The organism is Kitasatospora sp. NPDC034023 (assembly GCF_055575795.1).
Genome location: NZ_JBVIRY010000026.1, coordinates 1 through 57,671, shown reverse-complemented (window position 1 = coordinate 57,671; position 57,671 = coordinate 1). Strand labels below are relative to the sequence as shown.

The window sequence follows — 57,671 nt, the reverse complement described above, 5'->3', positions numbered from 1 at the left end:
TGGTGCCCGGCTCGATGACCGGCCACCTCACCGAGGACGTGGCCACCGTACGGCTGGAGGGGCGGGCCACCCTGCCGCTGGAGATGCAGTGGCGGCTGGACGACCGGCGACCCCGGCTGGCCACCCTGCGGGACCTCATCCGGCAGGAGGCGGCGGCGCTCGAGGAGCAGTAGCCGCGCCCCGACCCGGCACCGCCGACCACGGCCCCCACCACGTACCCCTGACCACCACCCCCGACCACCACCCTTGACGCTGGCATGCCACCGCCGGAAGGATGCCGGATCATCCCTCCGGCCCGCGGCAGCGCCACGGGCCGCCCGACCCCGGGGATCCGCCTTGACCCTGCGCCCACTGCTCCGCCGCGCCGCCGGTTTACTCGGTGCCGCCGCGCTCACCCTCGCCGGCACCCTCACCGCCGCCGGCCCCGCCCACGCCGACTTCGGCACCGACTACCACGACCCGGTCACCGCCACCAAGCCCCTCACCCGTCCCGACACCCGCTCCTGCACCGTCGAGGCGATGCACCAGCGCGAGTTCCGCAACGGGTACGGCAACCCGCCCGACACCCCGTACACCGCCACCCTCACCCCGCCCGCCGACTGCGCGGGCCCGTGGTCGGCGGTGGTGCTGGACCTCCACGGGCAGGTCGCCGGGCGGCAGTTCGACCGGATGTTCAGCGTCCGGGTCGGCGGCGTCCAGGTGCTGCTCTCCTCCACCCCGGAGCCGTCCAAGGACGGCATCGAGTGGAACGTCGAGCACGACGTCACCCGCTACGCCCCGCTGTTCGCGTCCGGTCCGCAGGACTTCTCCTTCGACCTCGCCAACGTCACCGACGCCACCTACACCGGCGTCTTCACGATCAGCGCGACCCTGACCTTCTACACCGCGAACGATCGCTGGCCGGCCGCCCGCGGCGCCGACCGGCTGCTCACCACCGGACCGTTCGCGCTCACCCAGGCCGCCCCCGCCGCCGGGCGCGAACTCACCTTCCCGCAGAACCTCGAACGCCTCACCGCCGAGGTCTACACCCGGGGCGGCGGCGCCTGCGAGGAGTTCGCGTACGCCTCCGCGCCGGACGCCTTCGTCGCCGCCAACCCGGGCCTCGGCCTCTGCGGCAAGGGCCCGTTCCGCGAGCTGCGCCTCGCTGTGGACGGCCGGGTGGCCGGCGCGGTCTGGCCGTACCCGGTGATCTACACCGGCGGCTGGGACCCGCTGCTCTGGCGGCCCGTCCCCGGTATCTTCGCCTTCGACCTGCCCGCCTACCGGCTCGACCTCACCCCGTACGTCGGCCTGCTGCTCGACGGCCGCCCGCACACCGTCGGCGTCACGGTCAACGCGTCCGAGGCGCAGAGCAACGACACCTGGACCGGCCAGGTCAACCTGTTCGCCGAGGTCGACCACGGCGCCGCCCGCACCACCGGGCAGCTCACCGACCACCGGGTCGCCCCCGAGGCCGCCGTGAGCACCGCGCTCGCCGACCACGGCGGCGGCAGCGGCGACTGGACCGTCACCGCCGCCCGGCACGACCTCGCCCGGGGCTGGGTGCAGACCTCGCACGGCCGGATCACCACCGAGGTCCGCGACGACCTCTCCTTCTGCTCCGGCCAGCAACTGCGCGACAGCGGCAACGACGTGACGCTGCACAACGGCACCGACCTCACCCGCACCACCTCGACCTGGGGCGGCGGACCGCACCGCACCACCACCGTCCACGAGGGCGAACCGCTGGACGTCACCTACAAGGTGAGCCACGACGCGGCCGGCAACACCGACCAGACCACCGCCATGGACCTCGGCTACCACCGCGAGGCCGGCACGGCGACCGGCGGCCACGTCACCGAGCGCTCCACCGTCGACCACACCCTGCGCCCGACCGCCCAACGCCACGACGGCGACCGCACCGTCCGCACCGGCAGCAGCACGGAGGACTACCGCAGTACCGGGCCCGAGGGGCCGTACCACCGGACGCTGAGCTTCGTGGACGGGTGGCCGCGGTCCTGAACCGCCCCCCGGTGATCGATTCTCCGCATTGATCGATTTGCGAAAATTGCCCGAATTCATGCTGTTCACCCCTGGTGCACACGGCGTACGAGGCGCATGATGGGAAATGGACCTGCGAGGTAGCTGAAGGAAGTTCGACCGCAGGAGGCAGTGGCGACAGATCGAGACGGATCAGGGTCTGCCGCTGGTTTTCTACCTCGGTCGACGATCGAACTACTGGCCGGAGGACGTCAAGTCCGGAGGCCGCCCCCACCTCGTAGGTTCCCCGCGTCCACGGAGCATCCCCTCGGCTCCGTGGACGCGCCGTCCATGTGCACAGCCGAGCATGTCCATCCGGGCCACTGGTTCGTACCGCCCGTACGGCACGGCCCGTTCGGCGCGGCCCGTTCGGCACCGCTGAATCAGTACCGCTGGATCAGTACCGCCGGTTCGGTATGCCTAGTTCGGTACGGCGTAGCCCATTTCCCAGGCGTGCACGGCGATCCCGACCCGGTTCGCCACCCCGAGCTTGCGCTGGATGCTGGCGACGTGGGTCTTCACCGTGCCCGGCGAGATGAACAGCTCCGCGGCGATGTCCGCGTTCGTGCGGCCCGCCGCGACCTGCCCGGCGATCTCCACCTCCCGCTCGGTCAACGGCGCCGCGGCCGCGGGCCCCCGGCGCTCCGGCCGGCGCGGCGCCGTCACGTGCCGCAGCAGCCGGACCGTGACCGACGGGCTGATCAGACTCTCCCCGTCCGCCGCCGCCCGCACCGCCTCGGCCAACAGCGCCGGGCCGGAACGCTTCAGCAGGAACCCCGAAGCCCCGTACTGCAGCGCCGGGTACACGTACTCGTCCAAGTCGAAGGTGGTCAGCACCACCACCCGCACCGGCTCGGCCACCCCCGGCCCGGCCAGCCGCCGGGTCAGCTCCAGCCCGTCCATCCGCGGCATCCGGATGTCCACCAGTGCGACGTCCGGCCGCAGTTCGGCCGCCAGCCGCAGCGCGGCCAGCCCGTCCGCGGCCTCCCCCACCACCTCGATGTCCGGCTGGGCCTCCAGGATCCGCCGCACGCCGCGCCGCACGGCCTCCTGGTCGTCCGCGATCAGGGTGCGGATCACCCGCGGGCACTCGCCGTTCGCGCTCGTCACGCCCAGCAGTCTGCCACGCGATCCGTCACACGCAGGCCGCCGGGAAGCTCCCCCGGCAACCCCTGTACAGCCCGCCGGAAAATTCACGCGGCGACCCCGGCGCGGTTCACCTCCGTACGGTGAGCTGACCGCCATGAACGCTTCCAGTGGACGTCTCCCCGTCAGCCGGCGCGGCCTCCTGGCCGGCGCCTCCGGCCTCGGCCTCGGCGGCGCCGTGTCCCTCTCCGGCCTCGCGGCCACTCCCGCCGCCGCTGCCCCCGCCGCCCCCGCGGCCTCGCCGCTGCTGTGGCAGCGGCCCGGGCGCTCCGGTGCCCCGCGGGTGGCCGGTCTGCACCTCCAGTTCGGCTCGGACGCCTCGCGCGAGGTGGTGGTGTCGTGGCACACCACCAGGTCCGTCGCCAACCCGCGGGTGATGTACGGGACTTCGAACGGCGGCTTCGGCCGGACCACGCAGGCCGCGACCCGCACCTACCGGGACGCCGCCTCCGGCACCGAGGTCCAGGTGCACCACGCCCGGCTGACCGGCCTGCACCCCGACACGGACTACGTCTACGCGGCCGTCCACGACGGCACCACCCCCGAGCTCGGCACCGTCCGCACCGCCCCGCGCGGCCGGTCCGCCTTCACCTTCACCAGCTTCGGCGACCAGGGCACCCCCACCCTCGGAAAGAAGACCGCCAACGGCTACGTCAACGACAACCTCGGCAGCCCCGCCGCCGGCGACACCACCGCCGGGGTCGAGCGGATCGCCCCACTGTTCCACCTGCTCAACGGCGACCTCTGCTACGCGAACATCTCCACCGACCGGGTCCGCACCTGGTCCGACTGGTTCGAGAACAACACCCGCTCCGCCCGCCACCGCCCCTGGATGCCCGCGGCCGGCAACCACGAGAACGAGAAGGGCAACGGCCCGATCGGCTACGGCGCCTACCAGGCCTACTTCGACCTGCCGGACTCCGGCTCGGACGACGAACTGCACGGCCTCTGGTACTCGTTCACCGCCGGCTCGGTACGCGTCATCAGCCTCAACAACGACGACGTGGCCCTGCAGGACGGCGGCAACTCCTACGTCCACGGCTACTCCGGCGGCGCCCAGCAGCGCTGGCTGGAGCGGGAGTTGGCCGCGGCGAACGCGGACCCGGAGATCGACTGGATCGTGGTCTGCATGCACCAGGTGGTGATCTCCACCGCCGACAAGTTCAACGGTGCCGACCTCGGCGTACGCGAGGCCTGGGTGCCGCTGTTCGACAAGTACGGCGTGGACCTGGTGGTCTGCGGCCACGAGCACCACTACGAGCGCTCCCACCCGATCCGCGGCCAGCAGCCGACCGACACCCGCACCCCGATCCCGGTCGCCACCGGCACCCAGACCATCGACACCACCAAGGGCACCGTCCACATGGTGATCGGCGGAGGCGGCACCTCGGCCCCGTCCAACCAGCTGTTCTTCAACCCCCCGAAGGCCCGCGTCATCACCGGCGTCGGCGCCGCCGACCCGGCCACCGGCAAGCGCCCGCCGGTGTACGTGATCGAGGACGCCCCCTGGTCGGCCTTCCGCGACGCCGACAACCCGTACGGCTTCGCGTCCTTCGACGTCAACCCGGGTGAGCGCGGTGGGCGGACCACCATCGACGTCACCTACTACTCCGTCAGCGGCCCGTACGGCGACCTGGTCCCCGTCGACCGCTTCACCCTGACCCGCCCGCGCGGCGCCCGCGGCGGCGGCCGGGGCCGCTGACCGCCCGGAATGCCCGACCCGCTCCGCACGCGTGGCACGCGCCACACTCGCCACACGCACGGCACGCGCCACACGCACGGCACGCACGGAAGCGGCGAACGCCGGCCGAGCCCCCTCGGCCGGTGCCGTGCCTCGCGCGCTACCGCCCCGGCAGCGTGCAGCTGACCCGCCAACCCGCGGGCTCGACCGGGCCCGCGGTCAACGCGCCACCATGGGCGGTGGTGCGGGCGGTGAGGCCGGCCAGTCCGGTGCCGCCGGAGCCCGGGCGGCGGCGCAGCAGCGGCTTGCGGGCGGGGCCCGCGTTGTCGGTGACCGTCACCTCGACGGCGCCGTCCCGACCGGGGGCCACCCGTACGGCGACCTCGGTGGCCTGCGGGGCGTGGCGGCGGATGTTGGTGAGGGCCTCCAGCACGACGGCGTAGGCGGTCGCCTGGGTCTCGGCGGGGAGCACGTCGACGGCGTCGGGGGCCACGTCGACGGTGGCCCCCGGCCCGCCCGTCGTACCGAAGCGGGCGACCAGCTCGGGGAGATCGGCCAGGCCCAGGCGGCGCGTCGTCGCGGCCGCCCCGGCGGACCGCTCGCCCTGCCCGTCCGGGCCATCGCGCAGGGCCCCGACCATCTCGTCCATCGAATCCAGCGCCCGCAGCCCGGCCTCCTCCAGGCGGCGCAGCAGCACGGCGGTCTCCTCCGCGTCCTGGCCCGGGAGTTGACCGGCCTGGGCTTCCAGCACAATGCCGGTGATCTCGTGGGCGACGAAGTCGTGCAGCCCCCGGGCCACTTCGAGCCGCTGCTCGCGCCGGGCCCACACGACGGCCCGCTCCCGGCGGGCGTCCAGGACACGCAGGTAGAGGGCCACCCCCGCGACGCCGAGCACCGGCAGCAGGGAGAGCAGCACGCTGATCACCGGGCCGGCCGCGCCGCCCTGGGGCGTGCGGAGGGCGAACCGCAACGGCAGCAGGACGGCCGCCGACCCGACCAGCCCGCCGACCGGCCCGGCCCACCGGTCGGGCAGCCGACGCACGGTCCGGAACAGCACCCCGAGCAGGGCGAGCCACTCGAAGGGCAGCCAGAACGCGGGCAGCCGGTACGGCCCCGGGTAGAGCACGTCGAGCAGCAGCGAGGCGCCGGCCACCGCCCCGGCGGCCGCGCCGAGCGTGATCCGTCCGGCAGGCCACGGCAGGAGCGCCACCACCGCCGCGAGCGCGGCCGTCAGGGCGAGCAGCAGGGCCGCGCCGTGGTCGCCCGGGTGGGCGAGCGCGACGGGCGCCGACAGGACCAGCGCGGCGAGGACGGCGAGCGGCCGCCGGACCCGGACGGAACGCGGCCGGGCGGGGCGGGTCGGGGATTCGGTGCGCACCCGGCCGAGCCTACGGGCAGCTCTCCCGGGGGAGGCGGGGCTCCTCCCCGGGAGGGAGCCGGTGGCCGCCGACTCCCCTCCGCAGCGGGAGGTTTGCCCGACCCGGCGGCGGCAGACTCGTTGTCGTCGAAGCAACCACCCCGAAGAAGGACGAACCGTCATGAACCGTCGTCTCGCCACCGCCGCAGCCTCGCTCCTCCTGCTGGCCGCGACGGTCGTCGCCGCCGTACCGGCCTCCGCGGTGCCGATCTCCGCAGTACCGGGCTCCGAAGCATCGGTCTCCGAAGCATCGGTCTCCGCAGTGTCGACCGCCGACGCGCATCCGGCCGCAGCCGCGGGCGGCCCCGGGGCGGTGAGCGTGCGCGGGACCGGTGACACCGTCCTCACCTCCGCGTTCGGTGGCTTCGCCGGCGACCCGGTCCGGATCTCGGTCGACGCCCGCGCCGCCACCAGCACCGACCCGGGCGGCACCAGCGGCCACTTCCACGTCCGCCACGTGCACAACGACGGCCGGCTGGTCGCCGACTTCGAGGGCGACATCACCTGCCTGGGCGTCGGTGGCCGGGAGGCGATCGCCACCGGTGTGATCACCAAGGGCGAGGCACCGTGGTTCCCGGGCCTGGAGGTGGTCGGCCAGAAGGTCTCGCTGTCGGTGGAGGACAACGGCCGGCACGGTGACCGGCTCGGCTGGGTCTGGGGCGCGCTGGGCCTGCCGGTGGCGGACTGCCAGGGCACGGTACCGTTCATCCGCACGACCGGTGGCGACTTCACCGTGCGCGGCTGACACCCGCCCGACCAGGGCGTTCCCGGTCCTCCGGGGTCCGCACGGGGCGGTGCGCCGCCGCCCGGCCGCTGCCGCTCGGCTGCTGCGCCCCGAGCACCCGGACCCCTGGAGGCCACCGATGCCACCGCTTTCGCCCGACCGCCCGACCGCACCCGGGCCATCCGAAGCCGGCGCGGGGTCCAACGACCGCACAGGGGACGGCCGTTGAACCCCGCGCCCGACCCGTCAAACCCCGCACCCGAGGACCCCACGCCCGAGAACCCCGCGCCCGAGTCGCCGTTGCCCGAGTACCACCGACTCGCCGCCGTCGGGCCGTACTTCGCGCTGGACACCTCCCCCGCCGGCGCTCCGCCCGAGGGCTTCCGCCCGCTGCCCGAGCTCTACGGCACCGGGCCGGACGCGCCGCTGGCCGCGCGCCTCCGGGTGGTGGCGCAGCGGCTCGGCACGGCTGAACCCCGGGTCGCCGCCTCGATCCTGCACCTGGGACTGGCCGCCCGCTTCTGGTCGGTGGGCCTCGGCTCGGCCGTCCTGCTGGGGACGGTCCCGACGCTGGAGCGCGCCTGGGTACGGATCCCGGACCAGGGCCCGCTCGATCTCTGGACGCCGCCGGAGCCCGTCCGGCCGGACGCGGGACCGCTCACCGACCAGCTCCACTCCGCCGTCCTGGTAGGCCAGTTGGCGCCCCTGGCGACAGCCGTCCGGGCCGCCGCCCCGCTCTCGGCGCGCCTGCTGCTCGGCAACGTCGCCTCCGCACTGGCCGGCACGCTGCGGGTCCTGGACGCCCACGCGCCGGGCGTGGCACGGGCGTTGGTCGCGGAGCTGCTGGACCGCCCGCCGCTGGCCGGGTCCGGCACACTGGTCACCAGCCCGCTACTCGCCGGGCCGCGTGGCACCGCGTTCCGGCGGAACAGCTGCTGCCTCTACTACCGGGTCGGGCCGAACGCCGGACTCTGCGGGGACTGTTGCTTCACCGAGCCGCCCACGCGGAGGGAGCGGAGCGACCGAGACCTGCACCAGTGAAGGTCATCGTCACCGCCGCATCGCTACCGCCCCACGGGAGCCGTCACACCCGCACCACCACCCGGTCCGCCACGCCCGACGGCACGCGCGGCGCGCACGGCACGGACAACGCGCACGGCGCAGATGACCCGCACGGCACGGACCACGCATGAGCCACGACCAGGCCGCATCGTGAAGCGGCCCGCGTCCGGCTTGTCCAGGGCCGGGCGCGGGCCGCGAATCCTCACCCGGTGCCGATGCCCTGGCGCCGGGTGAAGTCTTTCCGAGGGGTGCGGTCAGACCGCGACCGCTTCCTCCATCTCCTCCTCGGCCTCCGCCGGCGTCTCCACCGGACGGCGCCCACGGCTCTCGTACAGCGCCGCGGCCACCAGGGCCGCCCCGCCCAGCAGCAGCCAGACCAGCAGGGTCACGACGTGCCCGCCGAGGCCCGCGCCGCCGTCGAAGTACATGATGCTGCGCGCGCCCTCGAGGAAGCCGGCGCCGGTCCAGAAGCCGTGCAGGGCGCCGAAGAAGCCGTTCTGCAGCTCGGGCCGGTAGATACCGCCCGAGGAGGTGAAGTTGAGCATCACGAACAGGACCATCATCGTCAGCGTGGTCCACTTCTTCAGGAAGCTGTGCAGGCCGATGCCGATCAGCACGATGCCCGCCGAGTAGAGCCAGCCCAGCGCCCAGATCGCGGCGTGGTCGTGGTCGACGACGTGGAACAGCGGCCCGGCGGTGACGATCCCGATCACGCTGACCACCAGCGAGACCGCCACGCCGACCAGCGCCCGGACCTTCACGCTCAGCGCGGCGCCGGCGGCGCCGATCGCCGCCACGCTCGCGTACGAGCCGATGCTCAGGGCGACCAGCAGGAAGAACAGGCCCTGGCCGGTCGGGTCGCCCTTGGCGGGGGTGGTCAGGTCGGTGACGTGCAGGGGGACGCCCTGCTGGTCGGTGACGTTGGTGAAGACCGCCGTGGCGGCCACCACCGAGGTGTCCGAGTTGCCCTTGGCCACGATCAGCTCGGGGCTCCTGGCGTCCGGGACGAAGGCGCCGACCAGGTCGCGGTCGCGCAGTTGCCGCTCGGCGGCGGACCGGTCGCCGACGGTACGGACGTCGAGCGCGTCACCGGCCTTCTCGCGGATCGTCTGTGCCAGGCCGTGCGCCTGCGGTGTGGTGCCGACGACGGCGACCTTGAGGTGGTGCGGCTCGGGCTGGTGGAAGGCGCCCTGGTAGGCGAGCGCCATGCCGAGGCACATCAGCAGCGGGGTGATCAGGTGGACGGCGAGGTGCTTGAGCGAGTGCCCCAGGGTGGGCGCCGCGGCGGGGTTCTGGGGTGTGCTCATGGTGTTCGTACCGTCCTCCGGTGGCGTCTCGTACAGTCGAGAGGGTGGCAAATACAACCAATGCAGGTGGTAAATGCAACCATCTATTGATGTAGCTTACAACCATCCGACATCGAGCGGAAGCCGGCCCCGACAACCGGCCCCCTTCGCCCGCGATCAGCCCAGCTCGAAAACCCCGTACGAGAACCCGTCCGCCCGCAGCTCCCCGTCCGCCACCCGCACGCCCTGCGCCTCCAACGACCGGACACCCTCAGCCGGCCCCGACAACAGGTGCGACAGCGGCACCACCCCCGGCTCCCGCCGCGGATTGACCACCACCAGGTACCGCCCGCCCCTGGTGTACACCAGCGGGTACCCGGCCTGCCGGACCTCCACCACGCCGGCGGAACCCAGCCCCGGGTGCGCCCGACGCAGGGCGATCAGCCGCCGGACGGTGTGCAGCAGCGACGTCGGATCGGCGCGCTGGGAGAGCACGTCAGGGCGGTGCGGGTCCGGGTCCACCGGCAGGTACAGCCGCTCGGGCGGAGCGCTGGAGAACCCGGCCGTCGGGCCGGGCGTCCACTGCATCGGGGTGCGCGAGCCGGCCCGGTTGAAGCGCGGCCCCAGCACGCTGCCCTCGGTGTCGGGCAGGCCGGGGAGGTAGCGCATGCCGATCTCGTCGCCGTAGTAGACGGCCGGGAGGGTGGGCCAGGTGAGCAGGAAGGCGAAGGCGGGCGCGAGCTGCTCGGCGGTGCGCGGACCGGCGGCCAACCGGGAGAAGTCGTGGTTGGCGGTCGGCAGCACGATGTGCCCGCTGCCCTCGGTGAGTTCGGCGGCGGAGCGCCAGGCGTCCAGGAAGGGCTGCGGGGTGCCGCGGCCCTCGGCCTCGAAGTAGCAGGCCTCCTGTTGCCAGAACTCCTCGACCGTCCCGCCGTTGTTGTTCCACAGGGAGCGCAGCGGGAGGCCGTGGTCCTCCCCGCCGAAGTGCAGGAAGAAGTCCGCGTGGAAGCCGGCCGCGACGGCGGCGGAGGGGTCACCCCACTCGGCGAGCAGCGCGGCCTGGGGGTGGGCGCGGTCCAGCCAGTCGCGCAGCTCGGTCCAGAGCTTGGCGGTCTCGGCCTTGCCCGGGTCGTCCTTGACCAGCGAGTACGCCATGTCGACCCGGAAGCCGGCCACGCCGAGGCCGAGCCAGTGCGCCATGATGTCGCGCAGCGCCGCCCGGTTGGCGCGCGGGCCCTCGGCGTCCACCGGCTGGCGCCAGGGCTCGTCCGAACTGCTGCGCGCGTAGCCGAAGTTGAGGGCGGGCTGACAGTCGAAGAAGTTCGGCCGGTACCAGCCCGGGCGGCTGCCGGGTGAGGGGACGAAGCCGTCCACCTGGCGGTCGGACCAGATGTACCGCTGGTCGGACGGGTCCTCGGCGGCGGCCAGGAACCAGGGGTGGCGGTCGGAGGTGTGCCCGGCGACCAGGTCCAGCAGGACCCGGATGCCCCGGCCGCGGGCGGCCTCGACCAGCGCGACCAGGTCCTCGGTGCTGCCGTAGCGCGGGGCGGGGGCGAGGTAGTCGGTGATGTCGTACCCGGCGTCGCGGAACGGCGAGGCGAAGCAGGGGTTGAGCCAGACGGTGTCGACGCCGAGCCAGGCGAGGTGGTCGAGGTGCGCCGCAATGCCGGCGAAGTCGCCGATGCCGTCGCCGTCGGAGTCGGCGAAGGTCTGCGGGTAGATCTGGTAGAGGACGGCGTCGGCGAGCCAGTCGGGGCCGGGGCGGGTCGAGGTCATGGGCGGAGGTCCTCCTACCGGGTCCGGGGCCCGGGGTGCACCGGGCGGGGCTGAGCCGGGCCGGACTCGGCCGGGGCCGAACCGGGTGCCCCCGATTCTCGTCCAATTGCGGCCGTCCCGACAGCCCGCCTCACCCCGCCGCCTCCCCCGCTCCTACGGCGCCCCGCACGCCTGCGTGAACGCCCGGGCCCGCCGGGTGATCTCCGCCCAGTCCCCCGCCACGACCGCCTCCGGCGGCACCACGTCCGTCCCCGCGCAGACCGCGAGCGCGCCCTGCCCCAGGAACTCGGCGGCGTTGCCCGCGTTCACCCCGCCGGAGGCCACCAGCGGGACGTCCGGGTACGGGCCGCGCAGGTCCTTGAAGTAGCCGGGACCGAACGCCCTGGCCGGGAAGATCTTGACGGCGGCCGCCCCCAGGTCCACCGCCCGGGCCACCTCGGTCGGAGTGAGCGCCCCGAGCACCACCGGCACCCCGGCGGCCTTCGCCGCCTCCGCGACCTCGGGCCGGCAGCCGGGCGTGACCAGGAAGGACGCCCCGACCGCGACCCCGCGCTCGGCCTGCTCCGCGGTCAGCACGGTGCCGACACCGACCCGGTGGCCGGCCTGTGCGGCGCGACGCAGATGCTTCGTCACATCCGGTGTGGTGTACGTGAATTCGGTCCACTCGATGCCGCCGGCGGCGAGCGCTTCGCACAGCGCGGAGGCGTCCGGGATGCGCGGAGCGCGGACCACCGCGATCACCCGGTCGTCCCGCAGGGCTGAGAGAGAGTTCATGCGGCTCGGGTTCCTCGGTCGGTGCGGCGCAGGGCGCGCCCGGGCCGGGCGCCGGTGGTGCGACCCTGCCGGACGACGGCGGTGCCGTTGACGTACACGCACTCGATGCCCTCGGCGGGCCGCCGGGGGTGCTCGAAGGTGGCGGCGTCCCGGACCCGTTCGGGGTCGAGGAGTACCAGGTCGGCGTGGTGGCCGGGGGCGATCCGGCCGCGCCGGTGCAGGCCCAGCCGGGCAGCGGGCCGGCCGGTCATCCGGGCGACCGTCTCCTCCAGTGTCAGCAGGCCCAACTCCCGGCTGTAGTGGCCGAGATAACGCGGGAAGGTGCCCCAGGCCCGCGGGTGCGGCCGGGCGCCGACCAGCAGTCCGTCGCTGCCGGCGGTGTGCGCGCGGTGGCGCATGATCGCCCGGACGTTCTCCTCGTGCCCGACGTGCTGGAGGATCGTGGTGGCCAGTTCGTCCCGGCGCAGCAGGTCGAGGAAGACCTCCGTGCCGGTCCGCCGCTCCCCGTCGGCGAGTTCGGCGACGGTCCTGCCGACGGCCGGTGCCAGCTCCGCCGACCGAACGCCGGAGATCTGGACCGTCGCCCAGTCGGCGACCACGCCGTGGCAGCCGTCGCTGCCCTTCTCCTCCATCTCGTACCGGATCCGGGCGCACTGCGCCGGGTCGGTGAGCCTGGCCAGCGTCGGCGCCGGTCCGCCCTCGGTGGCCCAACTCGGCAGCAGGGCGGCCAGGGTGGTGGAGCCCGGCAGGTAGGGGTAGCTGTCCAGGGTGAGGTCGACGCCGTCGGCGAGCGCCTCGTCGACCAGCTCCAGCAGCTCGCCGGCCCGGCCCCGGTTGACGCCGAAGTTCATCGTGGCGTGGGTCAGGTGCAGCCCGCAGCCGCTCCGCCGGGAGATCTCCACCATCTCCGCGTAGCCCTCCAATGCCCCCTCACCGTACGAGCGTTGGTGCGGTGCGTGGAATCCGCCGTAGGCCGCGACGATGGTGCACAGCTCGACCAGTTCGGCGGTGTCCGCGTACATCCCGGGGGTGTAGCTGAGGCCGCTGGACATGCCGACCGCGCCGTCCAGCAGGCTCCTCGCCAACACCTGCCGCATCCGGTCGAGTTCGGCCGGGGTGGGCGGGCGGTCGGCCCAGCCCATGACGAGGGTGCGCAGCGTGCCGTGCGGGACGAGGTAGCAGGCGTTGACGGCGACGCCGGTGCGGTCGATCCGGTCCAGGTAGCCGGCGACGTCGCGCCAGTCCCAGTCGAGCTCGGCCGGATCGCCGTTCCAGCCCGCGAGTTGGCGGCGCAGCGCGGGCAACGTGGTGTCGTCCACCGGGGCGTAGGACAGGCCGTCCTGGCCGAGGACCTCGCAGGTGACGCCCTGGGTGACCTTGGCCGGGTGCTCGGGTTCGAGCAGCAGGGCGAGGTCGGAGTGGGCGTGCATGTCGATGAAGCCGGGGGCCAGGACCAGGCCGTCGGCGTCCACTACCTCGGGCGCGTCGAGGCGGTCGCCGATCTCGGTGATCAGGCCGTCGGCGATCCGTACGTCCGCCCGGTAGCGGTCCGCGCCGGTGCCGTCCACGATGGTGGCGCCCCGGAAGACCGTCGCACCCGGCCCGGATCGGCCTGCCCGTGCCCCGGATCGGCCTGCTCCCGTCCCGCCCGCCCTCGCCTCGGCCGCACTCGACCCAACCTCCGGCACCCCGTCCGATTTCGCCCTGCCCGCCGGCACCCCGTCCGGTTTCGCCCCGGCCATCAGAAGAAGGTCCTGACCAATCCGGTGACCTTCGGCTCGGCCGCGTCCGCGGAGTCCAGCACCGGGATCGCCGTCCACTTGTCGAAGGCGGTGCACGGGTGCGACACGCCCAGGCGCAGCACCGCGCCGATCGGCGCGAGGTCGCCCGCGTCACGCAGGAAGGCGTGCTGGTCGTTGAGCGCGGTGATCCGGGCCGCCGTCCCGGTCAACTCGGCTCCGCCGCGGACCCGTTGCGGCTCGGGCAGGCCGTCGTCGAAGGGCAGGTCGCGCTTTCCCGCGTCCAGCAGGGCGAGTTGCGGCTCGGGGCGGGAGATCACCCGGGCCCAGCCGTGCAGCGCACCGCGGAAGGGTGCCTCACCGCCGTGCCGGGCGAGCGGCGAGATGCCCCGGTAGAAGCCGTCGTCGTGGGCGATGTACGCACCAGAGCGCAGCACCACCAGGGCGTCCGGCAGGTCGGCCAACTCCTCGACCACCAGGTCGAAGTAGGCGCTGCCCCCGGCCGTGACCACCGGCGGCGCGTCGTCGGGGTAGGCGCCGGCGAGCCGGCCGTGGAGCTGGGCCAGTGCCCGGAGGTAGCCGCGGACGGTGGCCAGCCCGTCGGTCGTGGCGTCGTGCGCGAGCGCGCCCTCGTACCCGCCGACGCCCGCGAGGCGCAGGGTGGGGGCGCGCAGCACGGCGGCGGCGACCTCGACGGCGGCGTCCACGCCGCGGGCGCCGGTCCGCCCGTGGGGGCCGCCGAGTTCGATCAGTACCTCGACCGGCCGTTCGGCCCCGGCGGCGCGCAGTGCCTCGTCCATCAGCCGCACGCTCTCGGTGGAGTCGACCCAGGAGAGGAAGGCGAAGCCCGGGTCGGAGGCCAGTTCGTCGGCGAGCCAGGCCAGTCCGGCCGGGTCGAGCAGGGTGTTGGCGAGCAGGATCCGCTGCACCCCGAAGGCCCTGGCGACTCGCACCTGGGGCAGGTTGGCGAGGGTGATGCCGTGGGCTCCGGCGGCGAGCTGCGCCTCCCAGAGGGCGGGTGCCATGGTGGTCTTGCCGTGCGGGGCGAGCGCGACGCCCGCCTTGGCGCACCAGTCGGCCATGGTGCGGACGTTGTGCTCGAGCGCGGCAGCGTCGAGGGTGAGCAGCGGGGTGCCGAGCGAGGAGAGGGTCGGGCCGGTGGCCAGCCACTCCCGCACGGTGTGGCCCCACGACTCCGGCGGGGCGGCCTTGAACCGCCAGTCCAGCTGCTCGTCGGCCAGGGCCGCCACCGCGCCGCCGGCGATGCCCGGCCCGGTGCCGCTGCTTGCGAAGGTCTGCTCCACGGTCTTCCTCCATTTGCCATGTTGCAACATGCGCAACGAGGGTTGCACATGCTGGCAGCACGGTTCTAGCATCGGCGCCGGATCACGGTCAACGGAACCGTCCCAGGCCGACCGGGACCGACCCACACAGACCCACGCCGAACGGAACTGACCCACGCTCAACGAACCCGACCCACGTTCAGGAGTCCCGGCCCGCACCCGACGGAACGGCCGCAGACGAGGAGCCCAGCACATGCCGCGACAGGACACCCCGGGCCCGACCCGCCCGGGTCCTCCCCCGACGGCCGTGTGCGTGGGCGAGTCGATGGCGGTCCTGCTCCCGGACCGCCCGGGCCCACTGGAGTCGGTGGAGAACTTCCGGCTCGCCGTCGGCGGCGCCGAGTCCAACGTGGCCGGCGCACTGGCCGCGCTCGGCGTGCCGACCGCCTGGGTCAGCCGGGTCGGCGACGACGGCTTCGGTCGGCGGCTCGTCGCCGAGGTCGCCGCCCGCGGCGTGGACGTCTCGGCGGTCGCGGTCGACCCACACCGCCCGACCGGCGTCTACCTCAAGGAGGTCGGCGGCACCACCGGCCACGATCACGACCTCGGCCCCGGCCGCAGCCGACTGCACTACCACCGGCGCGGTTCCGCGGCCGCCGCGCTCTCCCCCGCGCTGCTCGCCGACCCGGCCGCCGCCGCACTGCTGGCCGGCGCCCGTCTGCTGCACCTGTCCGGCATCACCGCCGCGCTCTCCGACGACTGCCTCGCCCTGCTGCGCGCCCTGTTCGCCGACCGCCGCCCGGACCGGCTGGTCAGCTTCGACCTCAACTGGCGCCCCTCGCTCTGGCACGACCGGGACCCGGCCGTACTGCCGCCGCTGCTGGACGCCGCCGACCTGCTGCTGCTCGGCGCCGACGAGGCGCAGGCCGCCTTCGGCACCGGCGACCCCACCGCCCTGCGCCGCCGCTTCCCCTCCCCCGCCACCCTCGTGGTCAAGGACGCCGACCGGCACGTCACCGCCCTGGAGCGGGACGGCACGGCGGTCACCGAGCCGGCCCTCGCCGTCGAGGTGGTCGAGGCCACCGGCGCGGGCGACGCCTTCGCGGCCGGTTACCTGGCCGGCACCGTCCGGGGCCTGGACCAGCGCCGCCGGCTGCGGCTCGGCCACCTGAGCGCCGCCTGCGCGCTGACCGCCCACGGCGACCAGGCCGAGCTGCCGCCCGCCGCCGTCGTGACGGCACTGCTCGACGCCTCCGCCGCCGACTGGGCCGCCACCCGGGTCACCGCGGCCGGCATCACCGGCCCGACCCTGCCCACCGACGGCGCCCACAAGGCCGACCGCCCGCACCCCTCCGACCGCCCGCACCCAACAAACGGAGCACCGCCCACCGACGGAGCACCGCCGACCGACCGAACGCCGCCCGCCGGCCGGGCCCGGGCCCGATGAGCAGCCACCCCAGCCCTCGAAGCGGAGCACGATGAGCCAGACCGTCACCCGCGCCCTGCGCATCCTCGCCCAGCTCGGCGAGGGCGAACGCTCCCTCGACCAGCTCGCCGAGGTGCTCGGCGTCCACAAGACGACCGTGCTCCGGCTGCTCCAGAGCCTCGAAGAGGAACGATTCGTCTACCGCGACGCGGCCTACCGCTACCACCTGGGCGCCGGCCTCTTCGCCCTGTCCGGCCTGGCTCTTGAGCAGCGCGGCATTCGCCGGATCGCCGCCCCGCACCTGGCCGAGCTGAACGCCGCCACCGGCCAGACCGTGCACCTGGCCGCGTACGAGGGCGGCGAGGTGGTCTACATCGACAAGTTCGACTCCCGCCATCCGGTGCGGATGTACTCCCGGATCGGTCTGCGCGCCGCCCTGCACAGCGCCGCCGTCTCCAAGGTGCTGCTGGCCGACCTGCCGCTGCCCGAGCGGCGCCGGGTGGTGGCCGGGATCGACTTCGCCCCGCACACCGAACGCACCCTCACCACGCCCGGGGCGCTGCTCGCCGAGCTGGAGAAGGTCGCCGTCCAGGGCTGGGCGCAGGACCACGCCGAGCACGAAGCCTTCATCAACTGCGTGGCCGCACCCGTCCGGGACGCCAGCGGGCGGGTCGTCGCCGCCGCCTCCATCTCCGTCCCGGACGTCGTCCTCCCGTACGAGCAGGTCCTGGACCTCCTCCCGCAGCTGCTCGCCGCCGCCCGCGCGGTGTCGGCCGACTGCGGCCTCCCCGACCACAGTTGACTGATCATCAAGACAGTCCGAAGCAGCCGCCGAGAACTCCAAGGAGCAAGGAACCCCCATGTCCTCCGACAAGATCGAGATCCGCACCGACGGGGCCCCCGCCCCCGCCTGGATGTTCTCCCAGGGCGTCCGCAAGGGCCCGATCCTGCAGGTCTCCGGCCAGGGCCCGCAGGATCCGGCGACCGGCGAGTACCTCCACCACGGCGACGTGAAGGCGCAGACGCGGCGCACCCTGGAGAACGTCAAGGCCATCGTCGAGGCCGGTGGCGCCACCATCGAGGACGTGGTGATGTTCCGCGTCTACCTCACCAAGCGCGCGGACTTCCCGTTGATGAACGAGGTCTACGCCGAGTTCATCGAGGAGAACGTCAAGCCCGGCGGCGTGAAGCCCTGCCGCACCACCGTCTTCGTCGAGCTGCCGCAGGAGCCGATGCTGGTCGAGATCGACGCCCAGGCCGTCGTCGCCTGACGATCCAGCCGACCCGAGGGCCCGGACGGCACGTCCGGGCCCTCGGCGTTCCCCGAGGCCTGCTTGCCACGCTTCGCCAGCAAAGTTAGGTTAGGCTCACCTAACTATCTGGAGGTCCGTCCATGAGCCTGCCAACCGGCGACACCGAGGTGCCCGAGCCCACCACCGCCGAACGGATCCACAGCCTGCTCAGCACGACCTCCTCGCTCGCCGTCCGCGCCCTGGGCGAGCAGCACGACCTGGACGGCCCGGTCTCCGCCCACGGCTCCCGCCTGCGGCTGCGCGCCCCGCTGGACACCCCGCTCACCGTGGCCGCGGCCCACGCCGCCGAGGGCCTCGCCGTCATCCTCGATGTCACCGACGTCGCCCCCGTCGCCGTCCGCGACCGCGTCCGCGCCCGCCTCACCCTGGCCGGCCGGCTGCACCTGGCCCACCTCGCCGACGACGGCCTCAGCGTCCACCTGCGGGTGGACGTCGCCCACGCCGTCCTCGCCACCCCGTACGGCACCGGCGCGGTCACCGCCGCCGTCCTCGCCCTCGCCGCCCCCGACCCGATGGCCCGCCACGAGGCCGCGATGCTCACCCACTTCGCCGACGACCACGCCGACGCACTCGAGGTCCTCACCCGCCTGCTCGACCCGGTGCTGCTCGCCCGGAACCCGGACATCCGCCCGCTCGCCCTGGACCGCCACGGCCTGGTGCTGCGCCTGGACCACCCCGACGGCCACCGCGACGTCCGCCTGGTCTTCCCCGAACCGGCCCGCGACACCGAGGACTTGGGCCACCGGATGCACGACCTGCTGGCCGCCGCCCGGTACGGTCAGCCGGCCCACCGCAGCTGAGTCACCGGCTCACCGCCCGGCCGCATCCTCCTCACGTACCGCCCGGGCCACCACCGGCGCACCGCGAACGCCACCCCGACCCCGCCCCGACCCCGCCCCGACCCCGCCCCGAAAACGAACCGCCGACCCCGAAAACGGCAGCGGCCGGCCCGGCTCGCGAGGAAGTGAATCCCGCGAGCCGGGCCGGCCTGGGCGTGTCCCGCGCCCATGTCCACTGCACGGCGATCACCCGGTCGAGCGGTCACCCGACATGACCATCCCGGAGGATCGATTCGCTCCGCAGCAGCGGTGGTTCCTGAAACCCCGACAGGGTCAGAGCGCGACGCCGTGCGCGCGCAGGTAGGCGACCGGGTCGATGTCCGAGCCGTACTCCGGGCCGGTGCGGATCTCGAAGTGCAGGTGCGGGCCGGTCACGTTGCCGGTGGCGCCGGAGAGGCCGAGCTGCTGGCCGACGGTGACGGTCTGACCGATCTTCACACCGATCACGGAGAGGTGCGCGTACTCGGCGTAGTGGCCGTCGGCGAGCTTGATCTCGACCTCGTTGCCGTAGGCGCCGCCGTTGCCGGCCTTGACCACGACACCGTTGGCGACGGCGCGCAGCGGGGTGCCGGTGGAGGCCACGAAGTCCTGGCCGGTGTGGTGGCCGGAGGCCCACATCGAGCCGGCCACGCCGTAGGCCTCGCCGAGCACCGGGTGGGCCAGCGGCGCGACGAAGCCGGAGGCGGCGGCGACCGGAGCGGCGGTCACGGCCTGGGCCGGAGCGGCGGTCTGAACCTGGGTCTGCACCTGGGCGGCCGGCTTGGCGGCCTCGGTCTTGACCTGGACCTGGGCCTGCGGCTTGGCGGCCGAAGCGGCCTGGGTGACCGGAGCGGCCGGCTTGGCGGGCTTGGCCGGGGCGACGTCCGCGGACGGCGCGGCAGCGTGGCCGGCGATCGCGAACTGCTGGCCCGGGAAGATCAGGTTCGGGTTGGCGCCGACGACCGAGCGGTTCTGCTCGTACAGCGCGTGCCAGCCGCCCTCGACGTGCTTGGCGTCGGCGATCTTGGACAGGGTGTCGCCGCTGACGACGCGGTAGCTCTCGTGCGCGGCGGCCGGAGCGGCCTGGGCCGGCGCGGCCTGAGCCGGCGCGGCGTCGACGGCGGTGGTGGAGGCGGCGGCCTGCGGGGCCGGGGCGACCGGGGCGGTGTGGGCCTGGGCGCTCATCGCGGTGACGAGCGGGAGGGCGAAGGAGACACCGGTGACGGCGGTGGCGATGCCGATGCGGGCGGCGCGGGGCAGGGCGATACGACGAGCCTGAGCAGGCATGGAAGTTTCCTCTCCGACGCCTGCGAGGTGAGCTGTCGGGTTCGGGCTGGAGTTGCCCGGCCGCATGCGCGGCTTCACCCCAAGCCGGCCCTGGACGCCGCGCCCTGAGGCGCGAACTTCCGGTCCGGCGACTTACCTGTGGGTCCCCCGCTCCTGCCGTACAGAGTTCAGTTCGAACCACCGGGAAGCGGCAGGACTCGGCGTTCCACCCGGTGGATCCGTCCGGACTGGCCGGGCGGTCGCTGAACTAAAACCCATCCGTTCGGGTGAAGCAATGTCGATCTCTTGAATCGGCAACCATCCCCCGGGGTGCGGTGACTCTCCGGATGATCCGCTGCACGGTGCGTACGCGATCCATTCACCCCGCGCCACTGATCCACGACCCTGCGCCGACATCGACGGCACTGCGCGGTCGTCCGCTCACGCACCGCACACCACCGACACACCCGCCGGTGACCCTTGTCACGCGGGCCTCACGGGGAGCAGGATCGGGCCGTGGCCACTTCCGAGGCCGGCACCCTGCGCCTGGGCACCGCGCAGGGTCGCTGGGTACTACTGGCGACGGTGCTCGGCTCCAGCATGGCGATGCTGGACGGCACCGTGGTGAACGTCGCCCTGCCCCGCATCGGCGCCGACCTCGGCGCCTCCCTGGCGTCCCTTCAGTGGACACTGAACGGCTATCTGCTCACCCTGGCGGGCCTGATCCTGCTCGGCGGCGCGCTCGGCGACCGGTACGGAAGGCGCCGGGTCTTCCTCATCGGCGTGGTCTGGTTCGCCGCCGCCTCCGCGGCCTGCGCCGCCGCGCCGAACATCCAGGTGCTGATCGCCGCCCGCGCCGTCCAGGGCATCGGCGGGGCGCTGCTCACCCCCGGCTCGCTCGCCATGCTCCAAGCCGTCTTCGACCCTGACGACCGCTCGGCCGCGGTCGGGCTGTGGTCGGGCCTCGGCGGCGTGTCGGCCGCGGTCGGCCCCTTCCTCGGCGGCTGGCTGGTGGACGGCCCGGGCTGGCGCTGGATCTTCCTGCTGAACCTGCCGCTCGCGGCCGCCGTGATCACGGTCACCACGCGGTACGTGCCGGAGAGCCGGGACGAGAGCGCCACCGGCCGCTTCGACGTGCTCGGCGCGGTGCTCGCCGCGTTCGCCCTCGGCGCGATCACCTACGCGCTGACCGCCGCCGGGGAGGGCGTGTCCGCCGTGGTCTGGGTCAGCGGGTTGATCGGTGTGGTGCTCGGCGTCGCCTTCGTGGCCGTCGAGCGCCGCGCGCCCGATCCGATGCTGCCGCTCGGCCTGTTCTCCTCCCGGCTGTTCACCGCCGTGAACCTGGTCACCCTCTGCGTGTACGCGGCGTTCAGCGGCGTCTTCTTCCTGCTGGTGGTGCAGCTGCAGATCGTCGCCGGGTTCTCGCCGCTGGTCTCGGGCTTCGCGCTGGTGCCGATCACGGTGCTGATGCTGGGGCTGTCGGCGCGCGCCGGGCGCCTCGGCAAGCGGATCGGCCCGCGGATCCCGCTCACCGTCGGCCCGCTGCTGTGCGCCGCCGGGGTGCTGCTGATGCTGCGCATCGGCCCGGGCTCCTCCTACTGGGCGGACGTGCTGCCCGCCGTCACGGTGATGGGCTGCGGCATGACGCTGCTGGTCGCGCCGCTGACGGCCACCGTGCTGGCGGCCGTCGAGGTCCGGCACGCGGGCATCGCGAGCGGGGTGAACAACGCCGCCGCCCGCGCGGCCGGCCTGCTCGCGGTGGCCGCCCTCCCGGCCCTGGCCGGACTGAGCGGCGACGCCTACCGGGTGCCGTCCGCGGTCGACTCCGCCTTCCACACCGCGATGCTGATCTGCGCGGGTCTGCTGGCCGGCGGCGGGCTGATCGCCTTCGCCACCGTCCGGGGCAACGTCCTCGCCCCCGAGGACCACCTGGTGGCCGAGCCGGACTGCGCGTGGACCTGCGGCACCACCCCGCCGCTCGACCCGGGCCACGTCCACACGCACGAGGGCCCCGTCACCGGTCCGGTGGCGGGGCCCTCGCCCGACAGCTGACGAGTGGTCAGAGGATGTCGGCGGGGACGTACTTGGCGGCCTCCGGGTAGGCGGCCGCGACGGCCTCCACCTGACGGACCACCTCGGCGACCTGGGCACCGGCCGCACCGGTGAAGGAGAGCTTGTCGGCCAGCAGCGCGTCCAGCGCGGCCCGGTCCAGCGGGATCCGCTCGTCGGCGGCCAGGCGGTCGAGCAGCTCGTTCTCCCGGGCGCCCGCGCGCATCGCCAGCGCGGAGGCGACGGCGTGCTCCTTGATGACCTCGTGCCCGGTCTCCCGGCCGACGCCCGCGCGCACCGCGCCCATCAGCACCTTGGTGGTGGCGAGGAACGGCAGGTAGCGGTCCAGCTCGGCCTCGACCACGGCGGGGAAGGCGCCGAACTCGTCGAGGACGGTCAGGAAGGTCTCCAGCAGGCCGTCGAAGGCGAAGAAGGCGTCCGGCAGCGCGACCCGGCGCACCACCGAGCAGGAGACGTCGCCCTCGTTCCACTGGTCGCCAGCCAGCTCGCCGGTCATCGAGGCGTAGCCGCGCAGGATGACGGCCAGGCCGTTGACGCGCTCGCAGGAGCGGGTGTTCATCTTGTGCGGCATCGCGGAGGAGCCGACCTGGCCCTCCTTGAAGCCCTCGGTGACGAGCTCGTGGCCGGCCATCAGGCGGATGGTCTTGGCCAGGCTGGACGGCGCGGCGGCCAGCTGGACGAGCGCGGTGAGCACCTCGAAGTCCAGCGAGCGCGGGTAGACCTGGCCGACGCTGGTCAGCACGTTGTCGAAGCCGAGGTGCGCGGCGACCCGGCGCTCCAGCTCGGCCAGCTTCTCGGTGTCCCCGCCCATCAGGTCCAGCATGTCCTGGGAGGTGCCGACCGGGCCCTTGATCCCGCGCAGCGGGTAGCGGGCGATCAGCTCCTCCAGCCGGCGGAAGGCGACCAGCAGCTCGTCGGTGATCGACGCGAAGCGCTTGCCCAGGGTGGTGGCCTGCGCGGCCACGTTGTGCGAGCGGCCGGCCATGACCAGCTCGGAGTGCTGGGCGGACAGCGTGGCCAGGCGGACCAGCACGGCGACCGCGCGGTCGCGCACGTGCTCCAGCGACCGGCGGATCTGCAGCTGCTCGACGTTCTCGGTCAGGTCCCGGGACGTCATGCCCTTGTGGATCTGCTCGTGGCCGGCGAGTTCGCTGAACTCCTCGATCCGGGCCTTCACGTCGTGGCGGGTGACCCGCTCACGGGCGGCGATCGAGCCGAGGTCGACCTGGTCGATCACCCGCTCGTAGTCGGCGACGGCGTTCGCCGGCACCTCGACGCCGAGGTCCTGCTGGGCCTTCAGGACGGCGAGCCACAGGTGGCGCTCGAGGACCACCTTGTGCTCGGGGGACCACAGCTGGGCCAGGGTCGCCGAGGCGTACCGGGAGGCCAGGACATTGGGGATCTGGGGCTTCGCGCTCACGCTTCGCAAGGGTAACAGCCGAGGTCACGCCGGACGTCGGCACCCTGCTCCACCGGCGGCCGCGGCCGCCGGAACCCGCCGGACCGCTCGGCCCGACGCGGGTCCGCGGGTACGGGCGGCGCAGGGCCTACTGCGCGCCGCCCGTCCGGCCGGCCAGCACCGGCAGGACCTGCGTGCAGATCGAGTGCAGGGCGATCCGCTGCTCGTCGTTCATCGCCTCGAACGCCTGGTGGGTACGGCCCATCTCGCTGCGGATGAGGCCCAGGATCTCCCGGCCCTCGGCCGTGATCACCACGATCTTCACCCGGCGGTCACCGGCCGCCGCCGCCCGGTTGGCCAGGCCCAGCGACTCCAGCCGGTCCACGATCCCGGTGACGTTCGACGCGTCGCAGCCCAGCCGTCCGGCCAGCGCGCGCATCGGCACCGGCTCCTGGACCGCGCCCAGCGCCTTGGCCTGCGAGGAGGAGAGCCCGTGCCGGGCCGCGGCCGCCGCGAAGTCCTGGAAATACGCGGCGCCGACGGCGGCCAACGCCTCCATCAGCTCGGCGTTGGTCGGTACGGTCGTCGTCGGTGTCGAACCCATGGGGTCAGGGTACGACCAGGTGCTTCAGCAACTCAAGCTTTGACCGGAGCAACCGTCGCGAGCCGCCTCACACCTTCACAGACATGCACCCGGCGGTCACAGCACCAACTGGTCGAACAGCCGCCGCAACTCGGCGTCCGGGTCGGCGGTCAGCCCGGTGTGCACCGGCCCCGGCTGGACGATCGCGCTGCGCGGCGCGGTCAGCCAGCGGAACCGCTGCCCGGGGCTGTCCCCCGCCGCCGGCCCGGCCTGCGGCCCGCCCAGGCAGACCGCCTCGATCCCGTGCAGCGCCCGCCGCACCCCCTGCACGTCCGTCACCGGGTCCAGCGCCAGCAGCCGCGCCTGGTCCAGGTGGGTCCGCGCCGCCAGGTGCGAACTCTGCCGGCAGTACAGCAGCACCCCGACGTTGACGCACTCACCGCGCTCGACCCTCGGCACCGCGCGGATCACGGCGTACTCGTAGTCGTGCAGCTCGACGATGGCCGGCAGCGCGGGCGTCGACGACTCGCTCATGCGGGCACCTCCGGCAGCCAGTCACGCGGACCGGCCAGTCGCCCGGTCAGCTGGGAACGGTACGCGGCGCGCACCTCGTCGGGCGAGTCGAAGCCGAACTCGTCCATCAGCCAGACCTCGGGGATCTGCGCCACGGCCGCCTCGATCGCCGTCTCCGCGAGCGGGGCGAGCGCCTTGTCCGCCGACTCCAGGTCGGGCCTGGCGCGCAGCAGCGCATGGTCGGAGGCGTCGTACGGGCGGCGCACCCAGGCGGCGGCACCGGGCCAGTTGTGGTGGAAGATCAGGCTCGCGCCGTGGTCGATCAGCCGCAGCCCGCCGGTCGCCACCAGCAGGTTCGGGTTGCGCCAGGACCGGTCGACATTGCCGATCAGCGCGTCGAACCAGAGCACCCGGCCCGCGAGTTCGGGATCCACCTCGAAGCAGAGCGGGTCGAAGTTGAGCGCGCCGCTGACGAACGCCATCCCGAGGTTGGTCCCGCCACTGGCCCGCATCTGGTCCTGGATCTGGTGGTCCGGCTCACTGCGCGCGAGGACCGGGTCCAGGTCGACGGTCACCAGCTCCGGCACCGGCAGCCCGAGCCGCCGCCCCAGCTCCCCGGCCAGCACCTCCGCGACCAGGGCCTTGCGCCCCTGCGCCGCACCGACCCATTTCAGCGCGTACAGCCGCCGATCATCGGCCTCGACCAGGCCCGGCATCGAGCCGCCTTCTCTCAGTGGCGTCACGTACCGGATCGCCGTCACCTCGGGTAGCACGCCCACAGCCTATCGGTGCATCCGTCCCCGCCGTACGCCCACAACCCCTCCCCTCCCTCATCCGCCCCACCCCGCGCACCAACCACCGTCCCAAGCCCCCACCACGGCCCACCCTTCACCCCTCCCTCATCCGCCCCACCCCGGTGGCAGCCCCCGCTGCTCCGTGCGAGTGTGGCGGACAGTAATGGGGACCTTCACGGCAAAGGGATGAGCGATGGAACGACCTCGGATCCTGATCGTGGGCGGTGGCTTCGCCGGCCTGGAGTGCGCCCGCCGCCTCGAACGCAAGCTGTCACCCTCGGAGGCCGAGATCTCGCTGGTCACGCCGTTCAGCTACCAGCTCTACCTCCCCCTCCTCCCCCACGTCGCCGCGGGCGTCCTCACCCCGCAGTCCGTGGCCGTCTCCCTGCGCCGCTCGCTGCGCCGCACCCACATCGTTCCGGGCGGCGCCATCGGCGTGGACCCGGCTTCCAAGGTGTGCGTCGTCCGCAAGATCACCGACGAGGTGGTCGCGCAGAAGTACGACTTCCTGGTGCTCGCCCCCGGCAGCGTCACCCGCACCTTCGACATCCCGGGCCTCACCGACTACGCCCGCGGCATGAAGACGCTGGCCGAGGCGGCCTACGTCCGTGACCACGTGATCGCCCAACTCGACCTCGCCTCGGCCACCCTGGACCAGCGGGAGCGGGAGTCCCGGCTCCAGTTCGTGGTGGTCGGCGGCGGCTACGCGGGCACCGAGACGGCCGCCTGTCTGCAGCGTCTGACCACCGCCGCGTCCCACCGCTACCCGCGGCTGGACGCCCGGCAGATCAAGTGGCACCTGATCGACATCGCCCCGAAGCTGATGCCGGAGCTCGGTGACCCGCTCGGCGAGGCGGCCCTGGAAATCCTGCGGGAGCGCGGCATCGAGGTGTCGCTGGGCGTGTCGGTGGCCGAGGTCGGCGCCGAGTCGGTCAAGTTCACCGACGGCCGGGTGCTCCCCTGCCGGACGCTGATCTGGACCGCCGGGGTGGCGGCGAGCCCGCTGATCGGCACCCTGGACGCCGAGACGGTCCGCGGCCGGCTCGCCGTGACGGCGGAGATGCGGGTGCCGCAGTTCGAGGGCGTGTTCGCGCTCGGGGATGCCGCCGCCGTGCCCGACCTGGCGAAGGGCGACGGCGCGGTGTGCCCGCCGACCGCCCAGCACTCCGCCAGGCAGGGCCGCGCGGTGGCGAACAACGTGATCGCCTCGCTCCGCAACCAGCCCCTGGAGCCTTACTACCACAAGGACTTGGGCCTGGTGGTCGACCTCGGCGGCAAGGACGCGGTCTCCAAGCCGGTCGGTGTGGAGCTGCGCGGGGTGCCCGCCCAGCTGGTCGCGCGTGGCTACCACCTGATGGCGATGCGCACCAATGTGGCCAAGTTCCGAGTGGGCGCCAACTGGCTGCTCAACGCGACCGCCGGGGACGACTTCGTCCGTACCGGCTTCCTCGCCCGCCAGCCCGCCCGGCTTCAGGATTTCGAGTACACCGACGCCTATCTGACGAAGGATCAGGTGCGGGCGCACGCCCAGTCCCTGCTTGCCAAGGGCTGACCGCGCTCACCAAGTCCTGCTCGCAGCACATCACTTCGGCGCCCCCGCAGCCAAGGCCGCGGGGGCGCCGAAGCATGTGGTCAGCACTCGGTCACAGCGCGCTCAGCGCGCGGTCACCGCATGCCCAGCGCACGGTCACCGCGCGGCGAGGTACATCCCGCTCGCGTCCTGCCCGGCCGTGTTGCGGCACGCGTAGTCACCGCTCGGGCGGCCCCACAGCAGCGTCAGGCAGCGCCCGACCGCCTGCTGCCCGTAGTAGTTGGGGTGCATCGACTCCTGCAGTGCGCCCTGCGTGGAGTTGAGCCCGCCGTCCAGGAAGCGCGCCCACTCGCCGGTGGTCGCGGACGGGCCGGAGCTCGCGGTCGGCTGCTTGGTGGCCGTCGAGCAGACCTCGCGGCCCTGCAGCATGTCCGACAGGTCGAGGAACTGCGCGCCCTTGGACGCGGCGACGCCCGCCAGCGCCTGGGAGATCTGCGGCACCATCGTGTCGCGGGCCCAGTCGGCGTCTCCGTCCCAGAACGGGCAGCCGCCGGTGTCGGACCGGGTCCAACCGCTTTCCGGGTACCGCATCTCGGCGCTGCGCGGGATCGGCGACGGGTAGGACTGCAGCACCAGGCGGTAGTCCGACTGCGCGTAGCCCGCGCCGGCCATCACGGCGCGGATCTCGTCGATCGCCTTGCCGACCCCGGCCATCGCCGTGGGCATCTTGTCGTCGATCTGGGACTGCGCGGAGTCGTGGCAGTACGAGTACCAGATCAGGTAGTCCTGCACGCAGTTGGAGATGATGTCCGCGAAGCCCAGGTCGTTGCCGCCGATCGACAGGGTGATCAGCTTGACGTTGTTCTGCCGCGCCACGCCGGCGAGTTGGTCGGCCTGCGGGGCCTCGCCCTTGTACGACTGGCCGCCGTTGGAGGCGCGGAAGATGTTCGCGGTGACGGCGCCGGAGCAGGCCAGGTTGATCTCGTTCTGGGCGCCGGTGGAGGCGCTGATCACCTCGGAGACGTCGGAGCGGTCGCAGCCGCTCGCCGCCGTGGCGCCGTAGACCCGCGAGGGGTCGTACGAACTGCCGGTCCAGGCGCGGTCGGTGCCGTTGCGGCTGCCGCTGGTGCCGGCGGAGTTGCCCTTCCAGCGGCCGGCCTCGCCGGAGATGTAGCTGTCGCCGAGCGTGACGCTGGCGGTGGGCCCGGAGGGCACGGCGGCCGGTGCGGCGGAGGCCGGTGTGGCGACGGCCAGGCCCGCGAGGGCGAGCGGGAGGGCGAAGGCTGCGGTGAGCAGCCGTCGGCCGAGTCGAGGTGCGCTGCGGTTGATGCTCGAACAGTTTTCGGGCACTGCGGAACTCCTGCGGCTCGGTCTTCCCGTGGATGGGGAACGGGAAGACGCGTAGGTGAGGGTGGGCCGCCGGCCGGTGGCGCGATGAAGATGACATGCCCTCGCCTGTTACCGCTAGGTATCTGCAGCAGGTTTCGCTTTTGTTACCGCCGGGTTCAGACCAGACCGGCAACCGCGGACCGGCTGCCGCCCGCCGCGCACACCCGTCACACCAGCCCCGCCCACCCCACCGGCAGCCCGCCGTTCACCACCGCCCACCTCGCCGTTCACACGAGCCGGGAGCCGTCCCCGCTCGCTCCCAGCACCGCTGCCAGGTCCTCCGCCAGTTCCCTGGCCTGCGCCGACTCCAGCCGGGCCGTGGTGAACCGCAGCCCCGGCGGCGACTGGATCCGGTACCGCGCGCCGGGCGCCGCGACCCAGCCGCGCTGCACCAGCGCCGCCAGCGCCGAGGTCTCGTCCGGTACCGGCACCCAGACGTTCAGCCCGCTCTGCCCGTGCGCCTCGATCCCGCGTGCCGCCAGCTCGCCCAGCAGGGCGTCCCGCCGGGCCCGGTAGGTCGCGGCCACCCGCGCGACCGGCGCGGCGTCGCTGCGCCACAGCTCGGCGACGGTGCGCTGCAGCAGGTGGCTGACCCAGCCGGCCCCCAGCCGCAGCCGTCCGGACACCCGGCCGATCGTCTCCGGGTCGCCGACCGCCACCGAGACCCGCAGGTCCGGCCCGTACGCCTTGGCCGCCGAGCGCACCACCGCCCAGTGCCGCGACCCGGCCACGGCCAGCGGATGGAACGGCTGGTCGACCATGCCGTGCCCGTGGTCGTCCTCGATCAGCAGCACCCCGGGGTGCTCGGCCAGGACGGCCTTCAGCGCCTCGGCCCGGCGCGCGGTGAGCGCCGCGCCGGTCGGGTTCTGCGCCCGGCTGGTGACCACCACCGCCCGGGCGCCCTCGGCCAGCGCCGCCGCGAGCGCGTCCGGCAGCGGGCCCTCGTCGTCCAGCCGGACGGGCAGGTGCTTGAGGCCCATCGCGGGCAGCAGGTCGAACAGGCTGCCCCAGCCCGGGTCCTCGACGGCGACCGCGTCGCCGGGGCGCAGCCGGGCGTCGAGGATGCGTTCGATGGTGTCGAGCGAGCCGGAGGCGACGACGATCGGGCCGCCGGGCAGGCCGTCGGCCTCGAATGAGGCGCGGGCGAGCGCGAGCAGTTCCGGGTCTACGGCCGGGTGTCCGTACAGCACCGGTTCGGCGCGCGCGGCCTCGGCGGCGGCCGCGAGGGCGGGGCCGAGGTCGGGCAGCAGCGCCGGGTCGGGGTTGCCGGCGGACAGGTCCCGGGCGTGCGGGGGGACGGGGATGCGGATCTGGTCGCGCGGGGTGAGCGCGGGTCTGGGGAGGATCCGGCTGCCCTTGCGACCGGCCGTCTCGATCACGCCTCGGTCGCGCAGCAGCCGGTAGGCGGCGGCGACGGTATTGGGGTTGACGCCCAGTTCGGCGGCGAGGTCGCGCAGCGGGGGCAGCGCGGTTCCGGGGGCGAGCAGTCCGCTGCTCACGCCCTGTTCGATGTGCGCCGCGATTTCGCTGGCGCGTCGCCCTTTCAGCGGATAGTCTCCTAGCACAAAGTAAATTATGCACTAGTACATAGAGGATGTCATGTCAGACACCACGGAAGGCTCGCCGACCTACTCCCGTACCCCCAGGACCACCCCCACCCGGTACAAGGACCGGGCCACCTGGGAGCAGGAGGCGATCCACGCCATCCTCGACAGCGCCTACATCTGCCACCTCGGCTTCGTCGCCGACGGCGCCCCCGTGGTGCTGCCGACGATCTACGCCCGGGTCGGCAGCCGGCTCTACGTCCACGGCTCCACCGGCAGCCGTCCGATGCGCGGCGCCTCCGGCGAGCAGGGCATGCCGGTCTGCGTCACCGTCACCCAGGTCGACGCGCTGGTGCTGACCAAGTCCGCGTTCAACCACTCGGTGAACTTCCGCTCGGTCGTCGCCCACGGCACCGCCCACCAGGTCACCGACCCCGAGGAGCTGGACGTCGCGCTGGCCGCCCTGGTCGACCACGCGATACCCGGCCGCTCCGCCGAGGTCCGCCCGGCCAACGCCAAGGAGCTCGCCGCCACCGCCGTCCTGCGGCTGGAGCTGGACGAGGTCTCGGCCAAGACCCGCGAGGACGACGCCGCCGACGACCCCGAGGACGCCGACCTGCCGCACTGGTCCGGCCTGATCCCGGTCACCACCGTGCACGGCACCCCCGTTCCGCACGACGACGGCACCATCCCGCTCCCCGCCCACCTGCGCACCTACCCCCGCTGACGAGGAGCGCTCCGATGCTGATCAGGTCCTGGGACCGCGGCGACGAGAACGAGTGGCGCGCCTGGCTGGCCGAGGGCCGCGACTTCGGCCTGCTCGCCGCCAACGGCGGCCCGGGCGAGGGCCCGGTCCTCGTCCCGACGCACTTCCTGCTGTACGCCGAGCACGGCGAGATCCTGCTCCACCTCGCCGCGCCCAACCCGCTGCTGGCCGCCGTCCGGGCCGACCCGCAGGTCACCCTCGCGGTCACCGACGGCTACGCCTTCGCCCCGGGCCACTGGCGCGGCGCCCCCGGCACACCGACCAGCTACTACGCCTCGGTCCACTTCCACTGCACCGCCGAGGTCGTGGAGTCCGCCGCCGGCAAGGCGGAGATCCTCAACCGCCAACTGGCGCACTTCCAGCCCGAGACGCCGGAGGTCCGAGTGGTGCCCGGCGGCGGCGAGTTGGCCCGGCAGCTGCCCGGCCTGCGCGGGCTCCGGCTGACCGTGAAGGAGGTGCGGGCCAAGTTCAAGTACGACGACAAGAAGCCCGCCGAGACGCAGTACGCGATGGCCGACCGCCTCGCCGAGCGCGCGGACGGCGGCGGGCGCGGCCGCGACCAGTACGCCGCCGCCCGTACCCAGCTGCTCCGCCGCCACGAGCGGCGCGCCGCCCAACCGGCCACCTCCCGGGGGCGCACCACCACACCGCGCGCCGCCGACTGACCCCGCGTCACCCGATCGGCCCTGAACGCGGGCAGGTCGGCCCCGCCGCTGCTCGAATGTGAGACGAGCCCTGCCCACTCCGCGTCAGAGCGGGCCCGTCCACCCCGGGGAGCGCGCGTGTCCACAGTCAACGGCCAACGGGCGGCCGGCGAGGCCCATCTCGGCCACGTGGTGTTCATCTCTGCGGCGGCGGCCATGGGCGGCTTCCTGTTCGGCTACGACAGCGCGGTGATCAACGGTGCGGTGACGGGCATCCAGAAACACTTCGCGGTGGGCCACGGCACCACCGCCTTCGTGGTCGCCATCGCGCTGCTGGGCTCGGCGGCCGGCGCGGTGATCGCCGGCCGGCTCGCCGACAACTTCGGCCGGGTGCGCACGATGCTGCTGGCCGCCGCGCTGTTCGCGGCCAGCGGCATCGGCTCGATGTTCCCGCCGAACATCGAGACCCTCGCCACCTGGCGCGTGATCGGCGGCATCGCGATCGGCATCGCCTCGGTGATCGCGCCCACCTACATCGCCGAGGTCGCGCCGACCGCCTACCGCGGTCGGCTCGCCTCCTTCCAGCAGATGGCGATCGTGCTCGGCATCACCGTCTCCCAGCTGGCCAACTGGGCGCTCAACCAGGCCGCCGGCGGCGAGTCCACCAACCACCTCGGCGGCATCGAGGCCTGGCAGTGGATGCTCGGCGTCGAGGCGATCCCGGCCCTGGTGTACGGGCTGATGGCGCTCGCCATCCCGGAGTCGCCGCGCTTCCTGATCGCCGACCACCGCGAGGCGCAGGCCCGCAAGGTGCTGGTCGAGGTCGAGGGCGAGGGCGTGGACCTGGACGCCCGGGTGGCGGAGATCCGCGCGGTGCTGGAGTCCGCCCACAAGCCCCGGATGAAGGACCTGCTCGGCGGCCGCTTCGGCCTGCTGCCGATCGTCTGGGTCGGCATCGGCGCCTCGGCGTTCCAGCAGTTCGTCGGCATCAACGTGATCTTCTACTACTCGTCCCTGCTCTGGCAGTCGGTCGGCATCAACGAGTCCAACTCGCTTCTGATCAGCCTCTCCACCTCGATCATCAACGTGATCGGCACGGTGATCGCGATGGCCCTGGTGGACCGGATCGGCCGCAAACCGCTCGCCCTGGCCGGCTCGATCGGCATGGCGGCCGCGCTCTCCACCGCCGCCTGGGCGTTCTCCTTCCGGTACGGCACCGGCGACACCGCCACCCTGGACAACACCCACGCCACCGTCGCCCTGGTCGCCGCGCACGTCTTCGTGCTGTGCTTCGCCTTCTCCTGGGGCGTCGTGGTCTGGGTCCTGCTCGGGGAGATGTTCCCCAACCGGATCCGCGCGCTCGCCCTCTCCGTCGCGGCGTCGGCCCAGTGGATCGCCAACTGGGCGATCACCGTCAGCTTCCCCGACCTCGCCGACTGGAACCTCTCGGCGACGTACGCCATCTACGCGGCCTTCGCGCTGCTGTCCATCCCGTTCGTGGCCTTCTGCATCAAGGAGACCAAGGGCCGCCCCCTGGAGGAGATGGGCTGACCCCGCCCCCCGCCCCCCGCACCCCGCCGCACGCGGCCCGACCCACCGAGAGGAAGCCATGCCCGACCAGCGCGGCTCCCGGCAGAACGTCACCTTCCCGAGCAACGGCCGTACCGCGCACGGGTACCTGGCCCGGCCGCCGCAGGGCGCCGGGCCCGGCCTGGTGGTGGTGCAGGAGTGGTGGGGGCTCACCACGCACGTCGCCACCATGGCCGACCGCTTCGCCGCCGAGGGTTTCACCGTCCTCGCCCCCGACCTGTTCGGCGGTGCGACCACCCACGACCGCACCGAGGCGGCCCGGTTCAAACGCGAACTCCCGGTCGAGCGGGCCGTCGAGGACCTCTCCGGGGCCGTCGACCATCTGCTCTCGCTGGACGGGGTGGTCGGCGACGCCGTCGGCGTGGTCGGCTTCTGCATGGGCGGCGGCTTCGCCCTGCTGCTGGCCGCCCGGGCCGGCGACAAGGTGGCCGCCGTGGCGCCCTTCTACGGCCTCCCGCCCGACCCGGACTTCGACTACCGCGGCCTCACCGCCCACGTCCTCGGCCACTTCGGCGAGCTGGACGGCTCGATCCCGATGACCGCCGTGGACGAGGCCGCGATCCGGATCGGCGAGGCCACCGACGTCCGCCCCGAGATCCACTTCTACCCGGCCGGGCACGCCTTCATGAACGACGAGAACCTCCTCGGCACCTACGACCCCCTGCAGGCCCGGATCGCCTGGCGCCGCACCCTCACCTTCCTCCGGGGCCACCTCGGCTGACGGGGCCGGCCCGGCCCCGCTGCCGGGATCGGCTCGACACCGGCTGGCGGACTCGACCCGGCATCGACCCACCGAGGCGGCCCGACAGGTGCGCAAACCCGATGGACACCTGTACGAACTCCGGCCATAGTCGCCAGGTGCCCACCCCACCCCCGCGCCCCCGCCGCTTCGCCTGGGCCAGCCGCAACTTCCGCATCCAGACCGCCGCCACCGTGGTCAGCGGCCTGGGCAATGCCGGCGCCCCCATCGCCACCGCCTTCGCCGTCCTCGGCAACGGCGGCACCACCACCGAGGTCGGCTACGTCACCGCCGCCCGCCTGCTGCCCACGGTGCTGCTCCTGGTGCTCGGCGGCGCCCTCGCCGACCGCCTGCCCCGCCACCGGATCATGGTCGCCGCCAACCTGTTCAGCGGCGCCTCCCAGGCCGTACTGGCCGCGCTGGTCCTGGCCGGGAACGCCCGACTCTGGCAGCTGCTGGTGCTCTCCGCCGCCGGCGGCGCCGGCTACGCGCTCTACTCCCCCGCCTCCGGCGGCATGATCATGCAGGCCGTCCCCCAGGAGCAGGCGGCCCGCGCCTTCTCGGTCTTCCGGATGGGCCAGAACGCCTCCCAGATCGGCGGCGCCGCCCTCGGCGGAGCACTCACCGCCGTGGTCGGCCCCGGCTGGGTGCTCGCCCTGGACGCCCTCTGCTTCCTGATCGCCGCCGCGCTGCGCTTCTTCCTGGAGCCGGAGCAGGCCCCCGCCCCCTCGGGCGCCAGCATGCTGCGCGACCTGCGGGAGGGCTGGCGGGAGTTCGCCTCCCGCCGCTGGCTCTGGGTGATCGTGCTCCAGTTCTCCGTCCTGGTCGCCTGCATCGGCGCGGTCGAGTCGGTGTACGGGCCGGCCATCGCCAAGGAGCGGCTCGGCGGCGCGGGCGCCTGGGGCCTGGCGATGTCCGCCTACGGCGTCGGCCTGGTGGCCACCGGCCTGCTGATGGCGCGCTGGCGGCCCCGCCGGATCCTGCTGGTCGGCAACTGGGGGGTGTTCCTGTTCGGCGTGCCCGCGCTGGCCCTCGCCGCCGCACCGCTGCCGCTGCTGATCGCCGCGATGTTCCTCTCCGGCGTCGGCGTCACCGTCTTCGGCGTCAACTGGATGGTCGCGCTCCGCCAGGAGATCCCAGCCGAGATGTTCTCCCGGGTCTCCGCGTACGACGAGCTCGGCTCCTACTCGCTCGCCCCGGTCGGCACCGCGCTGGCCGGCCCGGCCGCCGTGGCGCTCGGCCTGGGTGGCGCGCTCTGGACCTGCGCCGTCGCCTGCCTGGTGCTCAGCGCGGCGGTCCTGCTGGAGCCGCAGGTGCGCCGGCTGAGCCGCCGGAGCACCACCGACGCACCGGTGCCCGCCACCGAGCCCGTGCCCACGTCGTGAGCGCCCCGTGCGCCCCTCGTGCGCCCACCGGTGGGCAACCAACGGGACAGGTGGTACGTCCGGACAGGTAGGAATCACGACCGCTCTGGGGGGCCACCGGTGCCGAAGCCACTGCTGTTCCTGGACGTCGACGGCGTCCTGAACCCGGTCTGCCCGCATCCGGACGCCGGATTCGACACCCACACCCTGCTCGGCTACGCCGTCCTGCTGTCCGCCCGGCACGGCGACTGGCTGCGCGAGCTCGCCGGGACGTACGAACTGGTCTGGGCCACCACCTGGGAGGAGCACGCCAACACCCACATCGCCCCGGCGATCGGCCTGGACCCGCTCCCGGTGGTCCGCCTCAGCGGCTACGTCCCGCAGCCCGACGACCCGCACGTCCCGCTGATGGAGCTGTTCTCCGCCGCCAAGTGGGCCCCGCTGCTGCGCTACGCCGGAGGCCGCCCGTTCGCCTGGGTGGACGACGTCATCCCCTCCCGGCTGGTCCGCAAATCGCTCTGGCGCCGCGACCGCCTGCTGCTGCCGATCGACCCCGGCCAGGGCCTGGAGCGCCGGCACGTCGACCGGCTGCTCGCCCGACCGCCGCGCGGCCAGGCCCTCCCCGTCAAGGCGCTCAGGGGGTCGGCAGCCAGCTGACGTGCCCGGCGAGCAGCGCGTACCCGACGAAGGCCACCGTGTCGATCAGCGCGTGCGCCACCACCAGCGGCATCACCCGCCCCCAGCGCCGGTACAGCAGGCAGAACACCGCCCCCATCACCATGTTGCCGATCAGCCCGCCGACCCCCTGGTACAGGTGGTACGAGCCGCGCAGCACCGAGCTCGCCACCACCGCCGCCGGCCAGGACCACCCCAACTGCCGGACCCGGCGCAGCAGGTAGCCGAGGACGACGACCTCCTCGAGGATGGCGTTCTGCCAGGCCGACAGCACCAGCACCGGCACCCGCCACCAGACGTCCGGCAGCCCCGAGGGCGCGACCGTCAGGTTGTACCCGGCCGCCTGCGAGGCCAGGTACAGCGCCAGCCCCGACCCGCCGATCGCCGCCGCGACGGCCGCGCCCCGGCCGAGGTCGCGCAGCTTCTGCCCGAGGTCGAAGCCCAGCACCCGCAGCGCGGCGCCCTCGCGCACCAGCAGGTAGCCGACCAGTACCACCGGCATCAGGCCGCGCCCGATGTAGTACAGCTGCCACACCAGGTCCAGCCAGGGCCGCCCGGGCGCCCGCGAGCCGTTCAGCGTGGCGACCTGCTGGCCGAGCTTGATCGGTTCGGTGAGCGAGCCGGCGAAGCTGATCAGCGCGCTGATCCCGCTGGCCCCGAGCGAGAGGCCGAGGACGATCAGCAGCTCCGCCCCGAGCAGCCGGCGGGTGGGCTGCTCGGTCTCCGGCGCGGTCGGGACGGTGGTCACGGGGGCTCCAGCGGACGGGCGGTCGCTCCGGCCGTCGGCCGACCGCCGGAGCGATCATCCTGACACAGCGGCCCGGTCAGCCGGCCGGCCAGGTGCGTACCGGCCGACCGGGGTACACACCGGCCGACCCACCGGCCAGGTGCGTACCGGCTAACCCACCGGCCAGGTGTGCACCGGCTCCCCGCCGCGCATGTGCTCGGCGTAGCGCCGGGTCATCGCCGCGAGCGCCGCCGGCCGGTCCATCCCGTACTGCTCGCGCAGTCGGTGGAAGGTCGCGCTCTGCCAGGCCGCGCCGTTGGTGCGGCGCAGGCAGCGCTGCTCGATGATGCCCAGGTAGCGGTCCCGGTCGGCGGGCTCCACGCCCCACTCGTCGAGGCCCTGGTAGGCCATCGGCAGCAGCTCGCCGAGCACCAGGTCGACGGCGGACACCGTCTGCAGCCCGCCGCCGCGTCCGGCCCGTCCGGGGCGCGGCCACTGGAACACCGCGTCGATGCCGTACCGGGCGCCCTGCCGGAAGTTCTCGTCCGCCCGCTCGAACGGCAGCCGGGTCCAGACCGGCCGGGGCTGCTCGGCGAGCACCCGCACCAGCCCGTAGTAGAAGGCGGCGTTGGCCAGTGTGTCGGCCACCGTCGGCCCGGCCGGCAGCGCCCGGTTCTCCACCCGCAGGTGCGCCACCCCGCCCGAGACGTCGTAGATCGGCCGGTTCCAGCGGTAGATGGTGCCGTTGTGCAGCCGCATCTCGGCGAGCTTGGGCGCGCCGCCGGTGGCCAGGACCTTCAGCGGGTCCTCGTCGTCGCAGATCGGCAGCAGGGCGGGGAAGTAGCGCAGGTTCTCCTCGAAGAGGTCGTACGCCGAGTCCACCCAGCGCTCGCCGAACCAGGTGATCGGGCGCACGCCTTGCGCCTTGAGCTCGGCCGAACGGGTGTCGCAGGCCTGCTGGAAGAGCACCGGACGGGTCTCCCGCCACAGCTCCCGCCCGAACAGGAAGGGGGAGTTCGCGCCCAGCGCGAGCTGTGGCCCGCAGAGCGCCTGGGCGGCGTTCCACACCGAGGAGAAGCGCTCGGGGGTCACCTGGAGGTGCAGTTGCAGCGAGGTCGCGGCGGCCTCGGCGACCATGGTGATGGACTCCAGCTGGAGGTGCTCGACGCCCTCGATGTCGAGCGCGATCTCCTCCCCGCGCGCGGCCAGTATCTGGTCGCTGAGCAGGGTGTACCGCTGGTTGTGGCTCATCGCGTCGAGGCCGGTGTGGGCGTGCTCGAGGGTCGGCAGGATGCCCACCATGACGATCCGGGCGCCCGCTTCGGCGGCCCGCCGGTCGGCGTAGCGCAGCCCGATGTCGAGCTCCTCCCGCAGTTCCTCGAAGACGTGCCCGCAGAGCCGGTGCGGCGTGATGTTGACCTCGATGTTGAACTTGCCCAGCTCGGTCTGGAAGTCGCTGGAGCCGATTTCGCTGAGCACCTGGGCGTTGTTCATGGCCGGCAGGCCCTGCTCGTCGGCCAGGTTGAGCTCGATCTCCAGCCCCATCACCGCCCGCGGCCGGTCGAAACGGTCCTCCCGCAGCATCCGCCCCAGCGCCTCCTGACAGGCCTGGAGCTTTCGCCGGTAGAGCTGTCGGTCCGCCAGATCCGCCCGAGTCGCCACGACCTTCTCGCCCACGGTCCCCTCCTCCTGAGACACCCCGTTGAGCCACCCGGCCGACCGACCGTGCAAGCATCATGCCCACCTCGAAGATCGATACCCGAATGCTTGTACTGGCTTGCAATGCAAGGAAACTGACGGTAATTCAGACTATCTGCAGACTTGCTCGGCGCCACCGCCTGTGATAAACAGATCACCCTGCGCATCTGTTCGATGAAAATTCGCACAGCGCTCCGGCCGGTCCGCTCCCACCGCGAAGCCCTCGTCGACGGCGGCGACCGCGCCGGCACCGCGATCCTGCACAACCGGACACGGCCCGGCCCCCGTCACCGATGACGCGCCACGCCATGCCGGTATGCCGCACTCGCACGCCGATCTCACCTGGAGAGGCGGACCCCGCCATGACTCTGCAGACCCCCCAGCCCCCGCCGAGCGCCCTGCGTGCCGTCCTGGGCGCACTCGACTCGGAGACCGCGCTGCGCCAGCCCGCCGCCGCAGCACTGCGCCATCCGGCCGGCCCCCTGATCCCCGCCCATCCGCTCGCGGTCCATGTCCTGCACGGCCCGCACCCCGATCTCCCCGCCGCCCGCCGCACCGGGTGGCGCTTCCTGATCAAGGACGGCGCCGACGTGGCCGCCGCCGCCGAGGTGGTGCAGGCCGTCGAGGGCCACACCTTCTCCCACTTCACCGCCGGCCCGTACCTCGACTCGACGGTCCGGGCGCTGCGCGAGGCCTGGCAGCTCGCCCAGAACTCCCGGATCCGCCAACAGCCCAGACTGCTGACCTTCCCAGGCCAGTACGCGACGGCGCTCTGGCTGCACAGCCCCGACACCGGCCCGGCCGCCGACCTGCTGATCCCGCTCGCCCCGGCCCCGCTCGGCGTCACCGCCCACCGCGCCTACCCGGCCGCCGAACTGCTGCCGCTGCTCGCCCGGGCCCCGCTCGCCAGGCCGCTGCTCCTCGGCTCCTCCTGAACCACCCGTATCCGCACGGGCCGCCGGACCACCGCCCGGCGGCCCTCCGTCGTGCCCGCGCACCCGGGCCCGGGTGCGTCACCCGAACGGCGACCACCTGAACGGGCCATCCCCCATGGCCTGATCGGGCCATCCACCGCCTGACCCACCGGTGCGCGATTTCCCCCTGCCCCCACCTGAACGGGTGATCTCTGCCCGGGAGTTGTGGCGCATGTCACGAAATCGCTGCGCGCACGTCCGCGGATGCCGACACTGGGAACCAGCGTGGAAGGACCACCTGTCCTACCCACTTGAGCGCCGGTCAACACCTGGTCGGCGTGCGGACAGGATCCGACTACCGCGGCGGCCTCCGGACGGCACGACCTCCGGCGACCGCACCACGGGGAGGATCGCAGAGCGAAGCGAGGGTACGCGTATGTGCCAGCACCGTCCTGAGTGCCCATCGGCCGAGTCCGAAGACCGCGAAGCGGCCGTGTCGGTGGCCTGCCACCCGGAGCAGGGCTGGAGCCTGCTCTGCAACGGCGTCGTCCTGTTCGAGGACACCGGAGAGCTGCTGCCGGACGGCCGGGTGATCGCGCCGCGCCGACCCGTCGCCCACGCGGCCTGACCACCCGGTCCCCGGCCGTACGCCGGGCGCGACCGCACCGCGGTCCCGACCGTACGGCCGGCCCGGACACCGACTCGAGGCAGTACGGGCAGGGCCCCGGCGGAGAGTTCCGCCGGGGCCCTGCCGTTCGTCCGGACGCCGTGGCGCCCGGCTCCGTCAGACGCCGTACTCGTCCAGCGGCGGGCAGGAGCAGACCAGGTTGCGGTCGCCGTACGCGCCGTCGATCCGGCTCACCGGCGGCCAGTACTTGTCCGCCGGGTTCACGCCCGCCGGGAAGACCGCGTCCTGCCGCGAGTAGCCGTGCGCCCAGTCGCCGGCCAGCTCGGCGGCGGTGTGCGGGGCGTTGCGCAGCGGGTTGTCGTCGGCGGCCCACTCGCCCGAGCCGACCTTGTCGATCTCGGCCCGGATCTCGATCATCGCGTCGCAGAACCGGTCGATCTCGTGCAGGTCCTCGGACTCGGTCGGCTCGATCATCAGCGTGCCGGCCACCGGGAAGGACATCGTCGGCGCGTGGAAGCCGTAGTCGATCAGGCGCTTGGCGATGTCGTCCACCGTCACGCCCGTCTCCTTGGTCAGCGGGCGCAGGTCGATGATGCACTCGTGCGCGACCAGCCCGCCCGGGCCGGTGTAGAGCACCGGGAAGTGCGGCGCGAGGCGCTTGGCGATGTAGTTGGCGTTCAGCACCGCGACCTGCGTCGCGCGCTTGAGGCCCTCGCCGCCCATCAGCCGGACGTACGCCCAGGAGATCGGCAGGATCGCCGCCGAGCCCCACGGCGCGGCCGAGATCGGGCCGACACCGGTGGCCGGGCCGGCCTCCGACTGCAGCGGGTGGTTCGGCAGGTACGGCGCCAGGTGGGCGCGCACCGCGACCGGGCCGACGCCCGGGCCGCCACCGCCGTGCGGGATGCAGAAGGTCTTGTGCAGGTTCAGGTGCGAGACGTCCGCGCCGAACTTGCCCGGCTTGGCGAGGCCGACCAGGGCGTTCAGGTTGGCGCCGTCCACGTACACCTGGCCGCCGGCCTCGTGCACCATCGCGCAGATCTCGGTGATCTGGGTCTCGTACACGCCGTGGGTCGACGGGTAGGTGACCATCAGCACCGACAGGTTGTCGCGGTGCTGCTCGATCTTGGCCTTCAGGTCCTCGACGTCCACGTCGCCGTCGACCAGGGTCTTCACCACGACCACGCGCATGCCGGCCATCACCGCGGAGGCCGCGTTGGTGCCGTGCGCGGAGGACGGGATCAGGCAGACGTCGCGCTGGGTGTCGCCGTTGCCGTGGTGGTAGGCGCGGACGGCCAGCAGGCCGGCCAGCTCGCCCTGCGAGCCCGCGTTCGGCTGGATCGACACGGCGTCGTAGCCGGTCACCTCGACCAGTTGCTGCTCCAGCTGGCGGATCAGGGTCAGGTAGCCCTGGGCCTGGTCGATCGGCGCGAAGGGGTGGAGCTGGCCGAACTCCGGCCAGGTCACGGCCTCCATCTCGGTGGTCGCGTTGAGCTTCATGGTGCAGGAGCCCAGCGGGATCATGCCCCGGTCCAGCGCGTAGTCCCGGTCCGACAGGCGGCGCAGGTAGCGCAGCATGGCGGTCTCCGAGCGGTGGCTGTGGAAGACCGGGTGGGTCAGGTACTCGTCGTCGCGCAGGAGCGCGGCCGGCAGCGCCTCGGCGCCCTCGGCCACCTCGACCGCCTCGACGCCGAACGCGGCCCAGACGCCGGCCAGGTGCTCGCGGGTGGTGGTCTCGTCGGCGGAGACGGAGATCCGGTCCGCGCCGTCCTGGTGGACGTTGATGCCGTTGGCGCGGGCGGCGGCGGCGATCTCGGCGGCGCGGCCCGGGACGACGGCGGTGACGGTGTCGAAGAACTCGCCGTGCAGCAGCTCGACGCCGCCGGCCCGCAGGCCCTCGGCGAGGGCGGCGGCGTAGCGGTGGGTGCGGCGGGCGATGTCGGCCAGGCCGTCCGGGCCGTGGTAGACGGCGTACATGGAGGCCATCACGGCGAGCAGCACCTGGGCGGTGCAGATGTTGCTGGTGGCCTTCTCGCGGCGGATGTGCTGCTCGCGGGTCTGCAGCGCGAGGCGGTAGGCGCGGTTGCCGTCGGAGTCGACGGACACGCCGACCAGGCGGCCGGGCAGCGAGCGGGCGTACTCGGCGCGCACCGAGAGGTAGCCGGCGTGCGGGCCGCCGAAGCCCATCGGCACGCCGAAGCGCTGCGAGGTGCCGCAGGCGATGTCGGCGCCCAGCGAGCCGGGGGACTTGAGCAGGGTCAGCGCCAGCAGGTCGGCGGCGACGGCGACGATCGCGCCCAGGCCGTGCGCCTGCTCGATCACCGGGGCGAGGTCGCGGACCACACCGGTGGCGCCCGGGTACTGCAGCAGCACGCCGAAGACACCGCGCTCGGCGATCTCGGCCGGGATGCCCTCGGACAGGTCGGCGACGACGACCTCGACACCGGTCGGCACCGCGCGGGTCTCGATCACCGCGATGGTCTGCGGCAGGGTCTCGGCGTCGACCAGGAAGACGCCACCCTTGACCTTGGTGACGCGGCGGGCCAGTGCCATCGCCTCGGCGGCCGCGGTGCCCTCGTCCAGCAGCGAGGAGCCGGAGGTCGGCAGGCCGGTCAGGTCGGAGACCACGGTCTGGAAGTTGAGCAGCGCCTCCAGGCGGCCCTGCGAGATCTCCGGCTGGTACGGGGTGTACGCGGTGTACCAGGCCGGGTTCTCCATGACGTTGCGCAGGATCACCGGCGGGGTGAAGGTGCCGTAGTAGCCCAGGCCGATCATCGGCTGGAGCACCCGGTTGTGGCCGGCCAGCTCGCGCAGCTCGGCGAGGACCTGGGCCTCGGTCCGGCCGGCGGGCAGGTCCAGGGCGGTGATGGAGCGGATCGCCTCGGGCACGGCGGTGGCGGCGAGCTCGTCCAGCGAGCCGTAGCCGACGGACGCCAGCATCTTCTCCTGCGCGGCGGCGTCGGGGCCGATGTGGCGGTTCTCGAAGGGGCTGGCCAGCTCAAGCTCGGTGAGGGTCGAGGCGCTGGTGGGGCGTCCCGCGTTCGGCTGGGCGTTCATGGTGGTCGAGGCCTCCTGGTCACGGACCGGCGGGGGTACGCGCGCCGACCGGCCTTCCCCGCTGCGGACAGCGAATGAGCCATGGCGGGCGGACCCGACAGGCCTCCCCCTCTGTCATCGGGACCTGAGAGCTTCGCCCGCACGGTGCGCTGTGGGCGCTCCGTCGGCTTGCACCGTCGGTGAGGGTGGTGGTCGCCGGCTTCTGTGCCGAGACTCCTGCCCTGCTTTCCAGAGTGACCTACCCCACACGGTACGGATGCCTGAGAGATTCCGGGGAGGAGTTGCTCCTTCGGCGCCCCGACCAGCGCTTTTCGCGGTCGGAGACTCTCCCGAGCGGGCTCTGCGGTCGCCGCCCAGGGTACCAGCGGGAGGCCGTCGGATCACGGGTGCTTCGGGTCACCCCGGGTCTACGCGCGTCCCCCGGACGGCTCAGCCCGCAGCCCGTCCGGCGCACCCCGGTCGCGCCCGTCCGATTCATGGCATTTGGTGTGAAGTGGCGGACGGCACGGGTACTCCGGCCGACTTCCTGTGGGAGTTCCGCAGGCTCAGCGCACTGGAGGAAAGAGTGCAGACCGACATCGACCCCCGGGACCTCATCGGCCACAAGGCGGTCGACCGCAACGGAGACAAGATCGGCACGGTCGACGAGGTGTACCTGGACGACGCCACCGGCCAGCCCGAGTGGGCCGCCGTCCGGACCGGCATCTTCGGCCGGGACGCCTTCGTCCCGCTCACCACGAGCGAGTTCTCCGGCGACGAGCTCCGGGTGCCGTACGACAAGTCGCTGGTCAAGGAGTCCCCCGACTTCGGCGTGGGCCAGCACCTGTCCCCCTCCCAGGAGCTCCAGCTCTACCGCTACTACGGCCTCGACACCCGAGCGGAGGACCACCCGGGCGGCGAGGACGGCGGCCACGCCGCGCAGTCCGACCTCGACTTCGGCGCCACCCCCGCCGCCGCCGCGGTCGCCGCCAAGCCGCACGCCTTCCACTCCCCCGAGCCCGAGAGCACCAGCGCGACCACCGCCGTAACCGCCATGGAGAGCAACATGCGGACCCTCAGCACCCCTGCTCCCGCCACGGCTTCCCCGGCGCCCATCACGGAACCCAAGCTGCACCCGATGCCGGCGGCGACCACCCACGCACGCGGCTCGGGGGCCGACTCCTCCGCTCCCGGCAACCCGATCGAGATCACCTGCCGCGAGGAGCGTCTGGAGGTCACCACCGAGTGGCACAACGTGGGCACCGCGAAGCTGCGCAAGTACGTGACGACCGAGCAGGTCGAGCGCCGCGTCCCGGTGGTCCGCGAGCGCATCCGGGTCGAGCGGATCCCGGTCGGTGAGGCCGAGCGCGCAGTCCTCACCGAGAAGGAGATCGCCGAAGCCGTCGAGGAAGTCACTCTCCGTGAGGAGCGCCCGGCGGTCCGCAAGTACCTCGCCCCCATCGAGCGCGTCCGCCTGGTCGTCGAGCGCTACACCGACGAGGAAGTGATCCGGGAAGAACTCCGCCGCGAACACGTCGAGGTCCACGACCCCACCACGCCCCAGGACGCCGTCACCCCGACCCCCGACGCCTCCCGCGCCACCGGGATGCGCCCGCTCGTCTGACCCGCGATCCCCAGCAGGGCCCCGACCATCCGAGGTCGGGGCCTTCCCCTTTGCCAAAGCTTAACCGCTCGATATTTGACACTCTGAAGTATCTCCCTGCATGGTTACTTCAGTTCATTCACTATGTACGGGAGGAAGCAACCGTGAGTGAGGCACCCCAGCCCACCATCGCGGCCGAGAAGCAGAGCAGCGCCCGGGTCCTGCCGGCCCTCATCCTGGCGATGCTGTCGTTCAGTGTGGTGCAGACCGCGGTCGTCCCGATCCTGCCCTCGCTGGCCAAGGAACTGAGCGTCTCGGCCTCCAGCGTCACCTGGCTGATGACCGCCAACCTGCTCTCCGCCGCCGTGCTGACTCCCCTCCTGGGCCGCTTCGGCGACCTCCGGGGCCGTAAGCCGATGCTGCTGATCTCGCTGGCGGGCCTGGTCGCCGGTTCGGCACTGGCGGTCAGCACCCACTCCTTCACCTGGCTGGTCGTCGCCCGCGTCCTGCAGGGCGCCGGCGGTGGCGTCATGCCGCTGGCGATCAGCATCGTCCGCGACGAGCTGCCCAAGCAGAAGGTGACCGGCGGCGTCGCCGCCATCAGCGCCTCGATGGGCGTCGGCTCCGGCCTCGGCCTGGTCGCCACCGGTCTCCTGCTGGAGCACTGGAGCTACAAGTCGATCTTCTGGATGGGCCTGGTCTTCGGCCTGATCGCGGTCGCCCTGGTCGCCTTCCGGGTCCCGTCCGACCCGGTCACCGACAAGGAGGGCGGCGCCGACCCGCTCGGCGCGATCACCCTGGCGGGCTGGCTCTCCGCGCTGCTGGTCGCGGTCAGCCAGGGCAACCACTGGGGTTGGACCTCCACCAAGACCCTCGGCCTGTTCGCCGTCGCCGCCGTCGTCGCCCTGGTCTGGGGCATCATCGAGACCAAGGTCGCGCACCCGCTGGTCGACATGAAGATGATGTCCCGTCCGGCCGTGGCCTTCACCAACCTGGCGGGCCTGCTCATCGGCTTCGGCATGTACGGCTCCTTCATGGTCATCAGCAACTTCGCCCAGACCCCGGAGAAGCTGACCCACTACGGCTTCACCGCCACCGTCCTGCACGCCGGTGTCATGCTGCTGCCGTCCGCGATCGGCTCCATGGTGGCCGCCCCGCTCGGCGCGCTGCTGATCGCCCGCCGCGGCCCGCGCAGGCCGCTGGTCCTCGGTGGCGTCCTCGGCGCCATCGCGATGGCCTACCTGGCCCTGCGGCACAGCCACGAGGGCGACATCTACACCGCCTCGGCGATCTTCGGCCTCGGCGTCGGCCTCGCGTTCGCCGCGATGCCGGCCTACATCAACGGCGCCGTCCCGGCCGAGCAGAGCGGCATCGCCAACGGCATGAACTCGGTGCTGCGCACCGTCGGTGGCGCGATCGGCACCGCCGTCATGGCCGCCATCCTGACCGGCGACGTCATGAAGCTGCCGCCGCAGATCCCGCTGCTGCTGCCCACCCTGGACGCGTACAAGCACGCGTTCTGGACCGCGGCCGTGGTCTGCATCATCGCCGGTGTCGTCCCGTTCCTGATCCGCACCGTCAAGCCGGCCGCTCCGCTGACCGTCGTCGGCGACTCGGCCCAGCAGGACTCCAGCGACAAGCTGGTGAAGACCGACGCCTGACGAGGCGTCCGGCCCCCGCGCTCAGGGACAGGGCGCGGGGCCCCGGTCTCCGTACGTCGCGAGGGCATCACGAACGCACGGGGTCCGGCACGGTGATGCGGCCCCACCCGGTACTCCCCCACCGGGTGGGGCCGTTTTCGTGTCTCAGTCCCGCTCGGCTGCCCCGCCGTCCCGGTCCGGTTCGGTGTCCTCGCCCCGGCGCAGCGGCAGCGGCCGGGTCGGCTCGAGCGCCGGGTCGTCCACCGCGAAGGTCCGCACCCGCCCCGGCTCGCTCCACGGCGTCTCGAACCGCACGGTGACCCTCCCGACGCCGCTGCCCTGCACCCAGCCCGGCCCGAACTCCGCGTGCCGGACGTCCTGTCCGGGCATCCACCGCCGCATCACGACGGCCTCCGGCTCCTCCTCGGCCTCCTCGGTCTCGGCCGCCGCCTCCGCGTGTTCCGCCGCCTCCTCGCGCAGGGCCTGCGCGAACAGGTCCTCCTGGGTGTAGTCGGCGAGTTGGGCGACGCCCACGCCGAGCAGCCTGACCCCGCCCGTGATGTCCACCTGCTCGGCCAGCCGGCGCGCGGTCGCGGTGATCACCGCCTCGTCGTCCGTGGGCCCGCCGAGCGTTTCCGAGCGGGTCAGCGTCGAGAAGTCGAACCGCCGGACCTTGAGCACCACCGTCCGCCCCGAGCGCCCGGCCGCCCGCAGCCGCCGCACGCACCGGGCGGCCAGCGCCTCCACCTCGCGCAGCACCCGGTCCCGGTCGGCCAGGTCCACCTCGTAGGTGTCCTCCACCGAGACGGACTTGGCGTCCTGGTCGGCCACGACCGGCCGCTCGTCCAGCCCTATCGACATGTGGTGGATCCCGGCCCCGTGCGCCCGCCCGAGCAGCTGGACCAGCTCCGCCTCGCCCGCCTCCGCGAGGTCGGCCACGGTGCTCAGCCCGGCCCGCCGCAGCACCTGCTCGGTGGCCGGCCCGATCCCGGGCAGCGCCCGTACGGGCATCGGCCCGAGCACCGCCCGTTCCTGCCCGGGTTCGATCAGCACCAGGCCGTCCGGCTTGGCCTGCTCGGAGGCAATCTTGGCCATCAGTTTGGACCCGGCCGCCCCCACCGAGCCGGTCAGCCCGGTGAGCCGCTGGATGTCCGACCGCAGGTCCTCCGCCAGCGCGAGCACCAGCCGCTCGCCGGTGTCGTGGTCCGCCTCGGCCAGCACCGGGCCGTACGGACCGGCCTCCAGGTCCACGAAGGCCTCGTCCAGGCTGAGCGGCTGTACCAGCGGCGACAGTTCCCGCAGCAGGCCCATCACGATCTCGCTGACCTGCCGGTAGGCCTCGAAACGACCCGACAGGAACGCCGCGTTGGGGCAGAGACGACGCGCCTGCGCCATCGGCATCGCCGAGTGCACCCCGAACTTCCGCGCCTCGTACGAGGCCGTGGACACCACCCCGCGACCGCCCAGCCCGCCGACGACCACCGGCTTGCCGCGCAGGCTCGGCTTGGCCGCCTGCTCCACCGCCGCGAAGAAGGCGTCCATGTCGAGGTGGATGATGCTCGGCAGTGATCGCACCCGCAGATCATCGCGTACGGGTCCGACAGTGCGTACGAACCCGGCCGGACGCCCGGCGCGGTCGGACGCCTACGGCTGCTTCTTCGCCGCGTCCGCGAGCGCCTTCGGAATGCCGTCCTCCTGGGGCCCGAGGAACACCGGGTCCGGCCGCAGCCAGGCGTTGACCGCCGCCTTGCCCGCCCCGGCCACCTCCCGCACCCCGCCGTACAGCCAGGTCTCGTCATGCAGCTCCGGCACCCCGACGGCGTACGAGCGGATGCCCGCCGCCTCACACAGCGCCAGCGCCCGCCGGACGTGGAAGTCCTGGCTGACCAGCACGGCCCGGTCCACGCCGAAGATCCGGTGCGCCCGGGTGCAGGAGTCCCAGGTGTCGAAGCCCGCGTAGTCCCGGACCACCCGCTCGGCCGGCACGCCGTGCTCGGTCAGGTACGTGAACATCGCGTCGGGCTCGTCGTACTCGATCCGCCCGTTGTCCCCGGTCACCAGGATCGCCTGCACCTTGCCCTCCCGGTACAGGTCCACCGCCGCGACCAGCCGGTGCTCCAGGTACGGCGAGGGCTTGCCCTGGTCGAGTCCGGCGCCGAAGACCACCGCGACCGGCGCCGAGGGAGCGCTCTCCACCGTTCCCACCCGGTCACCCGCCGAGAGCCACACCCAGGCGCTCGGTGCCAGCGCCAGCGAGCAGAGCACCGTCCCGACCTGGAACACCCTGCGCTGGGTCTTCCGCTGCCCCAGCCGTGTCCGCAGCAGTCCGGCCCTGCGCCGCAGCAGTCCCGCTATACCGGTGCCGACTCCCACAGGCCCTCCCTCGATCGTTTCGCCAGGCAACACGACGAGGCCGCGGGTCCGAACGGTTCCCCGTCCGGGCCCGCGGCCTCGTCGACTCGTTGCTCAGACCGCCCGGTTGCGCCGCTGGGCCAGCTCGTCGGCCGGGTCCTGCCCGACCAGGGTCTCGCCGGTGTCCGTACGCTCCGCGTGCAGCCGCCCGAGGGTGCGCTCCAGCTCCTGCCAGACCGCTCCCACCGCGATGCCGAAGACCCCCTGACCGCCCTTCAGCAGATCCACCACCTGCTGCGGCGTGGTGCACTCGTACACCGTCGCGCCGTCGCACATCAGCGTCATCCCGGCGAGGTCGGCCTGCTCGGCGGCCTGCAGATGGGCGACGGCCACCCGGATGTTCTGCAGCGAGACCCCCGCGTCGAGCAGCCGCTTCACGATCTTGAGCAGCAGGACGTCGCGGAAGCTGTAGAGCCGCTGACTGGCCGCCGGGTACACCGTCCGGACGCTGGGCTCCAGCAACCCGGTGCGGGCCCAGTAGTCCAGCTGACGGTAGGTGATGCCGGCCGCCGCACAGGCCGTCGGGCCGCGGAAGCCGATCAGTTCGGACGTCGGGGCCAGCCGCTCGATGGCCGGCTGCCCCGGCTGCACGGCCGGGAACCTGCCCACCCGGGCCATGTCCGTGACGGTACGAGCGGTGCGCGGCACGTGCACGGCGCACAGGCCTCCCAGGGCCGCGTCATCGCCGGTGCTGCTCATGCCTGCCTCCGTCCACTTGTGCTGCGGGCAACCCGACTGCGGGCATCGGGCACCCGGACAGCCACTCCTGACGGTAGGCAGTCCCCTATGACCCGTCAACGATCGCCACGCCGGGTCAGACAATCCACGTCACTCAGGAGAGTGGTTTTTCGTGCCCCTAGTGTGGGTAGGTCGACGAATTTTGGCAAAACGCTGAGCCGAATGCTCGCAGAACCGCTACTGCGGGCCGCCGCCGCCGAAGTCCTCGGGCGACACCTGGTCGAGGAACTCCCGGAACTTCTCGACCTCGTCCTCCTGCTCGTCCGGGATCGCGATGCCCGCCTCGGCGAGCACCTCCTCGCTCCCGTAGATCGGCGTACCGGTCCGCAGCGCCAGCGCTATCGCGTCGGACGGCCGGGCGCTCACCTCGACCCCACCGGCGAACACCAGCTCGGCGTAGAACACGCCCTCCCGCAGATCGGTGATCCGCACCTCGGTGAGCTGCTGGCCGAGCGCCTCCAGGACGTCCTTGAAGAGGTCGTGCGTCAGCGGGCGCACCGGCGTCATGCCCTGCTGGGCGAAGGCGATCGCAGTCGCCTCGCCGGGGCCGATCCAGATCGGCAGGTAGCGATCTCCCCCGACCTCCCGCAGCAGCACGATCGGCTGGTTGGAAGGCATCTCCACTCGGACACCCACGACGTCGAGCTCATTCACACAGGCAACCCTATGGCTCCGGTCCCGGATATGAAAGCGCAGAGCCGACGCCGCTGGTCAGCGCAGTGCCCCCGGCATGCGGAGGCCGCCCGGGAGGCTACCCGCGGGTCCGTAGACCGGCCTGGACCATTGCCGCGTGCAGTCGTACGGACAGCGTCGCGAGCTCCCGCGCGGTGGCCTCGGCATGGGCCCTGGTCTGCGGGTTCCGGTGCCGGCGCAGCGGCGCCACCACCTGCTCCACCAGTGTGATCTCGCGGTCGGCCGCCGCCTTCATGGCTCTCAGGTGCCGCGGCTCGAGGCCGTACCGGCCGAGCTCCGCGACCAGCCGGGCCACCTGCAGGGCCTCGCCGTCGTACCCGCCGTCCGGGCCGGGCGCGACCAGCCCGTACGACTCCCACTCGGCCAGCTCCCGCTCCCCGGCCTCGGCCGCGGCGAGCAGTTCGGCACGCCCCAGCCGGACCCCGGACGGGACGTCGGCGGAGGCCACCAGCTCGCGGTCCGCCTCCTCCATCGGCCCGGGCCGGGTGTCGGCCGAGGAGGGCAGCGCCGGCGGGCTCTCGCCGCGCTCGATGGCGTCCAGGTGTTCGCGGATCACCCGCAGCGGCAGGTAGTGGTCCCGCTGCATCCGCAGGACGTAGGCCAGCCGCTCGACGTCGGCCGGGCTGAACTTGCGGTACCCCGAGGGCGTGCGCTGCGGCTCGACCAGTCCCTCCGCCTCCAGGAAGCGGATCTTGGAGATGGTGACCTCGGGGAAGTCGTCGCGCAGGAAGGTCAGCACCGCGCCGATGCTCAGCAGTTCGTCACCGCCGCGCCGCCGCCCGGCGGGCCGCTCCGCACGGACCGGTTGCCTGGGGCCCGCGACCACCCCGCGCCCGCCGCGGTCCGCCTGCGGACCGGACGGGACTGGGGTGGCCGCCCCGAGAGAAGAGGAAGGGGTATTCGTATTCACTCGGGCTCCTGCCGACGTTGGTTTCAGTACCCCCGGTTGTGGCCGGCGAAGAACACCAGCCGGTACTTCCCGATCTGGACCTCGTCGCCGTTGTTCAGCGACACCTCGTCGATCCGCTCCCGGTTCACGTAGGTGCCGTTGAGGCTGCCCACGTCCGCGACGCTGAAGCCGGCCGGGGTGCGGCGGAACTCCACGTGCCGGCGCGAGACCGTGACGTCGTCCAGGAAGATGTCACCCTGCGGGTGACGCCCCGCCGTGGTGACGTCCGAGTCCAGCAGGAAGCGGCTGCCCGAGTTCGGACCGCGCTGCACGATCAGCAGGGCCGAGCCCGGCGGCAGCGCGTCGATCGCCGACAGCACCTCGGCCGACAGGGCCGGCGTGGCACCGGTGCCGGTCGTGGTTGTGGGGTCGTACGACTCCAGGCCGGAGATGGAGATGGTCGACGTGGTCTCCGCCGCCCCCTCCGGCAGCAGGCCGCCGCGCAGCGCCGCACCGCAGTTGGAGCAGAACCGGGCCGCGGCCGGGTTCTGGTTGCCGCACCTGGGGCACGGAGAGGGGCCAGCCATGTTCACAGCCTCCTGGCGCGGCACACCCGACGGGTTGTGCCCGGCGTACGGGTCCGGAGCAAACCCTCCACCAGAGGTTGAGGGTCCCGACGGGAAACCTATGCGCGGGTCGCCGGAGGGGTCAACCGACGCGCCGTAGCCCGCCGGATTCCCCGCGTACTGGGCGCCGCCGTCCCGGAACAGCTGCTGTCCGGCGTACGGGGCGGCCTCGGGGGCGGGTCGCATGCCCGGCACGGCGGGCTCGTCCTCAGGCCGACGGTGCCGCGCGGTCGGCGCCTCCACGGCGGCCGCGTCACGGCCCTTGTTGCGACCGAACAACTTCGAGAAGAAACTCACGGGCGAATCCCCTTGCGTGTGACAGACCCGCCCGCGGGGCAGGGTGAGAACCTCGGACAGGCCGCGAGCCCGGTTGCGGCTCGGGCCCGCTGGAGCGGTACTCCGACAGTTGATGCTGCGGTTGTTGTTCCGGAGCGAACTGGTGCGAACCAGTCTCGCCCACGTGACGGCGGCTCCCCGCACCGGGTGCCGCCGGCCCGTGACGGGCCGTTCGTCGGGCGCCTCGTCACTTCGAAGCCGGCTTGGCGTACTGCGGCGTCTTCAGATCCACGAGGGCGTCCACGACCACCTTCTGCTGCTGGGTGATCGTCGCCCGCGCCTGGTGGCTCTCCAACGTGCGGACGACACCACCCGGGATGTTCAGCGCGGGCGTCAGGTCCTGCGGGTTCCCCACGACGGTGAACCGATAGGGCTGCGAGACCTTCTTCCCGTCGATCTGCACCCCACCGCCCGACAGGTCGGTGAAGTAGGTGTTGACCACCACGCGCACATCGTTGATCTGAATCGCCTCCGCCCCCGCCGCTCGAAGTTCCTGCAGGGTGTCCAGCAGCATATCTGCCTTCACCTGCCCTTGGGGGTCATCGACCGTGAGGACGATGCCCGGACCAGTGGCCTTGACGGTACCGGCGAGCACGCCGAGTTCCGTCACCTTCTTCCTGGTCTGCTCCTGGGCCTCCTTGGCCTGGTTGGAGCTGTTCTCCAACTTCGCCAGGGACTGCTCCAGCTCCGCCTTCTCCTGTTGGAGACGCTGCTGACGGCTGTCCAGTTCGTCGAGGATCCGAACCAGGTCCTCCTGGCGGGCCCCGCGCAGCTGGCTGTGGTGGTCGTTGGTCGACCGCACCTGGATCGCCAGCCCCAAGCCGAGCGAGAACAGCAGCAGCGCCACCACCAACTGCCCGCGCGACAGCCGCGGCGGCCACAGCGCCGCCTGCAGACGCCGCCGTCCGGCGTTGCGGTCCACGGCGGGCGCCTGCTCGACGGCCTCCGCTGCGACCGGCTCGGGCTCGGGCTCCGGCACGGGCCCTGCGCCGGAGCCCGACTCGACGGGCTCGGGCTTGGCCGCTGCCTCGGGCTCCGGCTCCGGTTCGAGCCGGACCGCCTTCACCAGCCGGAGCGTCGGCTCCGGGGTCGAGTCGGCCTCAAGCTCAGCCTTAGCGTCAGACTTGTCCTCGGCCGCATCCTCGGCCGCGTCCTCGGCCGCGTTCTCCACGGCGCTCTCGCCGGGCTCGGCTTCCGGAGCCGGGACGGCCGCTCCGGCCTCCTCTGCGGCCCCGTCCGGGTCCGCAGAGCCGTCCGGCCCGGACTCCCGGTCCGTCTCTGGCTCGGGCGCCTCGACGGCCTCCTCGACCGTCTCCTCAACCGTCCTCCCGACGGTCCTCGGCTCCCGCTTCTCCGCCGCCTCCTCGCGGCCCGACTCAGGCACGGAAGACATGGCGCCGGATCGCGGCCGCGTTGGAGAAGATGCGGATGCCGAGGACGACGACCACACCCGTGGACAGCTGCGAGCCGACGCCCAGCTGGTCGCCCAGGAACACGATCAGCGCCGCGACCACCACGTTCGACAGGAACGAGACGATGAACACCTTGTCGTTGAAGATCCCGTCGAGCATCGCCCGGACACCGCCGAAGACCGCGTCCAGGGCCGCGACCACCGCGATCGGCAGGTAGGGCACGACGGCGTCCGGCACCTCGGGTTGGACGAAGAGGCCGACGACCACTCCGATCACAAGACCCAGTACGGCAATCACGGTCTGGCTGCTCCTGTCCCTGTCGTGGTCTTCGCGGATCCGGTCGACGGATGCCGCTTCGGGGTCGCACCACCGCTGGTCGCCGATGGTGAAGCGGTTGGTGAGGCCGATGGTGAGACGGACGCGCCCGGGCTCTCCGAGGTTCCGGGGCCGGCGGAGCGCGTTCCGCTCGGCGTGGCCGTGGCCGACGGCGTCGCCGTGGGCTCGGGCGTGACCGGCTGCGCGGTCCGCAGCGTCACCCCCACCGCCGCCGGCAGCGTCAGGCTCTTCTGCGTGGAGAGCGTCGACTTGATGCCGTACTTCTCCTGGAGCAGCCGCAGGTACTGCCCGGCCATGTCGTTCTCGAAGGCGGTGAGGAGCTTCGGCCCGTCCCCGATCGCCTGGATGTTGTACGGCGGCACCAGCGGCCGGTTGTCCACCAGCACCGCCTCGCCCGCAGCCCGGATCGCGGAGAGCGCGGTCAGCCGCTGGCCGTTGATCGCCACGGCCTCGGCCCCGGCCCCCCAGAGGCCGTTCACCACCAGTTGCAGGTCGCGGTCCCGAAGCCGGCCACTGTTGGAGAAGCCCTGTCCCGCCCGCGGGTCGACGTTGCCGCCCAGGCCCGTCCCCGCGGCGTCCTCCAGGACCACCTTCACGCCCGGCCCGGTGACCTCACCCAGGCCCACCGCTCCGGTCAGAGCACCCGCGTCGCCGTCCCCCGAGGGGAGCGCCTGCTGCTGGGTGCTGTCGACCTTGCGCCGCAGCTCCTGCACCTGCTTCTGCAGCTGGTCGGCCGAGGTGTTGCTGTCGTTGATCCGCTGGATCAGCGCGTCCCGCTCCTTGGCCAGCGTCGGCTCGGCCTCGTGCGCGTTCACCGCGCCGACCGTCACCACCGCTCCGACCAGCGCCAGCCCGGCGGCCAGCGTGAGCAGCCCCTGGAGCGTTCCGGGTATCCGGCTGTCCCGGGCACCGCCGCGTGCCGCGGCCGCCTCGGCGTAGCCCTCGTCCAGGCTGTGGTCCATCACATTGGTCAGCAGGGACATCGAGGCGTCCGGGCGGTTGTACCGCCCGTTCGGGGCACTCGGTGTCGGCGTCGCTGGCATGGAAACCATCGTCCCATGGCGGCGAGGGGGCCTTGTGCACGGCCCCTGAGCTGCACACACGCTGCACACAAGACGGAAGTGGCGGACCATTCCGAATGATGTGAAAACGGACAGCGGGGCGCACGAACCATGCCGTGCGCCCCGCCGATCGGGCCGTCTCGTCCTCAGCTCCGGGCCGTCACCGCCCGGCGCCCTCGACCACCGCCGCCCATTCGTCCAGCAGCGCCTCGGTGGCCTCGTCGTCCGGGCCCTCCGCCCACAGGTGGGTGACCGCCTCGGCCGGGTCCGGCAGCACCAGCGTCCAGCGCCCGTCCGCCTCCACGACCCGGACACCGTCGGTGGTGTCCAGCCGCCGGCTGCCGGCCGCCTCCACCACCGAGCGCATCACCATGCCCTTGGCCGCCCACGGCGTCGCGATGTCCCGGCGCCGGATGTGCGCCTGCGGGATCCGCGCGTCGATCTGGCTCAGCGTGAGCTGGGTCCGCGCCACCAGGCCGACCAGCCGGACGAAGGCCGCGGCCCCGTCCAGCACCCCGCTGAACTCGGGCACCACGAAGCCGCCGCGCCCGTCCCCGCCGAACACCGTGCCCTCGGCGGAGGCCGCCTTCGCGAGGTCGTCCGGCGTCGTCGTGGTCCAGATGACCTGGGTGCCGTGGTACGCGGCGACCTGCTCGGCGATCCGGGTCGTGGTCACCGGCAGCGCCACCTGCCCACTGCGCCGCTCGGCCGCCACCAGGTCCAACAGCACCAGCAGCGCCCGGTCGTCGTCGATCACCCGGCCCAGCTCGTCCACGAATGCGACGCGCTCACCGACCGGGTCGAAGCGGACACCGAAGGCCGCCCGCGAGGATGCCACCAGCTCGCCGAGCCTGGCGAGCCCGGCCCTTCGCGTTTCCGCGTCCTCGGTCGGCCGCGCCTCGTCGAGCCCGCTGGAGACGGTGAGCGCCTCCACGCCGAGCCGGCCGAGGATGCTCGGCAGAACCAGACCCGCACTGCCGTGCGCGGTGTCCACCACCACCTTCAGCCCGGCCTCCCGGACCCCGGTGGTGTCCACCGCCCGCAGCAGGTTGCCCGCGTAGGCGTCGAAGACGCTGGACGGGAAGGTCAGGTCCCCGATCTCGCCCGGGAAGGCCCGCCGGTACTCCTGCCGCGCGTAGACGCGGTCGAGCTTGCGCTGCCCGGCCTGTGAGAGGTCCGCCCCGCGCTCGTCGAAGAAGAGGATGTCCAGTGAGTCGGGTACTCCCGGTGTGGTCCGCAGGAAGATCCCGCCCGCACTCCCCCGCGCCGTGTGCTGCCGGGCCACCGGCATCGGCACGTTCTCGAGGTCGCGGACGTCGATCGCCGAGGTCTGCAGCGCCGAAATCATCGCCCGTTTGAGCGCACGCGCACCACGCGAGTGGTCACGCGCAATGGTGACGGTGGCCCCCTTCTTCAGCGTCGTCGCGTAGGCCCCGGCCAGCCGCACGGCCAGCTCCGGGGTGATCTCGACGTTCAGGATCCCCGAGACGCCGCGGAGACCGAAGAGGTGTTCCTGGCCGCGCGACTCCCAGATCACCGAGGTGTTGACGACGGCGCCGGCCTCGATGGTCTTGAACGGGTACACCCGGACGTTCGCCCCGATGATCGACTCTTCGCCGACCAGGCACTCGTCCCCGATCACCGCCCCGTCCTCGATCCGGGCGGCCCGCATCACATCGGTGTTCTTACCGACCACACAGCCCCGCAGATTGCTCTGCGGCCCGACGTACACGTTGTCGTGCACCACGGCCTTGTGCAGGAACGCGCCGCGCTTGACGACCACGTTGCTGCCCAGCACGGTGTGTTCGCGGATCTCGACGCCGGCCTCGACCTTGGCGTAGTCCCCGATGTACAGCGGCCCGCGGAGCACCGCCTCGGGGTCAACCTCGGCCCCTTCGGCGACCCAGACGCCGGGCGAGATCTCGAACCCGTCCAGCTCGACCTCGACCTTGCCCTCCAGGACGTCGGCCTGGGCCTTGCCGTAGCTCTCGTGGGTGCCCACGTCCTCCCAGTAGCCCTCGGCGATGTAGCCGTAGACCCGCTTGCCCTCCTTCAACAGCTGCGGGAAGACGTCGCTCGACCAGTCGACGGACTCACCCGCCGCGACGTAGTCGAAGACCTCGGGTTCCATCACGTAGATACCGGTGTTCACCGTGTCGGAGAAGACCTGCCCCCAGGTCGGCTTCTCCAGGAACCGCTCGACCCGTCCCTCGTCGTCCGTGATCGTGATGCCGAACTCCAGTGGATTCGGCACCCTGGTGAGACAGACGGTGACCAGAGCGTCCTTGCTGCGGTGAAAGTCGATCAATTCAGAGAGATTGAAGTCGGTCAGCGCGTCACCGGAGATCACCAGAAAGGAGTCGTCCTTGAGCGCGTCTTCGGCGTTCTTGACACTCCCCGCAGTGCCCAGTGGTGTCTCCTCGTGGGCATAGGTCAGGTGCATGCCCAGCTCCTCGCCGTCACCGAAGTAGTTCTTGACCAGTGACGCCAGGAACTGCACGGTGACGACGGTGTCAAGGAGACCGTGCCGCTTCAGCAGCCGAAGCACGTGCTCCATGATCGGCCTATTGGCGACCGGAAGCAGCGGCTTCGGCATGCTGGAGGTCATCGGGCGGAGTCGAGTGCCCTCGCCCCCTGCCATTACAACGGCTTTCATTACGGGTGCGTCCTCCTTCGCGGTGGTGGACCAGCAGGTCCATCAAACCGTTCCAGAGGGTTCTCTACCCGGAAGGTATCGTCCGACGCACCGATGGAGCGTGGGGCTTCTCTCAGATCACGTCTCAGACTGCGGACGCCGGGCCCGCCGGGCGGCCCTTGACGATCTGCCGCGCCTGAACCGCGTAAAGAATGGCGGCCCACCAGTACAGCGTGGCGCCCCACCAGATGAAGGCCCAGCTCACCACCTCGGCCGGCCGCGCGATCCAACTGTCCACACTGCCGAGCAGCAGAAGCGGAAACGCGTACATCAGGTTGAAGGTCGCGGCCTTCCCCAGAAAACTCACCTGCAGCGGCCCGTACCCGTGCTTGTTCAAAATGGGCAGCAGAGCGGCGATAAACACCTCCCGGGCCAGCAGAATCGCCGTCAGCCACCAGGGCAGAATCTCACGCCAGGTCAATCCGACCAGCGTGGACAGCACATAGAGCCGGTCGGCCAGCGGATCCAGCAGCTGCCCCACCCGGCTGATCTGCCCCCACCGCCTGGCGAGCTTTCCGTCCAGGTAGTCGCTGATACCGCTCAGCGCCAGGATCAGCAAAGCCCAGCCGTCGTTGTTGGGCCCATCGAAGACCGGCCACAGAATGAGCCAGAGGAAAAGCGGAACGCCGACCAGCCGGCCCATGCTCAGCAGGTTGGGGATGGTGAGGACGCGATCGGTCTGGACCCGCGTCTCCTGGACCTCCACCCGGGGGCCTCCTGTCCCTTGTCACGACAATGCACGTTGACCCTACAACAGAGAAGCCCCCGTCCGGTTCACCCGGCGGGGGCTTCTCTCGAAGAATTGTTCGGCGGCGTCCTACTCTCCCACAGGGTCCCCCCTGCAGTACCATCGGCGCTGTAAGGCTTAGCTTCCGGGTTCGGAATGTAACCGGGCG

The 57,671-nt window shown here is 72.8% G+C and carries 49 protein-coding genes, 1 rRNA gene and 3 riboswitches (1 of these 53 running past the window's edge); of the genes, 21 read left to right on the top strand and 29 right to left on the bottom strand.

The window, feature by feature from the left end:
* Together ACZ52R_RS29490 and ACZ52R_RS29485 are read left to right on the top strand one after the other, a co-directional pair.
* Positions 1–173 carry the 3' portion of a LysR family transcriptional regulator gene (locus ACZ52R_RS29490; protein WP_465623308.1) on the top strand. Its footprint begins 730 nt before the window's first position, so 173 of the gene's 903 nt are visible here — the last part of the coding sequence; its start codon lies beyond the left edge, outside the window; the stop codon is at positions 171–173.
* Positions 174–336: 163 nt separating this feature from the next.
* On the top strand, positions 337–2,001 hold the full coding sequence (locus ACZ52R_RS29485; RefSeq protein ID WP_465754449.1) for a peptide-N4-asparagine amidase: 1,665 nt from the start codon (positions 337–339) through the stop codon (positions 1,999–2,001).
* Between the two features lie 438 nt (positions 2,002–2,439).
* Here ACZ52R_RS29485 and ACZ52R_RS29480 read toward each other — a convergent pair whose 3' ends face one another.
* Positions 2,440–3,129: a response regulator transcription factor gene (locus ACZ52R_RS29480; RefSeq protein WP_360503148.1), complete on the bottom strand. Its 690-nt coding sequence runs from the start codon at positions 3,127–3,129 to the stop codon at positions 2,440–2,442.
* 133 nt (positions 3,130–3,262) lie between these two features.
* Here ACZ52R_RS29480 and ACZ52R_RS29475 point away from each other — a divergent pair, with 133 nt between their 5' ends.
* Positions 3,263–4,867: a purple acid phosphatase family protein gene (locus ACZ52R_RS29475; protein ID WP_465754448.1), complete on the top strand. Its 1,605-nt coding sequence runs from the start codon at positions 3,263–3,265 to the stop codon at positions 4,865–4,867.
* Between the two features lie 139 nt (positions 4,868–5,006).
* On the opposite strand, the gene ACZ52R_RS29470 is transcribed toward ACZ52R_RS29475, so the two are convergent.
* The gene (locus tag ACZ52R_RS29470) at positions 5,007–6,224 is read right to left on the bottom strand and encodes a sensor histidine kinase (RefSeq protein ID WP_465754447.1); all 1,218 of its coding nucleotides are present in this window, start codon (positions 6,222–6,224) and stop codon (positions 5,007–5,009) included.
* A gap of 160 nt (positions 6,225–6,384) precedes the next feature.
* Here ACZ52R_RS29470 and ACZ52R_RS29465 point away from each other — a divergent pair, with 160 nt between their 5' ends.
* Together ACZ52R_RS29465 and ACZ52R_RS29460 are read left to right on the top strand one after the other, a co-directional pair.
* Positions 6,385–7,008 carry a hypothetical protein gene (locus ACZ52R_RS29465; protein ID WP_465623303.1) on the top strand — a complete coding sequence of 208 codons (624 nt, stop codon included), beginning with the start codon at positions 6,385–6,387 and terminating at the stop codon, positions 7,006–7,008.
* 204 nt (positions 7,009–7,212) lie between these two features.
* Entirely contained in the window at positions 7,213–8,028 is an 816-nt protein-coding gene (locus ACZ52R_RS29460) for a (2Fe-2S)-binding protein (RefSeq protein ID WP_465623301.1), read from the top strand.
* Between the two features lie 275 nt (positions 8,029–8,303).
* On the opposite strand, the gene ACZ52R_RS29455 is transcribed toward ACZ52R_RS29460, so the two are convergent.
* The 5 genes from ACZ52R_RS29455 to ACZ52R_RS29435 form a co-directional block, all read right to left on the bottom strand.
* Positions 8,304–9,356 (bottom strand): hypothetical protein, encoded by a 1,053-nt coding sequence (locus ACZ52R_RS29455; protein WP_465664272.1) that lies wholly within the window; start codon positions 9,354–9,356, stop codon positions 8,304–8,306.
* A 156-nt stretch (positions 9,357–9,512) separates the two neighbouring features.
* The gene (locus ACZ52R_RS29450; protein WP_465623299.1) at positions 9,513–11,111 is read right to left on the bottom strand and encodes an alpha-amylase family glycosyl hydrolase; all 1,599 of its coding nucleotides are present in this window, start codon (positions 11,109–11,111) and stop codon (positions 9,513–9,515) included.
* A gap of 153 nt (positions 11,112–11,264) precedes the next feature.
* Positions 11,265–11,885 carry a bifunctional 4-hydroxy-2-oxoglutarate aldolase/2-dehydro-3-deoxy-phosphogluconate aldolase gene (locus ACZ52R_RS29445; protein WP_360503128.1) on the bottom strand — a complete coding sequence of 207 codons (621 nt, stop codon included), beginning with the start codon at positions 11,883–11,885 and terminating at the stop codon, positions 11,265–11,267.
* A complete protein-coding gene (locus ACZ52R_RS29440) occupies positions 11,882–13,453 on the bottom strand; it encodes an N-acyl-D-amino-acid deacylase family protein (protein ID WP_465623295.1) in 1,572 nt (523 codons plus the stop codon). The genes ACZ52R_RS29445 and ACZ52R_RS29440 overlap by 4 nt, the downstream gene beginning before the upstream one ends.
* Before the next feature lie 173 nt (positions 13,454–13,626).
* A complete protein-coding gene (locus ACZ52R_RS29435) occupies positions 13,627–14,928 on the bottom strand; it encodes an alanine racemase (RefSeq protein ID WP_465623293.1) in 1,302 nt (433 codons plus the stop codon).
* A 232-nt stretch (positions 14,929–15,160) separates the two neighbouring features.
* Here ACZ52R_RS29435 and ACZ52R_RS29430 point away from each other — a divergent pair, with 232 nt between their 5' ends.
* From ACZ52R_RS29430 to ACZ52R_RS29415, 4 genes are all read left to right on the top strand, one after another.
* Positions 15,161–16,354: a sugar kinase gene (locus ACZ52R_RS29430; protein WP_465754446.1), complete on the top strand. Its 1,194-nt coding sequence runs from the start codon at positions 15,161–15,163 to the stop codon at positions 16,352–16,354.
* A gap of 31 nt (positions 16,355–16,385) precedes the next feature.
* Positions 16,386–17,135, top strand: a complete 750-nt coding sequence (locus ACZ52R_RS29425) for an IclR family transcriptional regulator (protein ID WP_465754445.1) — start codon at positions 16,386–16,388, stop codon at positions 17,133–17,135.
* 58 nt (positions 17,136–17,193) lie between these two features.
* Positions 17,194–17,604, top strand: coding sequence for a RidA family protein (locus ACZ52R_RS29420; RefSeq protein WP_465754444.1), 411 nt, complete (start codon positions 17,194–17,196; stop codon positions 17,602–17,604).
* A 122-nt stretch (positions 17,605–17,726) separates the two neighbouring features.
* A complete protein-coding gene (locus ACZ52R_RS29415) occupies positions 17,727–18,446 on the top strand; it encodes a DUF2470 domain-containing protein (protein WP_465754443.1) in 720 nt (239 codons plus the stop codon).
* A 312-nt stretch (positions 18,447–18,758) separates the two neighbouring features.
* Here ACZ52R_RS29415 and ACZ52R_RS29410 read toward each other — a convergent pair whose 3' ends face one another.
* On the bottom strand, positions 18,759–19,751 hold the full coding sequence (locus ACZ52R_RS29410; RefSeq protein ID WP_465623285.1) for a M23 family metallopeptidase: 993 nt from the start codon (positions 19,749–19,751) through the stop codon (positions 18,759–18,761).
* A 2-nt stretch (positions 19,752–19,753) separates the two neighbouring features.
* Positions 19,754–19,934: riboswitch (cyclic di-AMP (ydaO/yuaA leader) on the bottom strand.
* Between the two features lie 312 nt (positions 19,935–20,246).
* On the opposite strand from ACZ52R_RS29410, the gene ACZ52R_RS29405 reads away from it, so the two are divergent.
* Complete coding sequence (locus tag ACZ52R_RS29405) at positions 20,247–21,782, top strand: DHA2 family efflux MFS transporter permease subunit (protein WP_465623284.1); 1,536 nt, start codon at positions 20,247–20,249, stop codon at positions 21,780–21,782.
* Between the two features lie 7 nt (positions 21,783–21,789).
* Here ACZ52R_RS29405 and purB read toward each other — a convergent pair whose 3' ends face one another.
* The 4 genes from purB to ACZ52R_RS29385 form a co-directional block, all read right to left on the bottom strand.
* Positions 21,790–23,220 carry an adenylosuccinate lyase gene (gene purB / locus ACZ52R_RS29400; RefSeq protein WP_360508275.1) on the bottom strand — a complete coding sequence of 477 codons (1,431 nt, stop codon included), beginning with the start codon at positions 23,218–23,220 and terminating at the stop codon, positions 21,790–21,792.
* 127 nt (positions 23,221–23,347) lie between these two features.
* Positions 23,348–23,803 carry a MarR family winged helix-turn-helix transcriptional regulator gene (locus ACZ52R_RS29395; RefSeq protein WP_465664278.1) on the bottom strand — a complete coding sequence of 152 codons (456 nt, stop codon included), beginning with the start codon at positions 23,801–23,803 and terminating at the stop codon, positions 23,348–23,350.
* Between the two features lie 96 nt (positions 23,804–23,899).
* On the bottom strand, positions 23,900–24,316 hold the full coding sequence (locus ACZ52R_RS29390; protein ID WP_465623281.1) for a DUF3037 domain-containing protein: 417 nt from the start codon (positions 24,314–24,316) through the stop codon (positions 23,900–23,902).
* On the bottom strand, positions 24,313–25,068 hold the full coding sequence (locus ACZ52R_RS29385) for a HipA family kinase (protein ID WP_360508266.1): 756 nt from the start codon (positions 25,066–25,068) through the stop codon (positions 24,313–24,315). Before ACZ52R_RS29385 ends, ACZ52R_RS29390 begins: the two co-directional genes overlap by 4 nt.
* A 214-nt stretch (positions 25,069–25,282) precedes the next feature.
* Here ACZ52R_RS29385 and ACZ52R_RS29380 point away from each other — a divergent pair, with 214 nt between their 5' ends.
* The gene (locus ACZ52R_RS29380; protein WP_360508263.1) at positions 25,283–26,641 is read left to right on the top strand and encodes an NAD(P)/FAD-dependent oxidoreductase; all 1,359 of its coding nucleotides are present in this window, start codon (positions 25,283–25,285) and stop codon (positions 26,639–26,641) included.
* 135 nt (positions 26,642–26,776) lie between these two features.
* On the opposite strand, the gene ACZ52R_RS29375 is transcribed toward ACZ52R_RS29380, so the two are convergent.
* Together ACZ52R_RS29375 and ACZ52R_RS29370 are read right to left on the bottom strand one after the other, a co-directional pair.
* Complete coding sequence (locus ACZ52R_RS29375; protein WP_465664279.1) at positions 26,777–27,970, bottom strand: GDSL-type esterase/lipase family protein; 1,194 nt, start codon at positions 27,968–27,970, stop codon at positions 26,777–26,779.
* A gap of 266 nt (positions 27,971–28,236) precedes the next feature.
* Positions 28,237–29,574 carry an aminotransferase class I/II-fold pyridoxal phosphate-dependent enzyme gene (locus ACZ52R_RS29370; RefSeq protein WP_465623278.1) on the bottom strand — a complete coding sequence of 446 codons (1,338 nt, stop codon included), beginning with the start codon at positions 29,572–29,574 and terminating at the stop codon, positions 28,237–28,239.
* Between the two features lie 34 nt (positions 29,575–29,608).
* Here ACZ52R_RS29370 and ACZ52R_RS29365 point away from each other — a divergent pair, with 34 nt between their 5' ends.
* The 6 genes from ACZ52R_RS29365 (at position 29,609) to ACZ52R_RS29340 (ending at position 35,313) form a co-directional block, all read left to right on the top strand.
* Positions 29,609–30,280 carry a pyridoxamine 5'-phosphate oxidase family protein gene (locus ACZ52R_RS29365; protein WP_360508255.1) on the top strand — a complete coding sequence of 224 codons (672 nt, stop codon included), beginning with the start codon at positions 29,609–29,611 and terminating at the stop codon, positions 30,278–30,280.
* Positions 30,281–30,294: 14 nt separating this feature from the next.
* A complete protein-coding gene (locus tag ACZ52R_RS29360) occupies positions 30,295–30,984 on the top strand; it encodes an FMN-binding negative transcriptional regulator (RefSeq protein WP_465623277.1) in 690 nt (229 codons plus the stop codon).
* Between the two features lie 117 nt (positions 30,985–31,101).
* Entirely contained in the window at positions 31,102–32,514 is a 1,413-nt protein-coding gene (locus ACZ52R_RS29355; protein ID WP_465623275.1) for a sugar porter family MFS transporter, read from the top strand.
* Positions 32,515–32,572: 58 nt separating this feature from the next.
* The gene (locus ACZ52R_RS29350) at positions 32,573–33,274 is read left to right on the top strand and encodes a dienelactone hydrolase family protein (protein ID WP_360508247.1); all 702 of its coding nucleotides are present in this window, start codon (positions 32,573–32,575) and stop codon (positions 33,272–33,274) included.
* Positions 33,275–33,411: 137 nt separating this feature from the next.
* A complete protein-coding gene (locus ACZ52R_RS29345) occupies positions 33,412–34,677 on the top strand; it encodes an MFS transporter (RefSeq protein WP_465754442.1) in 1,266 nt (421 codons plus the stop codon).
* A gap of 99 nt (positions 34,678–34,776) precedes the next feature.
* Positions 34,777–35,313: an HAD domain-containing protein gene (locus ACZ52R_RS29340; RefSeq protein WP_465623271.1), complete on the top strand. Its 537-nt coding sequence runs from the start codon at positions 34,777–34,779 to the stop codon at positions 35,311–35,313.
* Here ACZ52R_RS29340 and ACZ52R_RS29335 read toward each other — a convergent pair.
* Together ACZ52R_RS29335 and ACZ52R_RS29330 are read right to left on the bottom strand one after the other, a co-directional pair.
* Positions 35,291–36,079, bottom strand: a complete 789-nt coding sequence (locus tag ACZ52R_RS29335) for a CPBP family intramembrane glutamic endopeptidase (protein WP_465623270.1) — start codon at positions 36,077–36,079, stop codon at positions 35,291–35,293. The two genes, ACZ52R_RS29340 and ACZ52R_RS29335, sit on opposite strands and share 23 nt — an antisense overlap.
* Before the next feature lie 150 nt (positions 36,080–36,229).
* Positions 36,230–37,735, bottom strand: a complete 1,506-nt coding sequence (locus ACZ52R_RS29330; protein WP_360508235.1) for a glutamate-cysteine ligase family protein — start codon at positions 37,733–37,735, stop codon at positions 36,230–36,232.
* 383 nt (positions 37,736–38,118) lie between these two features.
* Here ACZ52R_RS29330 and ACZ52R_RS29325 point away from each other — a divergent pair, with 383 nt between their 5' ends.
* Together ACZ52R_RS29325 and ACZ52R_RS29320 are read left to right on the top strand one after the other, a co-directional pair.
* Complete coding sequence (locus tag ACZ52R_RS29325) at positions 38,119–38,691, top strand: hypothetical protein (protein WP_360508230.1); 573 nt, start codon at positions 38,119–38,121, stop codon at positions 38,689–38,691.
* A gap of 415 nt (positions 38,692–39,106) precedes the next feature.
* Positions 39,107–39,298 carry a DUF5999 family protein gene (locus ACZ52R_RS29320; protein ID WP_030256473.1) on the top strand — a complete coding sequence of 64 codons (192 nt, stop codon included), beginning with the start codon at positions 39,107–39,109 and terminating at the stop codon, positions 39,296–39,298.
* A 156-nt stretch (positions 39,299–39,454) separates the two neighbouring features.
* Here ACZ52R_RS29320 and gcvP read toward each other — a convergent pair whose 3' ends face one another.
* On the bottom strand, positions 39,455–42,355 hold the full coding sequence (gene gcvP, locus ACZ52R_RS29315) for an aminomethyl-transferring glycine dehydrogenase (RefSeq protein ID WP_360508228.1): 2,901 nt from the start codon (positions 42,353–42,355) through the stop codon (positions 39,455–39,457).
* A 104-nt stretch (positions 42,356–42,459) separates the two neighbouring features.
* A riboswitch (glycine riboswitch) is annotated at positions 42,460–42,592 on the bottom strand.
* Between the two features lies 1 nt (position 42,593).
* A riboswitch (glycine riboswitch) is annotated at positions 42,594–42,697 on the bottom strand.
* A 151-nt stretch (positions 42,698–42,848) separates the two neighbouring features.
* Here gcvP and ACZ52R_RS29310 point away from each other — a divergent pair.
* Entirely contained in the window at positions 42,849–43,958 is a 1,110-nt protein-coding gene (locus ACZ52R_RS29310; protein WP_465754441.1) for a PRC and DUF2382 domain-containing protein, read from the top strand.
* Between the two features lie 143 nt (positions 43,959–44,101).
* On the top strand, positions 44,102–45,598 hold the full coding sequence (locus ACZ52R_RS29305; RefSeq protein ID WP_465754440.1) for an MFS transporter: 1,497 nt from the start codon (positions 44,102–44,104) through the stop codon (positions 45,596–45,598).
* Positions 45,599–45,742: 144 nt separating this feature from the next.
* Here the strand turns inward: ACZ52R_RS29305 and ACZ52R_RS29300 are convergent, their stop codons facing one another.
* The 12 genes from ACZ52R_RS29300 to rrf all read right to left on the bottom strand — a co-directional run.
* Positions 45,743–47,152, bottom strand: coding sequence for a DNA polymerase IV (locus tag ACZ52R_RS29300; protein WP_465664281.1), 1,410 nt, complete (start codon positions 47,150–47,152; stop codon positions 45,743–45,745).
* A gap of 69 nt (positions 47,153–47,221) precedes the next feature.
* A complete protein-coding gene (locus ACZ52R_RS29295; RefSeq protein ID WP_465754439.1) occupies positions 47,222–47,860 on the bottom strand; it encodes a SanA/YdcF family protein in 639 nt (212 codons plus the stop codon).
* Between the two features lie 183 nt (positions 47,861–48,043).
* On the bottom strand, positions 48,044–48,688 hold the full coding sequence (locus ACZ52R_RS29290; RefSeq protein WP_465623261.1) for a MerR family transcriptional regulator: 645 nt from the start codon (positions 48,686–48,688) through the stop codon (positions 48,044–48,046).
* A 216-nt stretch (positions 48,689–48,904) separates the two neighbouring features.
* Positions 48,905–49,381: a bifunctional nuclease family protein gene (locus ACZ52R_RS29285; RefSeq protein ID WP_030062493.1), complete on the bottom strand. Its 477-nt coding sequence runs from the start codon at positions 49,379–49,381 to the stop codon at positions 48,905–48,907.
* A gap of 97 nt (positions 49,382–49,478) precedes the next feature.
* Positions 49,479–50,174, bottom strand: coding sequence for a transcriptional regulator FtsR (gene ftsR, locus ACZ52R_RS29280; RefSeq protein WP_360508278.1), 696 nt, complete (start codon positions 50,172–50,174; stop codon positions 49,479–49,481).
* A gap of 179 nt (positions 50,175–50,353) precedes the next feature.
* Complete coding sequence (locus ACZ52R_RS29275; RefSeq protein ID WP_465623260.1) at positions 50,354–51,232, bottom strand: FHA domain-containing protein; 879 nt, start codon at positions 51,230–51,232, stop codon at positions 50,354–50,356.
* A 226-nt stretch (positions 51,233–51,458) separates the two neighbouring features.
* On the bottom strand, positions 51,459–52,664 hold the full coding sequence (locus ACZ52R_RS29270) for a DUF881 domain-containing protein (RefSeq protein WP_465754438.1): 1,206 nt from the start codon (positions 52,662–52,664) through the stop codon (positions 51,459–51,461).
* On the bottom strand, positions 52,648–52,980 hold the full coding sequence (locus ACZ52R_RS29265) for a small basic family protein (RefSeq protein WP_030062488.1): 333 nt from the start codon (positions 52,978–52,980) through the stop codon (positions 52,648–52,650). Before ACZ52R_RS29265 ends, ACZ52R_RS29270 begins: the two co-directional genes overlap by 17 nt.
* Entirely contained in the window at positions 52,977–54,062 is a 1,086-nt protein-coding gene (locus ACZ52R_RS29260; protein ID WP_465754437.1) for a DUF881 domain-containing protein, read from the bottom strand. Before ACZ52R_RS29260 ends, ACZ52R_RS29265 begins: the two co-directional genes overlap by 4 nt.
* Before the next feature lie 178 nt (positions 54,063–54,240).
* The gene (locus tag ACZ52R_RS29255) at positions 54,241–56,736 is read right to left on the bottom strand and encodes a sugar phosphate nucleotidyltransferase (protein ID WP_465623255.1); all 2,496 of its coding nucleotides are present in this window, start codon (positions 56,734–56,736) and stop codon (positions 54,241–54,243) included.
* Between the two features lie 124 nt (positions 56,737–56,860).
* On the bottom strand, positions 56,861–57,481 hold the full coding sequence (locus tag ACZ52R_RS29250; protein ID WP_360508202.1) for a CDP-alcohol phosphatidyltransferase family protein: 621 nt from the start codon (positions 57,479–57,481) through the stop codon (positions 56,861–56,863).
* Positions 57,482–57,579: 98 nt separating this feature from the next.
* Positions 57,580–57,671: ribosomal RNA gene (gene rrf, locus ACZ52R_RS29245) — 5S ribosomal RNA — on the bottom strand; the annotation flags it as partial.

Excerpts from the sequence above, each read along its gene's own strand:
- ACZ52R_RS29260 (WP_465754437.1), bottom strand. The coding sequence starts at position 54,062 with ATGCCAGCGACGCCGACACCGAGTGCCCCGAACGGGCGGTACAACCGC.
- ACZ52R_RS29270 (WP_465754438.1), bottom strand. The coding sequence starts at position 52,664 with ATGTCTTCCGTGCCTGAGTCGGGCCGCGAGGAGGCGGCGGAGAAGCGG.
- ACZ52R_RS29365 (WP_360508255.1), top strand. The coding sequence starts at position 29,609 with ATGTCAGACACCACGGAAGGCTCGCCGACCTACTCCCGTACCCCCAGG.
- ACZ52R_RS29420 (WP_465754444.1), top strand. The coding sequence starts at position 17,194 with ATGTCCTCCGACAAGATCGAGATCCGCACCGACGGGGCCCCCGCCCCC.
- ACZ52R_RS29425 (WP_465754445.1), top strand. The coding sequence starts at position 16,386 with ATGAGCCAGACCGTCACCCGCGCCCTGCGCATCCTCGCCCAGCTCGGC.
- ACZ52R_RS29325 (WP_360508230.1), top strand. The coding sequence starts at position 38,119 with ATGACTCTGCAGACCCCCCAGCCCCCGCCGAGCGCCCTGCGTGCCGTC.
- ACZ52R_RS29445 (WP_360503128.1), bottom strand. The coding sequence starts at position 11,885 with ATGAACTCTCTCTCAGCCCTGCGGGACGACCGGGTGATCGCGGTGGTC.
- ACZ52R_RS29465 (WP_465623303.1), top strand. The coding sequence starts at position 6,385 with ATGAACCGTCGTCTCGCCACCGCCGCAGCCTCGCTCCTCCTGCTGGCC.
- ACZ52R_RS29430 (WP_465754446.1), top strand. The coding sequence starts at position 15,161 with ATGCCGCGACAGGACACCCCGGGCCCGACCCGCCCGGGTCCTCCCCCG.
- ACZ52R_RS29395 (WP_465664278.1), bottom strand. The coding sequence starts at position 23,803 with ATGGGTTCGACACCGACGACGACCGTACCGACCAACGCCGAGCTGATG.
- ACZ52R_RS29380 (WP_360508263.1), top strand. The coding sequence starts at position 25,283 with ATGGAACGACCTCGGATCCTGATCGTGGGCGGTGGCTTCGCCGGCCTG.
- ACZ52R_RS29320 (WP_030256473.1), top strand. The coding sequence starts at position 39,107 with ATGTGCCAGCACCGTCCTGAGTGCCCATCGGCCGAGTCCGAAGACCGC.
- ACZ52R_RS29415 (WP_465754443.1), top strand. The coding sequence starts at position 17,727 with ATGAGCCTGCCAACCGGCGACACCGAGGTGCCCGAGCCCACCACCGCC.
- ACZ52R_RS29475 (WP_465754448.1), top strand. The coding sequence starts at position 3,263 with ATGAACGCTTCCAGTGGACGTCTCCCCGTCAGCCGGCGCGGCCTCCTG.
- ACZ52R_RS29360 (WP_465623277.1), top strand. The coding sequence starts at position 30,295 with ATGCTGATCAGGTCCTGGGACCGCGGCGACGAGAACGAGTGGCGCGCC.
- ACZ52R_RS29450 (WP_465623299.1), bottom strand. The coding sequence starts at position 11,111 with ATGACCTCGACCCGCCCCGGCCCCGACTGGCTCGCCGACGCCGTCCTC.
- ACZ52R_RS29390 (WP_465623281.1), bottom strand. The coding sequence starts at position 24,316 with ATGAGCGAGTCGTCGACGCCCGCGCTGCCGGCCATCGTCGAGCTGCAC.
- ACZ52R_RS29410 (WP_465623285.1), bottom strand. The coding sequence starts at position 19,751 with ATGCCTGCTCAGGCTCGTCGTATCGCCCTGCCCCGCGCCGCCCGCATC.
- ACZ52R_RS29290 (WP_465623261.1), bottom strand. The coding sequence starts at position 48,688 with ATGAGCAGCACCGGCGATGACGCGGCCCTGGGAGGCCTGTGCGCCGTG.
- gcvP (WP_360508228.1), bottom strand. The coding sequence starts at position 42,355 with ATGAACGCCCAGCCGAACGCGGGACGCCCCACCAGCGCCTCGACCCTC.
- ACZ52R_RS29350 (WP_360508247.1), top strand. The coding sequence starts at position 32,573 with ATGCCCGACCAGCGCGGCTCCCGGCAGAACGTCACCTTCCCGAGCAAC.
- ACZ52R_RS29255 (WP_465623255.1), bottom strand. The coding sequence starts at position 56,736 with ATGAAAGCCGTTGTAATGGCAGGGGGCGAGGGCACTCGACTCCGCCCG.
- ACZ52R_RS29455 (WP_465664272.1), bottom strand. The coding sequence starts at position 9,356 with ATGAGCACACCCCAGAACCCCGCCGCGGCGCCCACCCTGGGGCACTCG.